At 49.4% G+C, this 57,671-nt stretch carries 49 protein-coding genes (1 of these 49 running past the window's edge); 31 read left to right on the plus strand and 18 right to left on the minus strand.

Translation table 11 applies throughout. The features are described from left to right. Positions 1–85: 85 nt before the first annotated feature. Positions 86–1,588, minus strand: coding sequence for a guanosine-5'-triphosphate,3'-diphosphate diphosphatase (gppA, locus tag CWB98_RS21060; RefSeq protein WP_138546608.1), 1,503 nt, complete (start codon positions 1,586–1,588; stop codon positions 86–88). Positions 1,589–1,626: 38 nt separating this feature from the next. After that, the gene (gene rhlB, locus CWB98_RS21065; RefSeq protein ID WP_138546609.1) at positions 1,627–2,913 is read right to left on the minus strand and encodes an ATP-dependent RNA helicase RhlB; all 1,287 of its coding nucleotides are present in this window, start codon (positions 2,911–2,913) and stop codon (positions 1,627–1,629) included. Between the two features lie 91 nt (positions 2,914–3,004). On the opposite strand from rhlB, the gene trxA reads away from it, so the two are divergent. From trxA to CWB98_RS24665, 3 genes are all read left to right on the plus strand, one after another. Then, complete coding sequence (gene trxA, locus CWB98_RS21070; RefSeq protein WP_010387092.1) at positions 3,005–3,331, plus strand: thioredoxin TrxA; 327 nt, start codon at positions 3,005–3,007, stop codon at positions 3,329–3,331. Between the two features lie 218 nt (positions 3,332–3,549). Next, positions 3,550–4,809 carry a transcription termination factor Rho gene (gene rho / locus CWB98_RS21075; RefSeq protein ID WP_010387091.1) on the plus strand — a complete coding sequence of 420 codons (1,260 nt, stop codon included), beginning with the start codon at positions 3,550–3,552 and terminating at the stop codon, positions 4,807–4,809. Positions 4,810–5,019: 210 nt separating this feature from the next. Continuing rightward, positions 5,020–6,303, plus strand: coding sequence for a methyl-accepting chemotaxis protein (locus tag CWB98_RS24665; RefSeq protein WP_138546610.1), 1,284 nt, complete (start codon positions 5,020–5,022; stop codon positions 6,301–6,303). Here the strand turns inward: CWB98_RS24665 and CWB98_RS21085 are convergent. Then, positions 6,280–9,141, minus strand: a complete 2,862-nt coding sequence (locus tag CWB98_RS21085) for an ATP-binding protein (RefSeq protein ID WP_138546611.1) — start codon at positions 9,139–9,141, stop codon at positions 6,280–6,282. The two genes, CWB98_RS24665 and CWB98_RS21085, sit on opposite strands and share 24 nt — an antisense overlap. 86 nt (positions 9,142–9,227) lie before the next feature. On the opposite strand from CWB98_RS21085, the gene CWB98_RS21090 reads away from it, so the two are divergent. Next, complete coding sequence (locus tag CWB98_RS21090; protein WP_138546612.1) at positions 9,228–9,803, plus strand: DNA-J related domain-containing protein; 576 nt, start codon at positions 9,228–9,230, stop codon at positions 9,801–9,803. A 34-nt stretch (positions 9,804–9,837) separates the two neighbouring features. On the opposite strand, the gene dbpA is transcribed toward CWB98_RS21090, so the two are convergent. Next, positions 9,838–11,223 carry an ATP-dependent RNA helicase DbpA gene (dbpA, locus tag CWB98_RS21095; protein WP_138546613.1) on the minus strand — a complete coding sequence of 462 codons (1,386 nt, stop codon included), beginning with the start codon at positions 11,221–11,223 and terminating at the stop codon, positions 9,838–9,840. Between the two features lie 155 nt (positions 11,224–11,378). Here dbpA and CWB98_RS21100 point away from each other — a divergent pair, with 155 nt between their 5' ends. Next, positions 11,379–12,812, plus strand: a complete 1,434-nt coding sequence (locus CWB98_RS21100) for a M28 family peptidase (protein WP_249364733.1) — start codon at positions 11,379–11,381, stop codon at positions 12,810–12,812. An 87-nt stretch (positions 12,813–12,899) separates the two neighbouring features. Continuing rightward, positions 12,900–13,685, plus strand: a complete 786-nt coding sequence (locus CWB98_RS21105) for a tetratricopeptide repeat protein (RefSeq protein ID WP_138546614.1) — start codon at positions 12,900–12,902, stop codon at positions 13,683–13,685. Here the strand turns inward: CWB98_RS21105 and CWB98_RS21110 are convergent. After that, positions 13,682–16,324, minus strand: a complete 2,643-nt coding sequence (locus tag CWB98_RS21110) for a sensor domain-containing protein (protein WP_138546615.1) — start codon at positions 16,322–16,324, stop codon at positions 13,682–13,684. The two genes, CWB98_RS21105 and CWB98_RS21110, sit on opposite strands and share 4 nt — an antisense overlap. Positions 16,325–16,599: 275 nt before the next feature. Here CWB98_RS21110 and ubiD point away from each other — a divergent pair, with 275 nt between their 5' ends. The 3 genes from ubiD to CWB98_RS21125 all read left to right on the plus strand — a co-directional run bounded on the left by ubiD (position 16,600) and on the right by CWB98_RS21125 (position 19,469). Next, a complete protein-coding gene (ubiD, locus tag CWB98_RS21115; protein ID WP_138546616.1) occupies positions 16,600–18,072 on the plus strand; it encodes a 4-hydroxy-3-polyprenylbenzoate decarboxylase in 1,473 nt (490 codons plus the stop codon). Positions 18,073–18,216: 144 nt separating this feature from the next. Continuing rightward, a complete protein-coding gene (fre, locus tag CWB98_RS21120; RefSeq protein ID WP_138546617.1) occupies positions 18,217–18,930 on the plus strand; it encodes an NAD(P)H-flavin reductase in 714 nt (237 codons plus the stop codon). Between the two features lie 128 nt (positions 18,931–19,058). Continuing rightward, positions 19,059–19,469: a CBS domain-containing protein gene (locus CWB98_RS21125; RefSeq protein WP_138546618.1), complete on the plus strand. Its 411-nt coding sequence runs from the start codon at positions 19,059–19,061 to the stop codon at positions 19,467–19,469. A 30-nt stretch (positions 19,470–19,499) separates the two neighbouring features. Here CWB98_RS21125 and add read toward each other — a convergent pair whose 3' ends face one another. The 7 genes from add to cyaY all read right to left on the minus strand — a co-directional run bounded on the left by add (position 19,500) and on the right by cyaY (position 26,501). Beyond that, on the minus strand, positions 19,500–20,495 hold the full coding sequence (gene add / locus CWB98_RS21130; protein WP_138546619.1) for an adenosine deaminase: 996 nt from the start codon (positions 20,493–20,495) through the stop codon (positions 19,500–19,502). A gap of 274 nt (positions 20,496–20,769) precedes the next feature. After that, positions 20,770–21,873: a heme biosynthesis HemY N-terminal domain-containing protein gene (locus tag CWB98_RS21135; protein WP_138546620.1), complete on the minus strand. Its 1,104-nt coding sequence runs from the start codon at positions 21,871–21,873 to the stop codon at positions 20,770–20,772. Further along, a complete protein-coding gene (locus CWB98_RS21140; protein WP_171045714.1) occupies positions 21,870–23,669 on the minus strand; it encodes a uroporphyrinogen-III C-methyltransferase in 1,800 nt (599 codons plus the stop codon). Before CWB98_RS21140 ends, CWB98_RS21135 begins: the two co-directional genes overlap by 4 nt. A gap of 1 nt (position 23,670) precedes the next feature. After that, entirely contained in the window at positions 23,671–24,609 is a 939-nt protein-coding gene (hemC, locus tag CWB98_RS21145) for a hydroxymethylbilane synthase (RefSeq protein WP_138546622.1), read from the minus strand. 19 nt (positions 24,610–24,628) lie between these two features. Next, complete coding sequence (locus CWB98_RS21150; protein WP_138546623.1) at positions 24,629–25,510, minus strand: DUF2914 domain-containing protein; 882 nt, start codon at positions 25,508–25,510, stop codon at positions 24,629–24,631. Between the two features lie 17 nt (positions 25,511–25,527). Then, positions 25,528–26,181 (minus strand): alpha/beta hydrolase, encoded by a 654-nt coding sequence (locus CWB98_RS21155; protein WP_138546624.1) that lies wholly within the window; start codon positions 26,179–26,181, stop codon positions 25,528–25,530. Further along, positions 26,181–26,501 (minus strand): iron donor protein CyaY, encoded by a 321-nt coding sequence (gene cyaY / locus CWB98_RS21160; protein ID WP_010387071.1) that lies wholly within the window; start codon positions 26,499–26,501, stop codon positions 26,181–26,183. The genes CWB98_RS21155 and cyaY overlap by 1 nt, the downstream gene beginning before the upstream one ends. A 127-nt stretch (positions 26,502–26,628) precedes the next feature. Here cyaY and lptM point away from each other — a divergent pair, with 127 nt between their 5' ends. The 7 genes from lptM (at position 26,629) to CWB98_RS21195 (ending at position 32,962) form a co-directional block, all read left to right on the plus strand. Beyond that, the gene (gene lptM, locus CWB98_RS21165; RefSeq protein WP_138546625.1) at positions 26,629–26,826 is read left to right on the plus strand and encodes an LPS translocon maturation chaperone LptM; all 198 of its coding nucleotides are present in this window, start codon (positions 26,629–26,631) and stop codon (positions 26,824–26,826) included. Then, positions 26,827–28,080 (plus strand): diaminopimelate decarboxylase, encoded by a 1,254-nt coding sequence (lysA, locus tag CWB98_RS21170; RefSeq protein WP_138546626.1) that lies wholly within the window; start codon positions 26,827–26,829, stop codon positions 28,078–28,080. A 90-nt stretch (positions 28,081–28,170) separates the two neighbouring features. Continuing rightward, a complete protein-coding gene (gene dapF, locus CWB98_RS21175) occupies positions 28,171–29,001 on the plus strand; it encodes a diaminopimelate epimerase (protein WP_138546627.1) in 831 nt (276 codons plus the stop codon). After that, positions 28,998–29,642, plus strand: a complete 645-nt coding sequence (locus CWB98_RS21180) for a DUF484 family protein (RefSeq protein ID WP_138546628.1) — start codon at positions 28,998–29,000, stop codon at positions 29,640–29,642. Before dapF ends, CWB98_RS21180 begins: the two co-directional genes overlap by 4 nt. Beyond that, positions 29,639–30,583: a tyrosine recombinase XerC gene (gene xerC / locus CWB98_RS21185; protein WP_138546629.1), complete on the plus strand. Its 945-nt coding sequence runs from the start codon at positions 29,639–29,641 to the stop codon at positions 30,581–30,583. Before CWB98_RS21180 ends, xerC begins: the two co-directional genes overlap by 4 nt. A 59-nt stretch (positions 30,584–30,642) precedes the next feature. Further along, positions 30,643–31,347, plus strand: coding sequence for an HAD-IA family hydrolase (locus tag CWB98_RS21190; RefSeq protein WP_138546630.1), 705 nt, complete (start codon positions 30,643–30,645; stop codon positions 31,345–31,347). Between the two features lie 115 nt (positions 31,348–31,462). Beyond that, entirely contained in the window at positions 31,463–32,962 is a 1,500-nt protein-coding gene (locus tag CWB98_RS21195) for a peptide MFS transporter (RefSeq protein ID WP_138546631.1), read from the plus strand. 83 nt (positions 32,963–33,045) lie between these two features. Here the strand turns inward: CWB98_RS21195 and CWB98_RS21200 are convergent, their stop codons facing one another. Then, positions 33,046–34,344, minus strand: coding sequence for a hypothetical protein (locus CWB98_RS21200; protein WP_138546632.1), 1,299 nt, complete (start codon positions 34,342–34,344; stop codon positions 33,046–33,048). A 73-nt stretch (positions 34,345–34,417) separates the two neighbouring features. On the opposite strand from CWB98_RS21200, the gene CWB98_RS21205 reads away from it, so the two are divergent. From CWB98_RS21205 to CWB98_RS21225, 5 genes are all read left to right on the plus strand, one after another. Continuing rightward, positions 34,418–35,299 carry a dTDP-4-dehydrorhamnose reductase family protein gene (locus tag CWB98_RS21205; RefSeq protein WP_138546633.1) on the plus strand — a complete coding sequence of 294 codons (882 nt, stop codon included), beginning with the start codon at positions 34,418–34,420 and terminating at the stop codon, positions 35,297–35,299. Between the two features lie 6 nt (positions 35,300–35,305). Further along, positions 35,306–36,430: a retropepsin-like aspartic protease gene (locus tag CWB98_RS21210; protein ID WP_138546634.1), complete on the plus strand. Its 1,125-nt coding sequence runs from the start codon at positions 35,306–35,308 to the stop codon at positions 36,428–36,430. Between the two features lie 43 nt (positions 36,431–36,473). Continuing rightward, on the plus strand, positions 36,474–37,211 hold the full coding sequence (locus tag CWB98_RS21215) for a pseudouridine synthase (protein ID WP_432765897.1): 738 nt from the start codon (positions 36,474–36,476) through the stop codon (positions 37,209–37,211). 148 nt (positions 37,212–37,359) lie between these two features. Continuing rightward, positions 37,360–38,232 carry a multidrug transporter gene (locus tag CWB98_RS21220; RefSeq protein ID WP_138546636.1) on the plus strand — a complete coding sequence of 291 codons (873 nt, stop codon included), beginning with the start codon at positions 37,360–37,362 and terminating at the stop codon, positions 38,230–38,232. 88 nt (positions 38,233–38,320) lie between these two features. Continuing rightward, a complete protein-coding gene (locus CWB98_RS21225) occupies positions 38,321–39,373 on the plus strand; it encodes a GGDEF domain-containing protein (RefSeq protein WP_249364734.1) in 1,053 nt (350 codons plus the stop codon). On the opposite strand, the gene CWB98_RS21230 is transcribed toward CWB98_RS21225, so the two are convergent. Next, positions 39,370–41,661 (minus strand): penicillin acylase family protein, encoded by a 2,292-nt coding sequence (locus tag CWB98_RS21230; RefSeq protein ID WP_138546638.1) that lies wholly within the window; start codon positions 41,659–41,661, stop codon positions 39,370–39,372. The two genes, CWB98_RS21225 and CWB98_RS21230, sit on opposite strands and share 4 nt — an antisense overlap. A gap of 357 nt (positions 41,662–42,018) precedes the next feature. On the opposite strand from CWB98_RS21230, the gene CWB98_RS21235 reads away from it, so the two are divergent. From CWB98_RS21235 to folX, 6 genes are all read left to right on the plus strand, one after another. Next, positions 42,019–45,261, plus strand: coding sequence for an ATP-binding protein (locus tag CWB98_RS21235; protein WP_249364738.1), 3,243 nt, complete (start codon positions 42,019–42,021; stop codon positions 45,259–45,261). Positions 45,262–45,391: 130 nt separating this feature from the next. Then, positions 45,392–46,009 carry a YceH family protein gene (locus tag CWB98_RS21240; RefSeq protein WP_138546639.1) on the plus strand — a complete coding sequence of 206 codons (618 nt, stop codon included), beginning with the start codon at positions 45,392–45,394 and terminating at the stop codon, positions 46,007–46,009. Between the two features lie 94 nt (positions 46,010–46,103). Further along, positions 46,104–46,940 (plus strand): ammonia-dependent NAD(+) synthetase, encoded by an 837-nt coding sequence (gene nadE, locus CWB98_RS21245; protein ID WP_138546640.1) that lies wholly within the window; start codon positions 46,104–46,106, stop codon positions 46,938–46,940. A 148-nt stretch (positions 46,941–47,088) separates the two neighbouring features. After that, a complete protein-coding gene (gene folM, locus CWB98_RS21250) occupies positions 47,089–47,796 on the plus strand; it encodes a dihydromonapterin reductase (RefSeq protein ID WP_138546641.1) in 708 nt (235 codons plus the stop codon). Positions 47,797–47,831: 35 nt separating this feature from the next. After that, a complete protein-coding gene (gene folE / locus CWB98_RS21255; RefSeq protein ID WP_054017374.1) occupies positions 47,832–48,386 on the plus strand; it encodes a GTP cyclohydrolase I FolE in 555 nt (184 codons plus the stop codon). A 9-nt stretch (positions 48,387–48,395) separates the two neighbouring features. Next, positions 48,396–48,761 carry a dihydroneopterin triphosphate 2'-epimerase gene (gene folX, locus CWB98_RS21260; protein ID WP_138546642.1) on the plus strand — a complete coding sequence of 122 codons (366 nt, stop codon included), beginning with the start codon at positions 48,396–48,398 and terminating at the stop codon, positions 48,759–48,761. A 46-nt stretch (positions 48,762–48,807) separates the two neighbouring features. Here folX and CWB98_RS21265 read toward each other — a convergent pair whose 3' ends face one another. Beyond that, the gene (locus CWB98_RS21265; RefSeq protein WP_138546643.1) at positions 48,808–49,233 is read right to left on the minus strand and encodes a YqaA family protein; all 426 of its coding nucleotides are present in this window, start codon (positions 49,231–49,233) and stop codon (positions 48,808–48,810) included. A 138-nt stretch (positions 49,234–49,371) separates the two neighbouring features. Here CWB98_RS21265 and CWB98_RS21270 point away from each other — a divergent pair, with 138 nt between their 5' ends. Next, positions 49,372–49,875, plus strand: a complete 504-nt coding sequence (locus CWB98_RS21270; RefSeq protein ID WP_138546644.1) for a TlpA family protein disulfide reductase — start codon at positions 49,372–49,374, stop codon at positions 49,873–49,875. Then, complete coding sequence (locus CWB98_RS21275; protein WP_138546645.1) at positions 49,875–50,339, plus strand: DUF2721 domain-containing protein; 465 nt, start codon at positions 49,875–49,877, stop codon at positions 50,337–50,339. Before CWB98_RS21270 ends, CWB98_RS21275 begins: the two co-directional genes overlap by 1 nt. 511 nt (positions 50,340–50,850) lie before the next feature. Here the strand turns inward: CWB98_RS21275 and CWB98_RS21280 are convergent. Beyond that, positions 50,851–54,903 (minus strand): S8 family serine peptidase, encoded by a 4,053-nt coding sequence (locus CWB98_RS21280; RefSeq protein ID WP_138546646.1) that lies wholly within the window; start codon positions 54,901–54,903, stop codon positions 50,851–50,853. A gap of 364 nt (positions 54,904–55,267) precedes the next feature. Here CWB98_RS21280 and CWB98_RS21285 point away from each other — a divergent pair, with 364 nt between their 5' ends. Then, on the plus strand, positions 55,268–55,717 hold the full coding sequence (locus tag CWB98_RS21285) for a c-type cytochrome (RefSeq protein WP_138546647.1): 450 nt from the start codon (positions 55,268–55,270) through the stop codon (positions 55,715–55,717). A 93-nt stretch (positions 55,718–55,810) separates the two neighbouring features. Here CWB98_RS21285 and CWB98_RS21290 read toward each other — a convergent pair whose 3' ends face one another. After that, the gene (locus CWB98_RS21290) at positions 55,811–55,993 is read right to left on the minus strand and encodes a PA3496 family putative envelope integrity protein (RefSeq protein ID WP_046005890.1); all 183 of its coding nucleotides are present in this window, start codon (positions 55,991–55,993) and stop codon (positions 55,811–55,813) included. A 316-nt stretch (positions 55,994–56,309) separates the two neighbouring features. Between CWB98_RS21290 and CWB98_RS21295 the strand changes: the two genes are divergently transcribed. Then, positions 56,310–57,092: a YggN family protein gene (locus tag CWB98_RS21295; protein ID WP_138546648.1), complete on the plus strand. Its 783-nt coding sequence runs from the start codon at positions 56,310–56,312 to the stop codon at positions 57,090–57,092. A gap of 48 nt (positions 57,093–57,140) precedes the next feature. Here the strand turns inward: CWB98_RS21295 and CWB98_RS21300 are convergent, their stop codons facing one another. Next, positions 57,141–57,671: the end of a PLP-dependent aminotransferase family protein gene (locus CWB98_RS21300; protein ID WP_171045715.1), read on the minus strand. Its footprint extends 918 nt past the window's final position; the window shows 531 of its 1,449 coding nt (coding positions 919–1,449); its start codon lies off the right edge, out of view — the gene reads right to left on this strand; it ends in the stop codon at positions 57,141–57,143.

The following is a 57,671-nucleotide window of genomic DNA, read 5'->3' on the forward strand; positions in this document are numbered from 1 at the left end:
GAAGAAAAGTGAGAAAAACGGTGCGTTCGGACAAAATACAACCAGAACACCTCTTTTTACACCTTTTATTGCACAAAAAGAGCGCTTAATCGCGCTCAATTTTCAATATCCAACCTGCTTTTTCCTGATACCCAGCTTCTAATTCCAATTCGCTGCGCATTAATGGGTGCTCATGCAACCAATCATCAGGTAATGTTAGGGTCAATGTCTCGGGCTCAGTTGCGGTAATGTAGAGATCAGGCAAAACATCATCTTGACGGCGCATAGACAAGATCACCGCAATCCTGAGTACTCTGACAAGTAACTCTATAAAACTCTGATGATTACCAAACTGAGTGAAAGAGCTTTCTTCTACATCTAACCTATGGTTACCCACCAAAGTTACTACCATCTGCTTCTGAGACCGAGAGTAACCAGGCATGCCTGTGTGTTTCAATATATATGCACTGTGCTGATGATAAGACTTATAGTCAATGACCAAACCTATTTCATGCATTGACGCTGCAGCGCTCAATAGGCCACATGCACTTTGAAAGTCAAACTGCATGGGGGCCTCTAATTGCTGAAGTAAAATTTTGCATATATCAAACACACGTGTCGCTTGTCCGCTATCGACGTGATATCGGGACATAAAACCATCAAGTGTGCGTTTGCGAATGTCAGCCTGATTGAGCTGATCGATCATGCTATAGAGAATGCCTTCACGTAAGGCACCGCCAGCCAGGCCCATTCGTTCAATCTGCAAGGCCTCGAATAGTGCAATCAATATTGCCAGCCCAGAGACAAATACCAAGCGACGCTCTTCACTTAATCCTGGCAACTCAAGTTGCTCTATACTTTTAAATTGAATTGCTTGTGCACGGATTGCCTGTAGCTTATCCAGGGTCAGCATTTCATCTAAACCGAGCGCTGCAAAGATCTCCTGAATAGCCTGTACTGTACCGGATGCGCCTATAGCGAGCTCCCAGCCAGAAGTTTTATATTGAGCGGCATAAGGTGCAACCACTTTGTGTGCAGCCGTCGTTGCCGCGGCAAAGTTACTCTCGCTGAGCGCACCATCTGCGAAAAAGCGTTCTAAATAGGTAACGCACCCCATATTTAGACTGTGGTAAAGTTGTGCGTCAAAACCCTGACCAATAACGACTTCGGTGCTCGCCCCACCTATATCTACAACAAGCTGTCGCCCCTGACAGGCAGAAGTATGCGCTACACCTTTGTAAATAGAGCGGGCTTCTTCTTCCCCACTAATAATAGAAATAGGGTGACCTAGAATTTGTTCGGCTTTTTGTTTAAACACATTAGCGTTTGTTGCGAGGCGCAAGGTCGCGGTGGCCACTATACGTATATTGCTAGCCGGGATATCCTGCAGTCTTTCAGCGAACAAGGATAAACACTCTAGTCCTCTGTGCATCGCTTCTTCACTCAGTAAATTTTGCTCATCCAGACCTGCGGCCAGCCGAACTTTACGTTTGACTCGCCCGATTGTGTGTACGCCACCTGCCATATGTTTTGCAATTAACATATGGAAGCTGTTTGATCCTAAATCAATCACCGCATACACATTTTCATGTGGGGATCTCTGAACCACGCTTACTAACCTCTATCTACTTCTACCAAAAAGCCCAATTAAGTACGCGGACGTGATTTTTGGTAACTACCTTGTCGACGGTTACTACCATTGCGATTGCCGCGCTGACCGGATGGATTTCTGCGCCTTTGTTGTCTGGCTGGCGCTTTGATGTCATCTAGTAATGCTGACTTATCGTAGTGAGAAACCGGTATTGCATGGTCTATGTATTCTTCAATCTCATGTAAGTTATATGCATATTGCTCGCAGGCAAAGCTAATCGCATGCCCTGATGCACCCGCTCGGCCAGTACGGCCAATACGATGCACGTAATCCTCACAATCGTCTGGCAGATCAAAATTCAGTACATGACTCACCTCAGGAATATGCAAACCACGCGCTGCAACATCCGTTGCAACCAGCAGATCAAGTTCACCCTTAGTGAATTTAGACAAAATAGACAAACGCTTCTTCTGATTGACGTCGCCGGTTAAGAGCCCAACTCGATGCCCGTCATTTTTTAGCCATTCATAGACGTTTTCACAACTGTGCTTAGTATTGGCAAATACAATAGCCTTGTCCGGCCACTCTTCCTCAATCAAGGTGAGTAGTAAAGGAATTTTGTCCTCTTGCGACGGGTGGAACAGCTCTTCTTGAATGCGTTTTCCCGTTTTAACATCTGGCTCTATCTGCACATGAATTGGATTATGCATGTGTTCGAATGCCAGCTCCTGAACACGATAAGACAGTGTTGCAGAAAATAGCAGGTTAAGCCTTTGCTGCGTATCCGGCATGCGATTGAATAAGTACCGAATATCTTTGATAAAGCCCAGATCAAACATACGATCCGCTTCATCCAGAACAACAACTTCAATATTATTAAGGTTATAGGCACCTTGTTTGTAGAAATCTATCAGGCGTCCAGTGGTACCAATTAGGATATCCACCCCTTTTTCTAATTTTGACCGTTGTTTTTCGTATTCTTCGCCTCCATATACTAAGCCAAGCTTTAACCCACACGCTGGTGCCATAATTTGGGCATCTTTGTGGATTTGGATCGCAAGCTCTCGTGTCGGGGCCATAATTAACGCACGTGGCTGACCGGCAACCTGAGCATCAGGCTGGCTTTGCATCAGTCGATGGCAAGTCGCAGTTAAAAACGCAAGCGTTTTACCTGTACCTGTTTGCGCCTGACCGGCAATGTCTCGACCCTCACTGATGTAGGGCATGCACTTTGCTTGGATTGGCGTACAGTATTCGAAGCCACTCGCTGTCAAACCGGCGACCACTTCCGGTGCTAAAGCAAAGTCGATAAATTTTTTATTGGTCAAATGTGTCTTAGTCATAGCAATTAAGCATAACGTTTAAACTTGCAATAAGAAACAAGAGTGTTTAAATACGCATTAAATAATTGACCTAATTCTAACGGAGAGCGCAATGAGCGACAAAATTATTCAATTAACTGATGACAGCTTCGAAGCAGACGTGCTTAAGTCGGATACCCCTGTACTGGTAGATTTCTGGGCTGAATGGTGTGGTCCATGTAAGATGATTGCACCAATCCTGGACGAAATTGCAGACGAGTTCGAAGGTCGCGCAACGGTAGCTAAACTCAACATCGACCAAAACTCACTGACACCGCCTAAATTTGGTATCCGCGGTATCCCAACTCTGCTACTGTTCAAAGACGGTGCGGTTGCAGCGACTAAAGTTGGTGCGTTGTCAAAAACACAACTGATCGAGTTCCTTGAGAACAACATCTAACAGATTACTTATCTCAGGCATTAGCATACGCTGATAGCCGATAAGTCACAGTTTGAATGTATCAGGTAGCGTCGCATCGGCCCTACCTGATTAAATTTGTATAAAGACTGGACGACTGCTCCCCTAGCTGCTAACTTATAGAGCCACTAACCTTAAGCAATTTCAATTCAATCCCTCGTACCACGAGAGAACAACTTTTAAATAAAGAACCCACCAATATGCATTTACGCGAACTGAAAGACAAGTCAATCAATGAGCTTGTAAAACTTGCCGAGTCAATGGGACTCGAGAACGTTGCCCGTCTAAGAAAACAAGACATCATTTTCGCCATCTTGAAAGCGCACGCTAAAAGCGGCGAAAACATCTATGGTGGCGGCGTGCTGGAAATTCTTCAGGATGGCTTCGGCTTTTTACGCTCATCGGAAGCCTCCTACCTGGCAGGCCCGGATGACATTTACGTTTCGCCAAGCCAGATCAGACGCTTTAGCCTGCGTACCGGTGACAGCATTAGCGGTCTGATCCGCCCACCTAAAGATGGTGAGCGTTACTTCGCACTGCTTAAAGTGAATGAAGTAAACTTCGATAAACCAGAAAATTCCAGAACTAAAATTCTGTTCGAAAACCTGACACCCATCCATGCCAACGAACGTATGGTAATGGAACGTGGTAACGGCAGTACAGAAGACATCACTGCGCGTGTTCTGGATCTGGCTTCTCCAATTGGTAAAGGTCAACGTGCACTGATTGTTGCACCACCTAAAGCCGGTAAGACCATGCTACTGCAAAACATTGCACAGTCAATTTCTTACAACAACCCAGATGCAACGCTGATGGTACTGCTGATCGACGAGCGTCCGGAAGAAGTAACAGAAATGCAACGTCTGGTGCAAGGTGAAGTAGTCGCCTCAACCTTCGATGAGCCAGCAAGCCGCCACGTGCAGGTTGCTGAAATGGTCATTGAGAAGGCGAAGCGACTGGTTGAGCACAAGAAAGACGTGATCATTCTGTTGGACTCGATCACACGTCTAGCACGTGCCTATAACACAGTGATCCCATCTTCTGGTAAAGTACTGACAGGTGGTGTTGATGCCAATGCACTGCACAAGCCAAAGCGCTTCTTCGGTGCTGCACGTAACGTAGAAGAAGGTGGCAGCCTGACTATCATCGCTACAGCCCTGATTGACACTGGCTCTAAGATGGATGAGGTTATTTACGAAGAGTTTAAGGGTACCGGTAACATGGAACTGCACTTAAACCGTAAGATTGCTGAAAAGCGTGTATTCCCGGCCATCGACTTTAACCGCTCAGGTACACGTCGTGAAGAGCTGCTCACTAAGCCAGACGAACTACAAAAGATGTGGATTCTACGAAAAATCGTTCATGAAATGAGTGAGATCGATGCAATGGAATTCCTCATCGATAAGCTGTCTATGTGCAAAACAAACAACGAGTTCTTTGACTCAATGAAGCGTAAGTAATTATTCACGCAAGAAAAAAGCCTGCTTATGCAGGCTTTTTTTATGCCTCTAATACTGACACGTTAATGCTAGTGTTCTATATATAAATAGATGTGCAAAGACACTGACGGAAAATCACGGCAAGACCTTGCAGCCTAATCCTTGTTGTCTTAGCACACGATACGTGACAACAATACTCTCAAGCAAGCCTGATAAAGGAAGAACACACCCATGCGTTTTGTAGCCAGTGCCATGGCCGTGACTACAGTGAATATAGCCGTCGTGCTGGTCTGTACAGCCATCTTTTCACTCCCTCTCAAAGTTACCGTCACGCTCATCCTCCTAATGATTATTGCCTCTTTATTCGCGGCCTTATGGCTCGACAAAAAGCAGCAAAAAGGTGCTTACTTACACAGCTTTGTCAGTGCGTTACACCACCAGGATACAATAGACCTGACTTTTCGTTTTGACGAAAAAGACAAAACCTTACCCGAAGCCTGTCTGGCCATCAACGACAGTATGGCGATGATGGAGCATATTATTGGCGAAGTATACGCCTCATCTTCACGGCTCTCCCCTATGGCTGACAGCCTGCGCGATACCTACGCATCTATGACACAAAAAGCGACTATTCAGCATGCTCATGGTGAAGACTTGGCAACAGCAATTAATCACATGCTGACTGTTTCGAGAGAGCTGGATGATAGCCTGGAGAAAATCTACAGCTCAGTCGAAAATGCCACACAAGCGGTCAAAAAGACCCGCATAGATACAGACAAAAGCCAGGAGAGCCTGATGACCCTGGCGGGTAATATTCAGGCTACCAGCGAACAAATCGCTTCATTGAAAGCCGATAGTGATGCCATTAGCTCTGTCATAGACGTCATTAATGCCATCGCGGAGCAAACCAACTTACTGGCACTAAACGCCGCCATTGAAGCTGCCCGAGCTGGTGAACAGGGCCGAGGCTTTGCCGTCGTGGCTGATGAAGTGCGTAATCTGGCAGCGCGGACGAGTCAATCAACACAGGAAGTCCGTAATATGGTCAACAAAATCCAGGCAGGAACTGACAGCGCACATGCCCAGATGCTTACCGCACTGGCAGAAACCGACAAAACAGTCAGCTTATCTGAGGCTTCTACAAAAGAGGTAGACCAAATAGAGCAGTCAATGATAGATATCAATGCACTGTCACACAGCATTCATACCCAGGTAAGCCAACAAAAGGCTGTCTCCGATGAGGCCCAGTCCAGCATTGAGTCAATGGTTGAGCTTAACTCTGATGCCCTTTCTGCCTCCAAGATTCAGGCTGTTTCAAGTAGCGACCTTATCAACCTGGCTGAATGTATTCATGAGAAACTGTCGATCTTCAAAGCAGAGCGGCCCCAGCCGGATGTGACTCACCGTACGGATACCAGCCGGTATAATTGTGACACAGATACACAGGCCGTCACCTCAGACAAAAACAGCCAAGCCAAAGAGCACAGCGCACTAGGTGACATCGAGCTGTTCTGAGTAGCTACACACTTTTAATTCGTCGCACAGGATCAGGAACAGGTCTTGATACAGGGCTGTTTGCTCTTGTTTTAGCGCCGCTTCGAACTGTGAAGCAATATCTGAGATATGGACGAATTCAAACATGCTTGCAGCACCATTTAATTTATGACAATGGTGCTGGAGTGCCTGCCAGTTTTGCTCCTGCCACAAATCAATCAATTTATATCTCTCTTGCTCCAGCGTTTGTGCAAAGCTATGCTTGAGGTCGCTCATATCTATTGATAAATCCAGTGGTTGAGAGGCATGGATACGCTGCAAAGACTGGGCAAGTGTCTTATACAGCAGATCGCTGTTGATTGGCTTGCTGAGGTGACCACTGAACCCCTGAGCCAGATAACCTTTGATTTCATGTTCCATCACATTGGCCGTCAGTGCATACACTTCTCCTTCAAAACCAGCCTGACGCAATAGTTTCAGGGCCTCAAGACCATCCATTTCCGGCATCTGAATATCCATTAATACAACATCCGGATAGGTGCTGAGACAGCGCTCTACCGCTTCTCGCCCATTGCCTACAACATCGACCTCAAGTCCCATTTTTTCGAGCAGTCGAGAGATCAGCACACGATTATCATCATGATCTTCAGCCAGCAGCACTGTGCCAGATAATTTCACATCTGACGCCAAAGACTGCGCATGCGATATTTTTTCAAGGTTATCTGGCTGACTGACCTGACTGAGTCTGGCACAGGGCACGCTCAGTTTAAACTGACTGCCTCTTTCAACTTCACTCTGAACGGAGATCTCGCCCCCCATCATTTTTGCCAAATGCTGTGATAAGCTCAGTCCGAGTCCCGAGCCACCAAACCGGCGGGTTATACTATTATCTCCCTGCTGAAAGCACTCAAAAATCCTGGCAACCTGAGATTCCGACATACCAATGCCACTGTCTCGCACAATGAATAAGATACCGTCTTCCTGTTGTCTGATAATCAGCTCGACCTGTCCCTCCTGCGTAAATTTCACCGCATTACTGAGCAGGTTGATTAAAATTTGCTTCAGGCGCACATAATCGAGCCGTACTAAATAGGGAGTGGGTAAGTCATTTTCGACCAATAATGCGAGCGATTTTTCCATACAAGGGCGCTGAAACATATCACAGACATCGGCCAGTAAACTCTCGATGGTAAATTCAGTATATTCCAACTCCAGCCTCTGAGCCTCAATCTTACTCAGGTCCAATACATCGCTGATCAGATCTTTTAAGTGATTCCCTTGTCTTGCCACCACTCTCAATGACGACATTAAATGAGGGTCATTTGCATAGTCCTGCTGCAAACTTTCAGCATGGCCCAAAATAGCAGTCAGAGGCGTGCGGATTTCATGACTGATATTCGCCAGAAACTGGCTCTTTATCTGATTTGCATTGCGCAATTCATCAGCAGTCTGCTGCAACTGCGCCGTTCTCTGGGCCACCTTTTTACTGAGTTCAATTTTTGCACGACGCTCCGTCGCACGATGGTAAAATGCAAATACAGAAATCATCGCCAGACATAAAATCAACCCACTCATCCATAACAATTGATTTTGCTGTTCATCTTGGAGCTTTTGCAACTCCTGTGCCTGCTTCATTTTTGCCAATTCCTGACTTAACTGGCTTTCCTCAAACTTGCTCTGATACTTATTCAGGCGGGTGATCAGACCTTCATTTAGCAGGGTAAACTGCAGATCCCGGTAATAGTCCAGCGTTTCTGCCGCTGCCTGCATTTTACCTTTAGCAGCCTGAACCAGCGCCAGTAAATGCAGAAATTCTCGCTCCCTGAGGCGATCACCCAATTTACGCGTTAAGATTAGCCCCTGATCGATACTTTCCTCTGCAGCATCAATTTCTCCACGCATCAATTGCAGTCTGGCCATCGGATGCAAGGCATGCATAACGCCCGCCTGATTGTCGGCCTTCTCCGCGTAATACATAGCAAAATTGACTTCCTGCTCTGCGGATGTGTAGTCCCTGGTCAGTAAACTTAATTTTGCCATGTTGACATATTCAAATGCCAGATGCCGTGTATTATTGATACTATGATAGTAATCAACCGCCGCTTTAACGGCTTTACGAGCAAGCTCAGGACGATTTGATTCGGTATAAATGACCCCAAGGTTGCCTTGTGACAATGCCACACCATACTCATCACCTAACCGTTCGAACAGTGTGATGGCACGCTTGAGTAATTCCTCCGCTTTATTGTACCTAAACTGGCGAATATACACACCGGCGAGATTCAGCAACATATCAGCCCTGTCTTGCTCATTGCCATATTGCTCGTACAGCATGTAAGCAGCCAGATAATGCTCCAGTGAGGCTTCCAGATCGTGGATCTGGATAAAAGACATACCCAGATTGTTGTGGATGTCGGCCCGCTCAATTGGTTTATCTCTTTGCTCTGCAACCACTAAAGCCTGTTGATAGTCGATAACCGACGCCGAATAGTCTCCCTGATAAAAGGCACTGATCCCTTGCATTTTAAATGCATGATATAAGCTATCTGACAATCCGGTTTCACGGCTCAAGGCCTCAAGCTGTTCAAAGTAGCGAATGGCCATCTCATAGCGCGTGCTCTCTAGCGCGATTTTACCGATGGTTTTAAGCGTATTCACCCGTTGCTCAGGCGTTAATTCTGGTAGCTGTAGTAAACGCTCCGCACCCAGCATCTGTTCCTGCCAGTTTGTCATCTCTGACAGCACATTAATTTGCTGCGTGATTGCAGGCGAAGAAACAGATGTGTCGGCATTAATTTTGAGTGACCATACTCCGACCAATAACACAGCAGCCACAACCCACTTAAAACCCTTTGTCATCCCTGTCTGCCCCGTATTACTTGCAATAGACGTGTCAAAAAATAAGAATTGAACAAAGAAGATACACCATGTTTACAGGCGGAACAATGTTGAACCCCCTCCTTGATGCCACTTTTAGGATAATCACTCGTGATCGCGCAACGCAATTGCATCGACTGGCTAGCGCACTGGATAAAGAAATGGGGTTCCCCAGATTGGACGATGACCCTGACAAAGCGCTTTTTAAACGTAACTTTTTGCTAATGAATGCGCTCTATCAACTACAGCAGGAGTTTGCTGAGCAAGGATATTTTTTGCAGGTTGAGGCCATGGACATCCGCCTGCTTGAACAGCAAGCACGCTCGACATTGCAAAAACAAGACCCACTCAGGGACTATTATTTAGATTGGCGCAACTATGACACCAGTAAGGACGAAGTCACTGCATTGCTGACGCAATTCTGGCAGCGCTATATGAAGATGCCCGAAACAGGGGCCGAGCAGCATGTTGAGCTCATCGACAAGTGGCAACTACCGCGCCCCTATTCCCGGCGCCAGCTGAGCAAACGCTGGCGTACACTGGCATTTACAGCTCACCCGGATCAGCAAGGGGAACAAGCCTTATTTCAACAACTCCAAGAAGAGTACGAGCTGCTCAAATACTTCGCAAAAGCGGATGAATAATACCAAAGTGTATAATTAACTTGGATTGATATCGCTACAGGCTCATCCGCTTCGCTTTAAACTTACGCCCCTTAAGCTTGCTCTCCTGTAATTTTCTGAGCGCAGGCTTAACCCCCTCTCTGGCCACGGCAACAAACGCCTGATGATCCAGCAAATCAATGTTACCGATCAGACTGGCACCGACCCCCTGCTCTGACGTCAAACAGCCGACAATATCACCAGCGCGAAGCTTGTCTTTTTTGCCCCCATCCACTTGCAAAGTGACCATAGGGGGCTTGAAGACAGGTTTGTCGAGCAGGCTCAAAGGTGGCGGCGTTGCCGGCTCAAACGCCTGCTCATAGATGTCACTCAGTTTGGCAACTTTAAATGCTTCATTCTCTCCATACAAAGAGCAGGCAAGCCCCTTTTTACCGCCTCGCCCAGTGCGGCCCACCCTGTGAACATGGGTTTGTGGATCCAGCGCCATGTGATAGTTAACCACCATATCGACATCCTCAATGTCCAAACCCCGTGCTGCAACATCCGTGGCAACCAGTACGGATGCACTTTTATTGGCAAAGCGGATCAAAGCACGTACCCGCTCAGCCTGATCCAAATCGCCATGCAAAGTGACCACATTCACACCACTGCTCTTGAGCTCACTATATAACTTCTTCGTTTCGACTTTGGTGTTGCAAAAGGCAATACAGCTAACGGGCTTGTAATGCTGTAGCAACAGACGCAGCGTGTTGAATCTCAGTTTGTTATTTTTAAGCGCAAAAAACTGCTGTTTAATTTGCCGGTTGAGGGCTTCTTCCTCTCCCTTAACCATGACGGGTTCACGCATAAACTGTTGGGTCAGCGCCTCAATATCTTTCTGATAAGTGGCACTGAACATCAATGTCTGACGCTCTGGGGGCAGATAAATCGCGATGTTTTCCAGCGCTTCAACAAAGCCCATGGCCAGCATCTGATCGGCTTCGTCCAGAACCCAGGTCTGCACCTGAGTCAGATCAAGCGTCCCCTTATACAAGTGCTCCTCAATCCGGCCAGGCGTGCCAACCACAACGTGGGCACCATGCTCCAGTGAACTGATCTGCGGGCCTATAGGTTCGCCACCACACACTGTCAGCACCTTAATGTTTTGCATGCCACGCGCCAGTTTGCGGATCTCCGTAGCTACCTGTTGCGCCAATTCGCGGGTTGGCGCCAGCACTAAGCTTTGGATCACCTGCTCTTCAGCCACCAGTTTATTGAGCAAGCCAAGGCTAAAGGCCAGCGTCTTACCCGACCCGGTTTTTGCCTGCGCTATCACATCCTGGCGTGCAATAATGGCGGGTAATGCCTGTGCCTGAATGGGCGTCATGGTGGTAAAACCGGCTTGCTGTAAGCCACTTTGAAGCTGCCGGGTCAACGGCACTTGATTAAACGACTGGGTCACACTATTACCTCGGAGAAACTCAATTTGCCAAGTTTAGCAAATCCCGCATAGCGCCGTCACTTCAGTAACTAAAAACGCCCGTTCACCCCGAAAAAGTTTAATTTAACAGCAATTGTTGCGACAATCTCAAACGATGTAAATTACCAAGGGTTACTATGGAGCAAATGATACGCTTTACACCTTTTAGCAGACTAACCAGCGTCGCCAGACACTGGCTGTTACCACTGTGCGCTTTAACCATCAGCACAGTTGCTCAGGCACAGGAATTCACGCAAACACAACTTGAAGAAGTCGCCAAAGTACGTACACTGGCGAGTCAGAGTGATTTAAGTTGGCAATTACTGGAGTCGCTGACAACGGAGATCGGCCCGCGCCTGCCCGGCACAGAGAACGATAAGCTGACGGTGGCCTGGGCTGAGAAACAGTTTAAACGTCTGGGTTTTGACAAGGTCTGGCTGGAAGCCGCGACTTTTCCTGAATGGCGCCGCTATCACGAGTCGGCGAAACTGATTGCACCGAGTGAGCAGCCTCTGCACATCACTGCACTGGGCAATAGCGTCAGCACCCCTCAACAGGGCCTAAGTGGTGAAGTCGTGTTGTTTGAAACCTTTGATGAACTAAAAGCTGCACCAGCAGGTAGCCTGAAAGGCAAAATTGCTTTCATCAACTATAAAATGAATCGAGATATCGATGGCAACGGCTACGGTCCAGCAGTCCAGGCGCGCAATAAAGGGGCCGTTGAAGCGGCAAAGAAAGGAGCCATCGCTTATATGATGCGCTCTGTCAGTACCGCTCATCATCGTTTTGCGCACACCGGTGGCAGCCACTATGACCAGCAGGTCACAAAAATCCCGGCCACCGCCATTGCAAACCCAGACGCCGATCAAATTGCGCGTCTGTTCAAGCATGGTCACACCCCTAGAGTCGAAATCAATATTCAGACCGAAGATCTCGGCGAAGGGACTAGTTTTAATGTGATTGGCGAAATCACCGGATCAGAGTTTCCTGAGCAATACGTATTACTTGGCAGCCATCATGACTCCTGGGACCTTGGCACAGGTGCTCTGGACGATGGTGCCGGTATGGCGCTGACCATGGCCGCGGCCAAACACATCGCCTCAGTGACCCGACCCAAACGCAGCATCCGGGTCGTCCTGTTTGCCGCCGAAGAGTTGGGATTATGGGGTGCCAAAGCGTACTTCAAACGTCATGAAGACAAACTGGCGCAGATTGTTGCCGCCGCCGAATCAGACTTTGGTGCGGATGTGGTGTATGCATTCGAGTCCAACGTGAATGCCGCTTCTCTGCCGCTGGTTCGCGCCATGGCTGAACAGTTAAAACCTTTAGGCATTAAGTACATTGGTGCCAACCGTGCACGTGGAGGTCCGGATCTGATCCCGTTAAATAAACTAACCTCTGCGCCAATTTTCGATCTGCACCAGGATGGCACCGATTATTTTGACTACCATCACACTGCAGATGACACGCTGGATAAAGTCGACCCAGCCAAGTTGAAGCAAAATACCGCGGCCTATGCCGTCTTCGCGCTGATGGCAGCCAACAGTAAAACGCGCATGCAGGGTAAGTAAGGCAAGCCGCTCTTATTAAGTAAGCGCATACAAACTTTCGGCGTCAGGCTTCAGAGCTCGACGCCATACTCAAACAAGGAGCGAATAATGGAGAAACTCACCGTTGGCCTGTTTACCTCTCATGATCTGATCAGCCGCTTTCTGATCCGCTTTAAAAACGCGTTACTTCTTACGGCCATAATGAGTGTTATCGCGTATTTTTGGTTTCAACATGTGCAGCAGACCGCGCACTATCAGCACCTGTTAGTCGAGCCGAAGACGGATGACCTGATTTTGATTGATCTGGGTCGTTTTGAGACCCAACGAGTCTATCAGGCCCAGTATCGGATCACTCAGGTCATAGCGACCACCGAAGATACCATTACGGTTAAACAAGGGCGTTACACCTATGGGCGAAAACGGGATGTAAAACGGGCGATCCAGTTGGATAATCTGATGCTGGACAAGTATTTTGACCCAGACCCAATTGAGTGGCCCAGAGATGCGCTGGCCAACTACTTTGAGCAAGGCGCGATCTACGCCATACACAGACCCAATGATATTTATGTTATGGGCGGAATAGTCAAGCCTCGTGTTATACCTCGCCTGCACACACCCCGAGCTAAACATCGACTCTCACCCGATAACCAACGCGGCATTGCGCATTATCAATTAGGTGAACTGTCTGAAGCGCGTGAAGCCTTTTCCAAGGCAGCAGAGCTGGGCGACCATTGGGGGCAATATAATCTGGCCACCATGCTACTCGCCGCGGAAGGCGGAGGTGCAGATACAGAGCAGGCAATCCAACTCCTTAATCAGGCAGCTGCACAGGGCAACCAAAAAGCAAAAGCACAGCTCAGTGAGTTATGTTCAAATACACTATCGTGTAACTAGCGGGCGATACTCGCCTGCTCTGAGCGACCGTGCTTTTGTCGGGCATAATCGTGAATAAACGCCTCAAATTGCGCTGTGCCTGATGGCTTCGCGTGTAAGAAGCCCTGTGTATAATCACACCCTAACTCCTGTAAAAAGCTCAGTTGTTCCGGTGTTTCAACCCCTTCCGCAATGACCTTCAAATGCAACTGTCCCGCCATCGAAATAATGGCACTCACCAATGCCCTGTCTTCTTCGTCATCAGGCAAATCACGAATAAAAGCACGGTCTATCTTCAGTTTAGATAAGGGGAAACGCTTCAGGTAACTCAGTGAAGAATACCCGGTGCCGAAATCATCAATCGCCAAACCCACGCCCATTGCACGCAGACTCTCAAGCTGCCGCTGAATATGACCAGAGTTATCGGCCAATACGGTTTCGGTGATCTCCAGCGTTAATGCATCGGCTGCTAAACCAGTTTCTTTGAGTACTTTGCCAACCAGGCTGGCAATGTCCTGACGCTTAAACTGTGTGCTTGAGACATTCACCGACACAAACAAAGGCTGACCAGTTTGCGTGATCCAGGACTTGGCCTGTGCACAAGCCTGATAAAGCACCCATTCACCAATGGTGATGATCAGCCCTAACTCTTCACAGATGGGCACAAAGTCTGCCGGTGAAACCTGCCCCAGCTGAGGGTTGTGCCACCTCAATAACGCTTCACACCCAAGTCGCTCCTGCCCGACGATCGGCTGATATGCAAGATACAGCTCGCGATTAGTCAGGGCACGATGCAGTGCCCCTTCCAGCGCACTGCGTGCTTTGGCATGCTCATGCATTGCGGAAGTGAAAAACTGAAAGCAATTACGGCCATGCTCTTTGGCCTTATACATGGCACTGTCGGCATTTCTGAGCAGCACTTTGCGGTCTGCACCATCATCAGGATAAAACGTAATGCCCATACTGCCTGACACAAATGCTTCATGACCTTCGAGAAAAAATGGCTCGCTCAGTGCATGCAGCACTTTGGTTGCAAGCTTTTCCATATCGCTGATTTTTTCCATATCGGGTAATAAGAGGGCAAACTCATCTCCCCCTAAGCGTGCCACGGTGTCTGAATTTCGGGTGCATTCGCGGATCCGGTTAGCCGCTTCAATGAGTAGCTGATCACCAATGTGATGCCCTAACGTGTCATTGACTGCCTTAAAGCGGTCCAGATCGATAAAACACACCGCCAGACGGGTTTGTTTTTGCTTAGCCTGCGCCAGCGCAAGGTCAAACTTAGTATGGTAATGATGGCGGTTGGCCAGACCGGTGAGGTTATCAAAGTTGGCTTGCTGCCACATCAACTGCTCATTGCGTTTGCGGGAGGTAATATCGTTAAACAGGGCCACATACATGTCGATTTCACCTGCGGCATCGAACACCGCCGATACCTGCAACCAGCTGGGATAAACTTCGCCGTTTTTACGCTTGTTCCAGATTTCCCCCTCCCAATGGCCCCGGGAAGTCAGGGCATCATATAACTGAGCGAAGTAGGCGGCATCATGTCGGCCCGAGTTAAATATCGATGGGGTATGACCCAGCACTTCTTGAGCTGTAAAGCCGGTGATATCTGTAAATGCCTGGTTGACCATCTGGATCTGATTATCACGGTTAGAGACCAACACCCCCTCGCTGGTTGTCGCAAAGACGGTACTGGCAAGTCGCTGCTCCTTCTCCCCGGCAAGACGCTTGCTGATATCCTGGATTAAATAAATCGACCCAGTTTCCACGCCGGCACTATCCAGCACAGCTGTCTTACTGATCTCGACATCCCGACGTTGACCTGCCAGTGTTACTTCACACTCGATGGGTTCTGCTCCAAGATTATCCAGACAGCTACACTCTTCCAGAATAAACCCAACAGGGCGTCCCTGTATGTTGCCTAAATCGCGCATAGCAGCCTGATTTGCCGAGACCACAACATTGCTTGAGTTAGTGTAAATAAGATAATCACCGATGGCGTTAAAAATGGCACTAAAGCGGTTTTTCTGTAACTCTGTGCGGCGTTTCGCACGTCGTAATCGCAGCGTAAACATCACTAACACCAAAATGGAACCGCCCAAAATGGCAATGACGCTGCCAAGCAAGATCAACTGGACCGTATTGGCGTCTTTGAGCTCCGCAGTTTGTAGTGCAACTTGCTGCTCCAGATTGGATTGATAGTGCCACAAATCTCGCTCTAGGGTGCGTTGTGCACTGATATCCTGGATCACCGATAACAGCAGCGGCAGACCTTCGTCACTGGTAAATGGTGCAGAATACACACTCACCGTTCTGACTTCAGCATTGGCGAGTTGATGCTGAAATATAAAATAATTGCGCCCTTCGCTCAGCGCAGACATCCGCTCCTGTTCCACCTGTTGAGGTGAAAACTGGTTGATCTGCTGGATCTGCATGTCTTCCAGTTGTGCCTGACTGTAACCATAGAACAAAGCAGCTGCTTCATTCGCTTGAACGATATTTCCAGTTTTAGGCTCAATGAGTAACATCACTGCACTATGTTGCTCAAACGCACTCATAGGCAAAACTTGCTGCGCCGCAGCGCTATTCACTGCAGGGCATAATAAGGCCAGAATGGCAATACATGAGCTGGCTATTGTGGTTGTTATTTTCAAGCCGCCTCCAAACAAATACTGCGCAATGCAACCGACTATAACTGAAAGCAAAAAGCAAAGATACATAGAGGATCCAGACTATTGCGCCGAATCAATTATTTCCACCGTTAGCATAATAGTAGTTAATAAAAGTGCGAAACACACTCAGGTGGCACTTTTTCATCTGCCGCGCGCAACGACGGTAAACCAAACCGGATAACCAAACGTAAATCTATGTTCTACATCTGGCGACTTGTTATACTAGCGCCATTGAATCAGTGCAGCCCTAGATAGTGATGAAATATAAAGATTTAAGAGAATTTATAGCTCTGCTGGAAAAGCAGGGTGAGCTGGTGCGGGTGAGCCAGCCCATTTCCACCAAGCTGGAGATGACCGAAATAGCAGACCGTACATTGCGCGCCGGCGGGCCCGCTATCTTGTTTGAAAATCCCATAGGCTTTGACATGCCTGTACTTGCTAACCTTTTTGGCACACCAAAACGTGTTGCCATGGGTATGGGTCAGGACGACGTGGAAGCGTTGCGCGAAGTCGGCAAACTACTGGCGTTTCTGAAAGAGCCTGAACCACCTAAAGGGATCAAAGAAGCACTGGGTCAAATCCCGGTATTCAAACAAGTACTCAATATGCCCACAAAGGAGCTCAAAAAAGCCCCCTGCCAACAGGTCGTACTGAGTGGCGATGAGGTCGATCTGACTCAGTTACCAATCCAGCATTGCTGGCCGGGTGATGCAGCCCCCTTGATCACCTGGGGCTTAACCGTCACCCGCGGACCCCACAAGAAGCGCCAGAATCTGGGCATTTATCGTCAGCAGCTGCTAGGTAAAAACAAGATCATCATGCGCTGGTTATCCCATCGCGGTGGGGCCCTGGACTTTCAGGAATGGTGTCAGCAAAACCCCGGTGAACCCTATCCGGTCTCAGTCGCCTTAGGTGCAGACCCCGCAACGATTTTGGGTGCCGTCACTCCAGTACCGGATACACTGAGCGAGTATGCCTTTGCAGGCCTGTTGCGTGGTAGTAAGACCGAAGTTGTCAAATCAGTGTCAAACGACCTGCAGGTACCCGCCACAGCGGAAATCATTCTGGAGGGGTATATTCAACCAGGTGAAACCGCACCGGAAGGCCCTTATGGTGATCATACCGGTTACTATAATGAGGTTGATGACTTTCCAGTGATGACAGTCACCCACATCACGCATCGCGACAACCCTATTTATCACAGTACCTATACCGGCAGACCGCCCGATGAACCTGCCATTCTGGGCGTTGCACTCAATGAAGTCTTTGTGCCTATTTTACAAAAGCAGTTCCCGGAAATTGTCGACTTCTACCTGCCACCAGAGGGATGCTCCTACCGGATGGCCGTAGTTACCATGAAGAAGCAGTATCCTGGTCATGCAAAGCGCGTAATGCTGGGCGTGTGGTCATTCCTGCGCCAGTTTATGTATACCAAGTTTGTCATAGTGTGCGACGACGACGTCAATGCCAGAGACTGGAATGACGTGATCTGGGCCATTACGACCCGTATGGATCCGGCTCGGGATACCACTATGATAGAAAACACGCCTATCGATTATCTCGATTTTGCCTCTCCTGTGTCTGGGCTTGGTTCCAAAATGGGCATGGATGCAACAAACAAATGGCCGGGCGAAACCGATCGAGAATGGGGTGAGCCCATCGTCATGGATGACGCGACGAAACAGCGTGTCGATGAGATCTGGGACAGCCTCAAAATCATTAAATCGTAATGAATAAGACAGACTTTTTTCTGTCTTTCTGATGATAGCGACACGGGAAACTGTCTGTCTCGGTGTGAAAGCGGTTACAGGGCAATCGCGAGTGTGCTAAAGTGCACACACTTTCACCACCGTGCTTATTTTCTAAGGTAAAAAATGCAAGTACTCAAAGCCACAGTGGCCGAGATTTCGCCACTGACTGAATACGTATCTAAAGTTGTCTTAACACCCGAGCAGGATGCCGAATTTGCTGCTGGCCACTACCTGCAATTAGTACTTGGTGAAAAAGACAAACGCGCATTCTCAATCGCCAGTAGTCCGTCGAAGAAGAATGCGCTGGAGCTTCACATAGGCGCATCTGGCGCAGATTCCTATGCCATGCAGGCGCTGGATCATTTAAAAGCAGCACACAGTAACCAGGCACAGGTCGATTTAGAAGTCGGATTGGGTGTTTCGCAAATTCGCCCTGAACAGGCGCGTCCACTGGTTCTGCTGGCAGGCGGCACCGGTTTTTCCTATGTTAAATCTATGGCCGACCATCTGGCGGAAATTAACTATGACCAGCCAGTCTTGTTCTACTGGGGTGTCAAAGAAGAATCAGCACTGTATGCCAAGGCTGAAATGGAAGCCTGGGCAAACAGCCGGGCAAACTTCCAGTTTATTCCTGTGGTAGAGCATGCATCAGAGACTTGGACAGGCCACACCGGTTATGTGCACCAGGCGGTGATGAAGGACATTGTCTCTTTGGAACCATACAGTGTTTATATGGCCGGTCGTTTTGACATGATTGGCATCGTACGTGATGACTTCATCAACCATGGCGCGCAACGCGAATTTATGTTCGCCGACGCGTTTACATTTATTAAATAATGCACCGGATGCGCGGTCGCCCGATCGCGCACCCATCAAAAAAACCAATCATTGTGATACAAATAATCCATTTTTAAAATACGTTTTGTTTATCCATACTGGAACTGTCACTTAACAGGAGAACCCACATGGCTAAACAATTTATCTCGGACATCATGTCTACCCAGTTTCCACTGATCACACCCGATACTGAAATCACCGACGCCATTGTACAGCTCGAAAAATTCGCCCTATTCGGTGCACCGGTACAGGATCATACAGGTAAATTAGTGGGCTTTATTTCCGAACAACAATTGCTGGCCCCACTACTGCAAAGTAGTTATTTCTGTGATGGCGCCACCGCAGTTGGCCAATTGATGCGCAAAGAGACCTTATCGGTCAGCAAAACCACCACAGTGGTAGATTTAGCCACGCAGATGCAGCAGAACAAACCCAAGATTTATCCGGTTATCGATAACGACAAGGTGATAGCAGTGGTGACCCGCAGTCAGGTGCTCAATGCACTAAAAGAAAACTACTTGAGCTGCTCAGCACACTGAGCAGCTGGTAATTAAGAGGAATAGCGCCAGTTAGGCATATTTTTGTAACAGCGCCTGCTTATCCGAGTCACTTAAGAAAGCAATCTCAACTGCATTGGCCTGTGCCTGTCTGATATCAGCGTCACTGAGACCAGCCAGTGGCGCGGCCTGTTCAAACTCGTTGTCCAGCTCCACCCCTTGTACCGCCGGGTCATCTGTATTAATTGTCGCCAGAATACCATGATCTAAGAATTGCTTGAGTGGGTGAGTTTCAATGCTCGCGACAGTGCTGGTTTGCAAGTTGCTGGTCAGGCAAGACTCAATGCCGATACGATTGTCGCGCAGATAATCCATCAGCTTAGGATCTTCAATGGCTTTTACGCCATGGCCAATGCGCGTCGCTCCCAGCTCGTTGATCGCCTGCCACATACTGCTTGCACCTTCCGCCTCACCTGCGTGAATGGTCACGCCCAGATAGGCATCACGGACTTGTTTAAAATGGTCGTTAAACAACTTACCCGGAAAACCGATTTCATCACCGGCCAGATCAATGGCGACCAAATCATTTTTAAACGCCAACAGGGCATCGAGTTCGTATTGGCATTTTTCAACGCCAAAGGTACGCGACATAATACCAATCAGATTGACCTTAATATCACGCCCCAGAGTAGCCGATTTAATTCCGTCAACCACCGCCTCCACCACACCTTGCGGATGTAAACCATGAGTTTTGGCCATATAGTAAGGGCTAAAACGCAGCTCTGTGTAATCCATCTTCTGAGCAATGGCATCTTCGACATTTTCAACTGCAATACGACGACAAGCATCGTAATCACCCAGCACCTTGACACCCCAGTCTAGTTTTGCCAGAAAAGCCATCAGGTTTGGGGCGTTATCGAGTACCTGGACATGTGGCCTCAGACCTTCTACATCGTGTGCTGGCAGCGGCATATTGAACTTCTGACCAAGGTCCAAAATGGTCTCAGGACGTACATTACCGTCTAAGTGACGGTGTAAATCAAGTAAAGGTAGTTTGGTATTGATCATAAGGCACTCGGATTGCAGATAAAATTTTTCAGATCATACGCAGCCTAAGTGTAGATTCAAGGACAAATATCCGCAAAGTCGATTATTTATACCAATCCACATTCATATGTAATCATCCCAATGGACAACTGCTTTTGCTACCGATTTTAAAAGTTGTTATTGAGCGCGCACCTAGCGCGTTGTCCCGAGGTTTTCTCAGGTCAGGATAGGTGAGCTGATGGGTGCCAGAGCAAAAAACCGGCCTGACGACCGGTGTTTTGCCTGTATAAGTGATTTACTGGGTGGCCAGCAGGTAGGCCTTATCAAATTGCCCCGTTTTAGCATAGGCCTGTTCGGCTTGTTGCTGCCACAGCCCTTGCCAGGGTGATTGAGCCAGCGTATCGAAAATCTTAGCAGCCAACTCATGCTCCCCTTGTGCATTGGCCAGACACGCCAGGCAGAACAGCAGTTCAGGCTGATCTGGCTGTTTCTTTAACGCAGCCTGGATCAGTTTACGCAATTCAGGGTCCGAACTGGCGGCGTACTGTAACGCCTCTGCCAGTTGCTGATATTGACCTTTTTTTAGATATTTCAGTAAGTCACCACGCACAGCATCAAACTGGCCATGACGCAGCGCTTGTTGGGTCAGCGCTGGCGCTGCTAAAGGCCGCAGCGCTTTAGGCAGTGCATTAAACGTGGCCTGCGCCGTACTGTCATCGATTGCAAACAAGGCGTGCAGATACGCTTTCCAGCGCGACTCTGACCAGTCCAGCTGTTTGTACTTTTGCTGGAGCAATGCCAGTGCTTGTTCACTCTGTCCGGCCTGGATCAAAGCCTCAAGATAGCTTGCCACCACACTGTCAGACACTTTTTTATCGGTCATCTGTGCCCCTAGCAGGGTCAAGGCCTGCTCACCCTGATTGGCTGCCAGCCAAAGTTTGGCAACCTGCCCTTGCGACTGGGGAGACATTGCCTGTAGATCTGCCAATGCCTGCGTCGGCTGCTGCTGTTGCAACGCAACCCGAGCCGCCATCGCGCGCTGCTGATCCTGCCAATGAATGGGCAAATCACTTATCGCCAGGGCTTGCTGCAATTGCCCGTCATCGCCATTAATACATGCCCAGACAGCGGCTTCCAGTGCTTGCTGTTGACGTTTATTTTTGCGCCCTTTCAGCCAGCCACGGCTGCGGGCGAAGGTCCGCCAAAGTGCACCAAGTAAGTTCAGCACCAAAGCACCGAGCAGCACAGCAAAAATTCCAATAACGGCAAGTGCAAACAGTGAGGTCTCTATGGTGTGGTTGTTCACTGCAATCAGCAAATAGCCTTTTTCGTCGATCAACAAATGGCCGGCTGCCAGCACGCCCAGAAGCACTAAAACAGAGATCAGTGTGCGTGTCATTGTAACCACTCCTTCACGGCCTGAGAGGTTTGCAACTCAAGGGCTGCTGGCGCTGCAAACTCTTTACGTTGCAGTGCTTTCAGGCCAGCCTGCATTGCCACTACCGCACTGTCTTCAGTCCGATAGTAACGCGCTAAGGTCGCGCCCGCCCCTTCCAGTGCAGTGAAGTAAATACTCTGCTGTTGCTGCATCAATGCCGTCTGGGCCTGACGCAGATAACTACTCAGCTGAGCACGAATAAGCTGTTGTTCCTCGGTATCTAACAGCGGATCAATAACAGGCTTATCATGACTGCGTACCTTTATGAACTGATCCTGGATTTTTAACCAGGAGCGCCAGGCATTGGCCTTCCAGTCACTCACCTGCTCCGTCAGTTCGCTTTGCTCAGATTGCTGCTCCGCTGGTTTAGTCATGATCTGTAATGGTAAGTCATCTGCCTGAGCCACATAGCCGTGCAGGTCCAGATACAGCGCTTCCAGCTGAGGTTTGGGCTGGGCATGCAACAGCGCCAGATCGGCAGCAATGGCTGTTTGCACCGCCGATGAATTGCTCTGCTCACGCATTAAATCGTTCAGACGAGTCAAGGTCGCAGCTGCAGCCAGGTAGTGCTTTTGGATATTGGCCTGAAACTCCGCAGTGCGTATCAAAGCGGTTATTTCCGCTTTTTGGGCACCACCCAGTTGCTGTTTGGCTGCCTGCAGTGTGCTCTGTAAGCGTCGCTCAAGCTCTTGAGTTTGCGCGTTAAGTTGCTGTGCAACCTGCTGCTCACGGTCAGTCACCTCGCCACGCAGTGCGGCAAGTGCTTGTTTACTGGCCGCCAATTCTGTAAGTAACTGCTGATTATCACTACTCAGTTGTGCCAGCGTTTGCTGGTATTGATGCAGCTGCTGCTGCCCCAGATAATACACCCCCCCCGCGCCGGTACCGGAAGCCAATGCGACCAATAAAGCCAAAACAGCCGTTTTACTGATTTTTCCGGACGCATTGACGGTTTTCGTTGTTTTGCCCGAAGACTGAGGGCCTGAGTGACTTTGTTGTTGTTCTGTCATAGTTCCACCTTGGCGGGGCTGATTGTCCATAATACAGGCCAGTAACGCATCGTTATCTGCTCCTGCACTGATGGCGATTTGTTTGTCCTCAATCGCGTATTGTTCGCGAAGGTATTCTGCACTGCGTTGACTAACCAGATAAAACCGGCGGCTGCTCAGCCAGTTTAGTAATTCGCTCTGCTGAGTATTGAAGATGGCGTCAATGGCTGCATTGCTGGTGATCACTATACCGTCTATGCCCAGCCTTTGCCAGTGGTCCAACCAGATATCAGACCCTGTTGCAGCCGGGATCCGCTCATAGACTACGCAATGCGATACCAGCGCACCACGCTGTTTGAGCATCTTACTGATCAGTGTGCGACCACCTCGTCCCTTGACCACCACAACCCGCTTGTCTTCAACCTGTTGTAGTGCCGCTAAGGCAAGTAAACCCTCAGAGTCATGCTGCTGAGGCACACAAGCCTGACGATTAAAGCACGCTTCGATGGCTGCGGCGGTCTTTTCGCCCACCGCGAAAAACTGACAGTCGGCAGAGAAGTCGGGCTGATGCTGTGCCAGATAGTGCACCGCATCCTGAGATATGAAAATGAGTAGATCAGCATCTGTGACGGGAGCCAGTTCAGTATCACTGACCGGCAGTTTTACCAGCTCCAGCACGGGGGTGCAGTCACAACTGATCCCCTGTGCTTCGAGCTGATCGGCAAGCAGTGTTCCTTTGCCCGCCGGACGTGTGATGGCTAGTTTCACATTAGTTGTCCCGGTAAACCTCAGCCAAAATTTGGTCCGCACCTTGCGCCAGCAAAGACTCAGCCAGGCGGATCCCCAGCTGCTCAGCGTCGGCGACCGGACCGCTTTGCTCCCCTCGCAGTATCTGGCTGCCATCGACCGCGCCCACCAGACCACGCAAGGTCAATTGTTCACCGTCAATTTCGGCATACGCACCAATAGGCACCTGACATCCCCCTTCCAGGCGACGATTCATGGCCCGCTCAGCCAACACACGCATGCGCGTTGCACTATGCTCAAGGGGAGCCAGCCAGGCCTGAACCTGCGCATCGTCACTTCGACATTCAATGCCTACGGCACCCTGGCCATTCGCGGGTAGCGAATCTTCAACCGTAACAAAACTGGCGATCCGCTCAGCCATTTCCAGTCTGATCAATCCCGCAGCAGCCAGAATAATGGCATCGAATTCACCGGCATCCAGTTTGGCCAGGCGCGTATTCACATTACCGCGTAAGTCTTTGATCACCAGATCTGGACGTACTGCACGGATCTGACATTGACGGCGTAAACTCGATGTCCCCACAACAGCACCTGCCGGTAACTCTGCCAGCGATTGATAGTTATTTGAGACAAACGCATCGCGGGGATCTTCGCGTTCACAAATGGTATGTAGTTCAAGCCCGTCAGGAAACTCTACAGGCACATCTTTCATCGAATGTACCGCGATATCCGCACGCCCTTCCAGCATAGCCTGCTCGAGCTCTTTGACGAACAAGCCCTTACCACCAATCTTAGCCAGTGGCGTATCTAAAATCTTATCGCCTTTGGTCGACATAGGAACCAGTTCGACTTCCAGATCGGCGTGAAACTTTTCCAGTTCGGCTTTCACAAACTCGGCCTGCCACAGGGCCAGCGCACTTTTTCTTGTTGCGATACGCAACACATTCTTTTTCGTCGTCATGCTTTACTCAGTTTGCTCGCTATTGAGCGGTTGCAATAATTCTAAAGGTTTTCTGTGCCAACAGCCGGTCATCAGCGGTGATCGCTTCAATCCGCCACTGGCCACTTTGGCTTGGCATAATATTTTTGCTGGAGTAGGTCCGATGCCGATAGGCACTGATAGGCAGCTCAATTTCAGCCATCAACTGATCCTGATGAAACCACAGGTGCCGTATAGTTTGTCCCTGCAACCCACGCACTTCGGTAAAGAAATATAACTTCTCCGAAAAGGCACTTTGCTCAACACTGTCTTTGAGTACGTTGACCGGCTCCCGATCTACAACCTCGGTAGTCAGCACAGCACGACTCACATGAGTGGTGTCGACTTGAGCAGCCATGGCCACACTCGCAACTCGGGCGTCTTCAGCAAACCGTTTGCTCGTCTCGCTGTCACGACCATTGTCAGGATCATCCACTTGTAAGTCCGCACTCGCCACCGCGAATTCATCTTTCAGCTCAACAGACTCTGACTCAACAGCCGCAATTGCCGCCGCTTCTGACTCAGTTGCACTAACAAGCTCCTCGGTCGGGTGGGCCACCAGCTCGGTGAGCGATTCTTCCGAGGCAGGCTGAACGTTTTCAACAGATGCAACAAGCGCCATATCTGTAACAGACATATCCTCTGCAATGACGTCAGACACACTGTTTGCAGGCTCCGGGCCCTGATACGCACCTACCACTTCGACAGGCTGTTCGTCTGCACTCACCGAATTCACTATCCCATAAAACGTGGCAGCTAAGCCAATTGCAGCCACGCTACCAACCGCACCAATGCGGCGCCAATGATATTGGTAGGTGACGGGCCTTGCCGGGACCTCGTTTGCTTTGGTTACTGCGGTTTTAATCACAATGCGTTGTGTCATGGGTGTTCACTCTGTTGTCACGTTAGCCTGGCCAGTAACCAGGTGCGGATTGCCTCCAGCTCTTCCTGGCAAACCTGATGCTGCATCGGGTAATCCTGCCAGCTAACTTCGTAGCCTTGAGCGTGTAAGGTGTCAAAGGCCTGCCGTCCAGCCACCATAGGAACCACAGGATCCAGGCTGCCATGGGCCATAAACACATTCAGGTCGCTCTGCACCGCTTCCTGTGCCAGTTTATCTGGCGCACACATATAGCACGACAGGGCCATCACGCCACCTAACCGCACTTTTAAACGCGGCGCCAGGTGCAATGCCATGACCCCACCTTGTGAGAATCCAGCCAGAATAATACGCTCTGGTGGTATGCCAGCGTCCAACTCAGTTTCAATCAGTGCCTGAACCAGCTTCGCAGAGTCTCTCACACCCGCTTCGTCGGCTCTTTTATCCAGATCAAAAGATTTGATGTCATACCAGGAGCGCATCACCATACCATTATTCACGGTCACTGGCTGCTCTGGCGCGTGCGGGAAAATAAACCGCACACCCAGCTCGGCGGGTAGCCTTAACTCAGGTGCGATCGGTAAGAAGCCCTCTCCGGAATCGCCCAGACCATGTAACCAAATCACGCTTGCCCTGTGGGTTCCCTGGGCCGGGTACTCTACAAATGACAGCATCAGTCGTGCTGCCACTCTATGGTCTGACCCGCCTGGCGGGTTGCTGCATCGCTCATAAACTGCCAGAACTCGGCACCACTGCGGTTATCTATCCACTGCGTATCGCGCAGCTCAAAATGATGCCCGTTAAACTTAGTTGCAACCCACACCTGGTGCAGTGGAGCTTGCTTGTTAATCACTATTTTGCTGCGGTCCGGGAAAATGATCTCCAGGATCCCGGATGCCGATTCATAATCCAGGTCAACCTCACAGTCGTCAATTTGCTCCTCAATGGTCAACATTAACGCGTCGGCTAACTCGTGATACTCATGATCTGTCATAGCTTGATCCTTACTGTGCAAACCCCGAAAGTCCGCTACTTTAGCGCAATTAAATTTACTTTCTAAGCTGCTTTTTTTACCAATTCTGTTACTCTGCGATTATAAAGGCACTGACATCATTAATCTAATGAAAGCGACATACACTCAATTTAGCCTATTTACCCTGATCTTGACCAGCCTCTTGCTGCTAAGTGCATGCGGTCAGAGTGGGCCTCTATATTTACCTGAACAACGCCCCCAACCGACCAATGCGCCCGAGCAAACGCCTCAGCCTGCTCAGGATACCGCACCGTCTGAGGACGATGATACGAAACAGGAGTCGTAAATGGATTTCTTTCACTACCAGGATAATCAGCTGCATGCAGAGCAGGTCGCCATTCGGGACATCGCCGAGCACTATGGCACGCCCTGCTATGTGTATTCTCGAAAGACGCTGGAGCGCCACTACCACGCGTTCACCGACGCGGCCGCAGGGCACCCACATTTGGTCTGCTATGCTGTCAAAGCAAACAGCAACATCGCGGTACTGAATGTACTGGCAAGGCTGGGTGCCGGGTTTGACATAGTCTCGCAAGGCGAGTTAGCTCGGGTGCTCAAAGCTGGCGGCGATCCGGCCAAAATCGTGTTTTCCGGCGTAGCAAAAACCGCCCAGGAAATCGCTTTTGCACTCAAAACCGGCATTAAGTGTTTTAATGTCGAATCCGAAGCGGAATTACGTCGTATCAGTCAAGTGGCCAGTGAACTCGAATTGCTCGCGCCGATTTCAATTCGGGTCAATCCGGATATAGATGCCAAAACACATCCTTATATTTCGACCGGGCTAAAAGAAAACAAATTCGGTATTGATATTAAAGAAGCCTTCAATGTCTATCAGCTTGCCTGTGCTTTGCCCGGCATTGATGTTGTGGGTATTGATTTTCACATTGGCTCCCAGCTCACCGAAGTCACTCCGTTTATTGCTGCTCTGGATAAAGTGCTTGCACTGGTAGAGACACTCGCATCGGCGGGCATTACGCTCAGGCATCTGGATATTGGCGGCGGTCTGGGCGTGCCCTATGACAGCGAAAAGCCACCCCACCCCAGTGCCTATGCCGCTGAGGTTAAAGCCCGGCTCGCCGAGTACCAACATCTGGAACTGATCTTTGAGCCAGGCCGTGCTATTGCCGCAAATGCCGGGATCCTGGTTACCAAAGTTGAATACCTTAAACCAACCAAAGACAAGCACTTTGCCATTGTTGACGCCGGCATGAATGACATGTTGCGCCCTTCTCTGTATCAGGCGTGGCAACAGATCATTGCGGTCACACCCCGCCAGGATGATACGCCACTGCATACCTATGATGTTGTAGGGCCCGTGTGCGAGACAGGGGATTTTATAGGTAAAGATCGGCCGCTGGCGATTCAGCCTGGCGACTTGTTGGCCCAACGAGGAGCTGGTGCCTATGGCTTTACCATGAGCTCTAATTACAACTCACGCCCGCGTATTGCTGAAATCATGGTCGATGGAGACAGCTGTCACCTGATCCGCGCAAGAGAGACGCTGGAATCCTTGTGGCAAGGCGAGCAAGTGCTTCCGTAATGACGCGCGGCATGGCAAAGTAAGGTTATCACAATCATAAAATAGGTGCGGTACCTGCTGGCCACCGGCACCAAATATAGATAAGGCTTTATGTTTGTAAATTTTTCTAAGATGCATGGTTTAGGCAATGATTTTGTGGTCGTTGATAATGTGACCCAGAATGTTTTTTTGTCACGCGACCAGATCCGTAAACTGGCACACCGTAATTTTGGCATCGGCTTTGACCAGCTGTTACTGGTTGAGCCGCCCTACTCACCTGATCTGGATTTTCATTATCGGATCTTCAATGCCGACGGTACCGAAGTAGAACAGTGCGGTAATGGCGCTCGCTGTTTTGCGCGCTTTGTCCGCATGAAAGGCCTGACCAATAAGCATAAAGTGAGTGTGTCTACCAAAGGTGGCAATATTACCCTGTTCACCGAAAAAGACGGCCAGGTTACGGTCAATATGGGCAAACCCGAATTTGCACCAACGCAAATCCCATTCAAAGCAAAGCAACAGGAGCAAACCTATATTCTGCGTGCACAGGAACACACCGTCTTCTGCGGCGTCGTCTCTATGGGTAATCCGCATTGTGTGATTGAGGTTGAGGATATCGACCAGGCAGAGGTTAACACGCTTGGCCCTCTGCTTGAGCAACATGAACGTTTTCCAAAACGTGCTAATATTGGTTTTATGCAAATTATCAACCGAGAGCACATTAAATTGCGAGTCTGGGAGCGAGGTGCAGCTGAAACATTAGCCTGCGGCAGCGGTGCATGTGCCGCAGCAGTCGTCGGTATTGCTCAGGATAAACTTGCCAGCACCGTGCGGGTCGACTTACCAGGTGGAAGCATTCAGGTGCGCTGGAATGGCCCGGGCCAGAGCGTCAAGATGACCGGCCCTGCGGAACACGTATTCGACGGACAAATCGCCTTATGAGTAATGACGCAGGCTCGCTGACACCTCAGCAGGTGCAGGAGTTTCTTCATCACCACCCCGAGTTTTTGCTGCAACACCCTTACCTGTTGCTTGAGCTCAATCTACACAACGATTCTCAGGGGGCGCCTAATCTGGCTTTATTACAGCAACGCACGTTGCGTGAGCGCAACCAGCAACTTGAAAAACAGATCGCACAGATGGTTGCGCATGCTAATGAGAATGAACAGATTTATCGCCTGTTCAGTGAGTGCCAGCGTCGCCTGTGGCAGTGTCAGGATGTGTCTTCCCTGACCGATTTACTGAGTCATGAGTTGACTCAATTACCTAAAGTCAGTCATTGTCAGCTGATCAATTTACAAGCAGACAATGAGCAGGTGCGTGCCGTCAGCGCATTGCAACGCAGTCGGCTCAAAGATTCGAGCTGTTATCTGGGTCGCCTGAGTCAGGCCGAGCGTACCGGGCTGGTAAAAGACGCTCAGTGTCAGTCCTTTGCGTTATATACATTAGGTGATAGTGAAACTCCTAAAGCTCTGTTGTTGTTCGCCAGCCACTGCGCCGATCACTTTGCACCAGGTAACGGCGACCTGTTCGTCAGCGAGCTGGTGACTTCACTAACACTGCGATTACACCATCTGGCATGAGCAAACCGCATCTCGATGTGAACCCAAATGACCTCGGTCCGGGCTGGCTGGAGCCGATAGAGGACTTTGCCGCTTATCTACAGTTTGAACGTCAGTACTCTATACATACACTGGGCCAGTATCGACGCCAGCTATTGCAGGCCGCCGCTTTTTTTGCACCCCATTGTGATCACTGGCTGGCAGTCAGTAGTGAGCTGGTCAGGCGCTATTCGATGCAACTGCGTACCCGGCAATATAACCCGCGCAGTATCAATCTGAAACTCAGCTGTGTACGCAGCTTGTATAAGTTTTTGCAGCACAAGCACCTGGCACACACCGACACGCCGAATCCGGCTCAGGGCTTACGCGGTCCTAAATTTCAAAAGCCCCTGCCAAAGAGCCTGGATGTCGACCAAATGGCGCAGCTTTTGGATATTCAGGACGATGATGTTCTGGCACTGCGTGACAAAGCCATTATGGAGCTGATGTACTCCAGCGGACTGCGTGTCAGTGAGCTGGTTAATGCCAATCTTCACGACATCCGTGATGGCGAAATCCGGGTGCTGGGTAAGGGTAATAAAGAACGGATCGTACCGGTTGGCACCAAAGCGTTGGAGGCCATCGCTCTTTGGCTCAAACATCGCCCTCAGTTTGCCACGGCAGAGGAGCCCGCGTTGTTTGTCAGTAAGCGCAAAACCCGTATTTCAGCGCGCCATGTGCGTGCCAGAATGCAGGAATGGGGGATCCGTCAGGGGATCTCAGGCACCATTCATCCTCACAAACTGCGCCATTCCTTTGCCACCCATTTACTCGAATCCAGTGGTGACCTGCGGGCCATTCAGGAAATGTTAGGTCACGCCAGTTTGTCCGCCACACAGGTTTATACTCATGTTGATTTTGGCCATCTTGCCAAAGTGTATGACAACGCCCACCCCAGAGCACGCAAACAGCGTAAAGACTGAGTAGGTCTTTGGCCATTAATTAGGTAAACTCTGGCAAACTTTCAACAAAGAGACGTGTTATGCGATTTAACCGTGCCATTGATGAAATCCAGGTTCTGAGCTTCGACCTGGATGATACTTTGTATAACAACCACCCAGTCATCGCCGCTGCGGTTCAGGCCATGAACGACTACGTCGATGCATTAGCGCCCTGGCGTGCTCAGGGGCCAGAATTTTGGCTCAAATGCCGTAAACAGGTTGCACTTCAGCACCCTGAATTGACCAATGACGTTACCCGCTGGCGTCAGGTGGCATTGCGCTATGGTTTGCAGCAAGTCGGCTTCAGCCCAGCAGACACAGAGGCACATGCCGAAGCCGCCTACCAGGCGTTTGCAACAGCACGCAGTCAGATTGTCGTTGATGACTCTGTGCTTAATCTGCTGGCAAGCCTGAGAACACGGTTCAGGCTGATCGCCATCACCAATGGCAATGTCGAAGTCGAGCGATTTAACCTTGCAGGTCAGTTTGAGCAGGTACTGATGGCCGGCAGAGATGGCCGCGCCAAACCCCATGCAGATCTGTTTGACGTGGCCTGTCAATACTGCAAGGTGGCACCTCACCAGCTACTGCATATTGGTGATAGCCTGGATACCGACGTACAAGGTGCAAACCTGGCGGGTTGCCGCAGCGTGTGGCTCAATAACCAGGGCATCAAATATCGTTATCAGGGGCTGGCGGATATAGAAATTCGCGATATTCATACCCTGTCGTTATTACTGGCTTAGCGCTCGCCGGTCGTTGCTCCTGCAGCCACAGGTGACCCCACTTCTGTTGCAAACTTTTAACAAATCACGTACTAATAAGACTTTCGTATAATAAAAAAACAATCGGAAGTCTATTATGTCATCGCAGGATACTCATCTTGATACGGGGTTTTTTGGCCACCCGAAAGGCTTATCTACGCTTTATTTCACTGAAATGTGGGAGCGAATGAGCTACTACGGCATGCGCGCACTCTTGGTGCTTTTTATGACCGCCTCTTTACAAGAAGAGGGCCTTGAGTTCACCGTTGCAGCGGCTGCCGCTATCTACGGATTATACACAGGTGCGGTGTATTTTCTGGGGTTGCCCGGAGGCTGGATAGCGGACCGCCTGCTGGGTGGTCAACGCACAGTCTGGTATGGCGGTATCATCATTATGTGCGGCCATATTGTACTGGCGATTCCAGCCCATGAAACCTTTTTTATCGGTCTGATCCTGGTTGCAGCGGGTACCGGCCTGCTGAAGCCGAATATCAGCGCTATGGTTGGTCAGCTGTATCGCGATGAAGATGAGCGTCGTGACGGAGGCTATGCCTTGTATTACATGGGGATCAATGTGGGCTCCGTACTAGGTTACACCATCTGCGGGTACTTTATGGAAAACCTGGGCTGGCACTGGGCATTTGGTGCCGCCGCAGTCGGCATGGGCGTTGGCCTGATCCAATATCGTAAAACACTGGGTTATATCGCACATGTTGGCGATAAACCCAGCAACCCGCTGCCTCCAGAGAAAGCCCGCAAAGCCTGGTCAGTCATCATTGCCGTTATCGCCGCCGTTGCCGGTGTGGTGGCACTGACCTACACAGGTGTGCTGGTCATCAATCCGGTTGTTGTCGCCCAGTACGTCGCAATCGCTTTTACCCTTATCTTTTTGGCCTATTACGGATTTATTTATTTTGCGGGCAATCTGGAGCATGATGAAAAGCGCAAGATGTGGGCACTGTTCCTGGTCTGCGTAGCCTCAGCCTGTTTCTGGTCAGGGTTTGAGCAAGCCGGGTCTTCATTGAATCTGTTTGCCAGAGATTATACCGACCGACTGCTTGGCGGGTTTACGATTCCAACAGCCTGGTTTCAGTCTACTAACTCCTTTTTTATCATTGTACTGTCTCCCTTTTTCGCCGCACTGTGGATCAACCTGGCAAAACGCATGATCTCGCCCTCATATACAGTAAAATGCGCGATTGGCCTGGTGATCATGGCCAGCGGTTTTATTGTTATGTTTTTTGCAGCCCAATATGCGGCTCAAGGGCTCAAAGTTGCACCTATGTGGCTGGTAACCACCTACTTCCTGCATACCGTCGGTGAACTATGCCTGAGCCCGGTGGCTTTGAGTGCGGTGAGTAAACTGTCTCCTAAGCGATTTGCCGGCCAGATGATGGGGGTGTTCGTTTTAACTTACTCAATAGGCAACATCATCTCCGGCTTGCTGGCCGGAAACTTCGACCCGGAAAACGTCGATCAAATGCCAAACTTATATCTGCAAATTAGTCTGTTTTGTATCGGCGTGGGGATCCTGGTTGGCCTGTTTGGCTTGCGTGCCAAAATCTGGGAAGGCCAGAGCCCGCAGCAAACAGCATAAAAATACCGAGCCGATCCTTGATCGGCTCTACCTACTACAGCTTTTTAAACTCACAAACCAAAAAGCATAAGTGAGCATTAATACTATCGATTAAACTGTAACGTACCGCCGACGACCTTATCATTTTCTACAAAAAAGTGTCCATACCATTTACTATGCTCCACTGTCAGCACATCGTCCGCTATTTCACTTGATGAGAATTTAAGGTCAGACACCGGAACTTGATACTTTAAACCACCGAACTGCCATGGCTGTAAGGCAAATAATGTATTCACTTGCCACATCAGAGCATTTCTTACTCTAATCGGCTCAAGCAATGTCATTTCCTTTACCTCTGCGTTCGCACTGAGTGTAATGGCCTGACCACAACCTGTTAGGTAGGTAATGTGGCCTGACTCAGATATCAACCTGATTAACGCACCCTGGTGATTTTCTATGAATGGCATAACTTGCTCATTGTTCAGGCAATGTGTGTAGGACCAGCGACGGCTTAGTTCAGGCAGCTTACCTATCTGTAAGCCCTCTAGCCGGATTGCGCTTCCCTCATCCGAGGTTTTAACGACTGAGGAGGATACCTCATTGAAGTGTTCCGCTAATTCTGACATCTGCGCTTTGGTGAACTCAGCATGACTGATATCAGTTATTCGATGGCTTGCGAAGTGCAAGTCAACACCTGTCGGAGACAGCTCAACCAAGTTATTGATGGCCGTTGGCAACAGGTTTTTGGCGTACTGATACCCTGCCAGTTTTCCATCGATAAAAAACAGCATGTAATTGCGTCCCACAGATGCCAACCGGATACCATCCTCAAGCTGCCATACCAAACTAAAGCGACCAACCATACGCTCTGCATCTTCAAAGTGAGTTCCAAAGTCGACTCCAAAAATACTCTCTGAGGAGATCATTTTTGATGCGACATTTAATCTCTTTTTGCTGGGCATGGAGATTTTTGAAGACATCTCAATGGCTGCTGTTAGTTTTTTCTTTGGCGCAAAGCGAGCATCCAACTCTTCTCCTTTGGAGATAATAAACTGGTCATTACACTTAGTTACGGCCTTTGCCGAAAAACGTCCAATGACTCTCGCCTCGTTAATCAAAGAGTTCTGCAACAGCTCACGTTTAAAAGCCATAGAACGCACCTGGATGCCACTTGGGTAACTATCTAGTTGCGGTTGCAGCTGCTCAAATATCGCATCTCTGATGGCGTAAGTGATCTCTTCAACAGCCTGGCCATGACGCTGCGTTAAGCCTAGCTCAATAGATATTTCATCTTTTGTTTCGTCTAAATCGCAGTCGCTGGTGATAGAAAATATAGGTGAAGCGGCACTGTGCATTGCGCACACGGTCAACATGGTACAAAGCATCTGTTTGTAAAAAGACATTGATAATCCTTCAATAAAGTTATTAAACTCATTGCAACTAGAACAGATAACCACTGAATGTGCAACATAACAAATGAGCAAAATCGCAATCACTGGCGCAACCGGATTACTGGGGCGCGCACTTGTAAAAGTATTAAAAACGCAGCACACAATCATAGAATGTGGCTTTCGTCGTGCCACTGCTCAACAGGTCGCACTCGACTTATCAGATAGGGTTGCAGTCAACACCTTCCTGGATGAATACGCGCCAGATGTGCTCATCCATGCTGCCGCAGAGCGCAAGCCAGATGTCTGTGAAAACGACCACGCACAAACACTCGCGCTGAATGTCGCAGCCAGTGACCATCTGGCAAAGCAGTGCGCTCAGCGTGGCATCAGATTGTTTTTCATCAGCACCGATTATGTTTTTGATGGCACACAGCCTCCTTACATCGAACAAGCCAAGACCAATCCGCTCAACTTTTACGGCCAGAGCAAACAACAAGCTGAGCAGGCCGTACTTGCGAGCGATGCCACACATAGCGTTATCCGGGTGCCGGTCCTGTATGGCGATGTCGAATACCTTTCAGAATCCGCGGTGACCGTGATCGCCGAACAACTAAAGTCTGACCCAAACAGTGCCCATGACAACTGGGCGATCCGCTATCCGACTCATGTTGAGGACATAGCCCTGACTTTGGCAGATCTGATTGCATTGCCAAAAGCGCAATTGGGAGGGGTTTATCATGTGTCAGATACTCAGGCACTGACCAAGTATCAGATGGCCCTGACTATTGCATCCGTGCTGGGATTAGAAGGGGCCAGTATTGTCGCTTTGCCAGAGCCCACACACAGCGCGGCTCGTCCCCATAACTGTGCTCTTAAAGATACCCGTTTGCATACACTGGGCATTGCACACCGACGAGATTTTGCTGGTGCGATAGCTGCCGTGCTTAGCCAGCATGTGCAGGGGTAATACATCATGCGGGTGAACACTGCGCTTCTGACCCTTTCTTTGGCACTCAATGCCTATCTGGGCTGGCAGCTGTACCATTCATCGACAGCAGTCCCCCCCGCAGAGGTGCCTCCAGCACCCGCCCCGACTTTACACGCCAGCTCAGACCAGATGCCCGCGTCACTTACCCTGGCCCAGCAGGCATTTCAGCAGGGTCGCTATGAGCAGGCGCTGGCCTATCTGTTACAAACACATCAGACACACCCCGGGGCAACGTCCCATCATGTCAAACAATGGTGGCAATGGATTAGTGCTCAGCGGGATCAAGCCAGCGAGACCCAATTATTTGCCCAGTTAGCTCTGGTGCAGGGTTACCTTCGAGTCGACCCACAGGCACTTGTGGCACAGCACCTTGAAATTCGCCTTTATCAGTCCCTGCAGCAGCCCGATGAAGCGCTCATACGACTGATGGTCGCCTATCGAAGCAACCCTTCGTACTCTCACTGGCAAACTCTGATTGATGACTTACTCGTACCGCGCCTGATTGAGCTGAATCAGCAGCAGAAGTGGCATGAACTACTGATGCTTGCAGCGCCCTGGTACGATGAGGAACCGCACATGCTGGCGTTACTGACACACCAGATAGAAGCGCACCTAGCATTGTTACAACCTTCCGAAGCCCTCTTTTTGATTGCACAGGCAAACGACACTTTGCGCCATCATCAGGAGGTAGAAGCGCTTTACAATCAGGCTCTGGCACTACAACAGGGTGTAACGCATGTGCCGCTGCGCCGCCTCGGCAGTCACTTTGTGCTTGAAGCTCAACTCGCTGGCAGCACCATTGAGCTGATGATCGACACCGGGGCCAGCGTGACTTCACTGACCCAGCAGCAATTTGCCGCATTGGATCAGGCAGTTGAATACCTTGATACCAGAACAGTGTCCACGGCCAACGGCCTGGCTAATGTGGAGTTCTATCAAAGTGAGCACATGCAGGTTGGTGACCAGATCAGAGGCCCCATGCAGTTTGCAGTCATGAGTGAGATGCGTGCGGGACCAGGGCTACTGGGCATGAACTTCCTGCGCCACTTTGATTTTGACATAGACCAGCACAATGCTGTGCTGATTTTGCGTCCTCGCAATCAACCTTGATATACTGGGTCTTTGCTCTCAAGCTATCACGATTATGCAGCCAATGCGCCTTGCCAAGTACCTAAGCCATTGCGGCGTCTGTTCCCGCCGTCAAGCCTCTCGGCTGATCGACGCAGCAGAGGTCAGAGTGAACGGTCATCCGGCGAATCACATTGATCATGTTACCGACGACGACCATATTACTGTGAACGGTACACAAATCACCGGTCCGGCTCCAAAAAAATTGTATCTGTATCACAAACCAGTGGGCATCGACTGCAAACTGCGCGCGGACGATCCCAGCAGCCTGATCCATCACCTTCCGCCTGGTGTGCGAGTCTACCCCATTGGTCGCCTGGACAAAGACAGCCGCGGACTGTTACTGCTCACTAACGACGGTGAGCTATGCAATCGCCTGATCCACCCAGACCACCACCAGGAAAAAGAATATCGTGTCGTCGTCGACAGACCATTCGATCCGCAGTTTTGCGCTAGGATGAGTGCAGGTGTCCCCGTCGATGGCGTGATGACGCAAGCTTGCCAGGTAAAGCCACTCACACAGGACACCTTTACTATTGTTTTGAGGCAGGGAATGAATCGTCAGATCCGCAAAATGGCACGGTATTGTGGCTATCGGGTGATCGATTTATATCGGATACGTATTGCCAACCTGATACTGGATCCCGACGCTCTGCCCTCGGGGCAATATCAGCCCATCTCGTTCACTGAGTTAGTACTGGAAGAGAAGAAAAAAGAGTACCGCCCAACCAACATCCTGGGCGGTAAAAGTAGCATCGGATAACAGTATAGCGAGCTGCTGACGACAACACACTGCGGCATATTGTCGCACCATTATTTCTCCCTATTATGCTGAATATTCTTCAAGGCACTGGTAATTCGCCGCCTGGCCAGTTAGTTTCTGTGTTCCGATATCATTGGAAGTCATAAGCATGGAATGGATAGCGTTTACCTGTCTGGCCGCATTTAGTCAGGCCTGGCGTAATGCCCTGCAAAGTCGTCTCAGTGAACATGCCAGTGTGGCCGGTGTGACGCTCGCACGCTTTCTGCTCGCCACACCAATGGCGGCCCTGTATTTGCTGGGTTTGTATCAATGGCAGTCAGTGCCGGTGCTGACCATAACGCCCTCATTAATAAGCTATGTACTGGGTGCCAGTGTCATGCAGATCATCGCCACCGGACTGATGGTGATACTGTTCAAACGCAACAACTATGCCGTTGGTGTGGGCCTGGCCAAAAGCGAAGCCTTGCTTGCGGCAGTACTGGGGATGGCTTTTTTCGGTTCACACCTCAGTCCATTCGGCTGGCTGGGCGTTCTGCTCGGCGGTATGGCTGTCCTGTTACTCAGCGGCGTGACGTTACGCCACTTTGTCCCCGCCACCGCACTGCTCGGACTTGCCTGTGGTGGCGCATTTGCGCTGACCTCTTTATGGGTCCGAGAGGCCAGCCTCACCACAGGACTGCCCTTTCCCCATAGCGCTGCCTGGGTGCTGTTATTGGTACTTTCCTGTCAGACCTTACTGTTGGCAAGTTACCTGAGTTATGCGGAACAAAGTTCATGGTATACGTTATGGCAACAGCGCCGGCTCACCAGTGCCATTAGCCTTACCAGCTGCATCGGATCTATTGGCTGGTTTAGTGCTATGAGCCTGCAACACGTGGCCTATGTCAAAACACTGGGTCAGATCGAGGTCTTCTTTACGCTGGCAATTGCATTTTGGTGGTTAAAAGCCCCCGTTGCCAGGCGTGATACGCTGGGACTACTACTTATCGCACTCGCTGCCATTTTGGTAATGATGGGCTAGGTTTCTGTTGCAAAGTAAATTTTCGGGGAAAAATAGCTGGCACTTCCTATACTGAAGATATCGCAACAATAATGACTGAGTGCCTTACGTGCCGATTGCACAACATTTTTATAGTCAGCCTGACGAGGTTGAGCTGGTCAAAGTGAAACTGTTTAAGCAGGTCGCTTATTACTGTTTATGCTTACATTTGCTGTTTATTTTTGCCTTCTGGTACAGCCATGTTTATATTCTGGCCATCGCCAATATCGCCAGCGTTGTCGCCTGGGCAACAGGTATTTATCTGCTCAACCGGGGCCACAGCCATCTGGCGCTCAGAGTATTTTGTATTGAAGTGACCGCCCATTCCGTGCTGGTTTGCGCCACACTCGGTATGGACTATGGTTTTCAGTATTACCTGTGGACCATTGCCTGCATGCTACTGCTGGATCTACAATTAAAACTGCGACTCGCCATCACTTTGTCTTTAAGCTTAATTGTGTTATTTGCAGTCCTGTTTGAGCTTTATGACACGGTAAATACCACCTTTGCATTTCGCGACTACGCCCGCCCCATCCACTTTATCAATGTGTTTATCTGCGGCCTGCCCATGATTTATGTCATTGGACAAATACGCGAAAGCACCTTTATTCAGCGTCGGCAGCTGGCGACGCTGGCCGCGAGAGATCCGCTGACTAACTTATTTAACCGCCGTTATGCAAAGGAGCTGATCTTAAGAGCCCATGCCAGTTGTGCACATAATGAACAGCCTCTATGTGTGGTGATGGCCGACCTGGATCACTTTAAACAAATCAATGATCAGCTGGGCCATGATATGGGTGACGAAGTACTGCAAACCGTTTCTGATATTCTGCACAAACATGTGACCGATCAGGATATTGCCGTGAGGTGGGGCGGAGAGGAGTTTCTGTTAGTGCTGGTCGACTGTAATCTGGATCAGGCGGTGCATCGGCTGGAAACCCTGCGTCAGACTCTTGAAATGCAGCGCTTCAACGGCAATGAACTCACCGCAACCATGAGCTTTGGTGTGGCTCTGTGGCATACTGCCCTGCCCTTTTCAGTGGCATTGCAATTGGCCGATGACGCGCTATACACCAGTAAAGCACAGGGCCGCAATCGCGTAACCGCAGCCCAGTCCAGTTAGTTCATGGGAGTAAAGGTAATACGGTGGCTGATTTTACCCGGTAACAAGGGAACCGCTTCACCCTGAGCATAGCCACTGAACCCAGCCCGATAAAACGGCGACAAGGGATGGCCACTTTGGCCACCAGCAACGCTCATGATCGCTTTATCAAGGTGCCCGGGCTGAGCAATAAAGCGTTGGGAAGCGCCAAATGCGGGTTTTTGTACTGCCGGCATATAGCTGTCACCAAACCCAGGGACTACCGGCATATCGAGCAAACCGCTAAGCAGTGGGATCTGTCGGCTAAACGGGTGTTTGACTTCAAGTTGATTCACTCGCCCCCACTGCCATGCTGCCATGTCGCTTCCTTCAGACTCGCGCAGCTGTGCTTTAGCCGCCTCATATGCTGCCAGCAACAGTGCATCCCAGTCACTATAATTTTGCAACCACTGCGAAGGTTGCTGAGATATCAACTGCCACACGGCTGGCTCAAGATATCGTTTGAGAGGCGACAAGCTCCCGTCAACCTGTTGCAGGGTATTTTCTACCGGGGAAAACAATACATCGATCGTTTGATCACGAAACCGCCTGACCAGGGTATAGCCGATCGAGTCCGGACAGGCACATGCCTGCCAGTCAGCCAGATATGTAAGATCTCGTGAGTAGTACGCTTTACGACTCTCAAGTAGCTCACTCAACAGCTGGTGCCAGGGCATCAAAAAGCGTGCCTCATTATCGAGCTGTAAACGCATAAAATCGGCTTCGTTAAACTGGGATTGCGCCTTCAACCGATCACGGATCTGCTGAGCCCGGGCACCCAGTGCGTAGCCCCCATCGCCAAACCGCTGATGCTGTTGTGCCGATACAACTCGGGAGTTAGCAGTCCAGATCTTGCCATCCGCGGGATTTTTCACGACCGGCCGATCCACTTCATTCCGTTGCCAGCCAGCACTGTAGTCCTGACTAATAACAGCCAGATCGCTGGGAGTTTTTCGGGCCGGTACAGCACCGGTCGGCCGCCATGCAGCATTTCCACTTGCATCGACAACCACCATATTTTGAACCGGAATAGCGATATGCTCAGCCTGCTGCAGTGCATCATCGACAGACATGGTTTGTTCCAGCCCAGTCAGGCCAAGATTAACCGCGTAGTTGCGATGTGCTACCCAGCTTAGTGCATACGCTTCCCCCTGGATATGCTTAACCGGTCCGTAGTCACTGAGTGTCAGGGCAAATTCATGACGCTGATCACCCGGTAATCGCAGCACTTCTGTGACCTGCCAGGTTTTATCACTATGCGGGTCGAGCTTGATCCAGTCTGCGGTATCCAGATAACCATTGGTGAACCCCCAGGCAATATGGTCATTACTACCTACAACAATCGCAGGAGCTCCGGGCAAAGTGACACCGGATACCTGCACGGGATTGCCAGCTGCGGTGTTGTAATTAAGTTGTGCCCGGTACCAGATAGCCGGTGCGTTCAGACCTAAATGCATGTCATCTGATAGCATTGCAGCCCCTGTATCAGTATGCCCCCCGGTTACTGCCCAGTTATTACTACCATAAATCGGCAACTCCTCAATCTTACGCCATACATCAAACTGAGCAATGTCGCCTAATTTTGGTATCAAAACATCATTTATGCGGACTTCACTACCATCAAGTGCAGCCTGATAATTACTAGGTTGAATAATAAAATCCACCATTTCTTTGCCAAGCAAAGACTCAACCAAAATAAGCGACTCATCTCTTTTTAAGGTACTAGCTTGTAAATCCAGGTACATACTAAAAATAACCAACAGACTGTCTTCTGGCTGCCAGGGTCTAGCATCTGCACCTAACAAGAGGTATTCAAATCCCTTCACACCGCTTTGTGCTTGTCCTTCATTTACCCCTTGCGAATAACGCGAAAGCAAAGTTTGGTCTGACTTAGGCAGTTGCTGCAAGATGCGCTGGCTTAGAGCACGAAACTGGTGAAATCGTAATCCCTTATCAAGTTCAATGGCCGCATCTCCAAATAACTCACTCAGCTCTCCAGCAGCATTTCGACGCAGCAAATCCATCTGAAAGAAGCGATCCTGACCATGTGCAAAGCCCAGCGCATAAGCAGCATCATCCCGATTCTGTGCTGTGATCACACTCTGACCCAGCGCATCACGCTCCAGCGTCAGTGGTGCGCTTATCGCCGTTGACTGCCCCTGCCCATCGAGCGCAGGCAAGCTCAAAGATAAGATCCCGTACACGACCGCACTGGCTGCCAGTGCCAACAACACTAAGGTCGCTATAGTACGTCTTAACCAAGTCAGCATACTCTCTCCTTATTGTGAGTGATTAATGACCTAGCCAGCTTAGCGCTAAATATCCTTGATTGCATTATCGTATTACATGACAAGTCTGTGAATCCCCGTTGGGACATGCCATTGCCGACGATAAGAAAGCTCCGCTACAACAATCACTTTAGTTCGTGCGCTAAGCCACTGTGCGATCGCGATCAACATCGGCAGGATTTTTAGGCATAAATTACCTCGGGTCTTGGCGAGTTTTCATACAGACAACTATAGTTAAATGATTCAAGGATACTTTTTCACGTTTACATGCAGACCATACAAGTGCTGTCGTCAAGGAAAGCTTTTTTAACCCGCTTTATGGTGGGGGCACTTTTGTTGGTGATTCTGGCTGCAGGCTGGTACATCGATGGCATCAATGAGCGCCGCCTGATAGAGGTTGAGAAAAACCGCACGTTTGAAGAGCTCAATGTTTATCGCACTCAGATAGAAGGCACATTGGCTGCAAATATTCAGTTGGTTCGGGGGCTCGCCATTGCCCTTGCACCTCAGCCAAATTTGGATCAAGCGCAGTTTGAACGCTTTGCTGCTCCCTTGTTCGAGACCAGTAAAGTATTGCGTAATGTGGGGGCGGCACCTGATATGGTGTTGCAAATGGTGTATCCGCTCGAGGGAAATGAAAAAGCCATTGGGCTCAATTACCTCACCCACCCACAACAAAAGAAAGACGCGATTAAAGCCAGAGACACGCGCAATATCGTCCTGGCAGGCCCTTTAGAGCTCATTCAGGGCGGCATGGCGTTGATTGCACGGATCCCTGTATACGTTGACAACGACAATTTCTGGGGGCTTCTTTCGGTCGTTATTGACATGCCCAAACTATACGAACAAGTGTCACTGAACAAACTCGAAGGTGACTATCTGATAGCGATCCAGGGCCGAAATGGCCTGGGTGACAGCGGTGAATATTTCTATGGCTCTCCCACCATTCAGGAGCATAACCCACTGGCATTCACCATTCATGTCCCATCGGGTAGCTGGGTAATGTACGCAGCCCCGCGCTATGGATGGAAGGCCTCATCAGCCGCCTTATGGCCTTTTCGACTGGCGCTGCTGACCATAGTGATATTCTTCTTCTGTGCATTTTCGTTTTACACGCGCTTGCTTTCTGAGCTGAAAAATAAAACCAATGCGCTAACCAATATGGGCTCATTGGCCAAAGTGGGCGCCTGGTCGGTTGATCTGGCGTCTCATCAAATCACGCTGTCCGATGTGACACGCCAAATATTTGCCGTACCATCACACTATCAGCCCACCTGGATGAGTAGTACCGAGTTTTTCAAAGAGGGGCCCCATCGCAAGAAGTTTCAGGATCATATGAATCAGGCGATCAAGTATGGCAAACCTTTTGAGGATGAATTCATCGTCCAGCCACACAAAGGGCAGGAATGCTGGGTGCTCATCAAAGCACAGGCCAAACAGCACAATGGCTGGACTTTACAAGTGTTTGGGTCAGTGCAAAATATCAATGACCGCAAACTGATGGCAATTGAGCATGAAAAAGTAGCCAGAAATAATGAATTACTGGCCCAACTCAGTACCCATGAGGCCATACTTAATAATCACACCGACCGCGCGCAAGAATTATGTACCGACGCAGTTTGCCAGGCTGCTCGCGCGTCCCGCGCCAGTATTTGGCTGCTCAGTGACGATCACTCGTTACTATATCCAACCTGTTTCAGCAATACCCGCCGAGACAGCCTGCAGCACTTCCCGCCCTGGCGCAAGGCGACTTTACCTGGCCTGTTCTCCGCGGTACTGAGCAAGCAAGTTATAGAGGCCAGTACAGCAACCAAACACCCAATCACCCGGCCTCTGGCTGATCAATACCTCGATCCGTTTGAGGTCGAAGCTATGCTCATTACACCCATACTGCATCGCGGCGCCGTGTGCGGGATACTCTGTACTGAATACGGTGATCCATACCCGGACTGGACAGACAGTGACAGACGCTTTGTGCATGCCATTGCCGCTATGCTAGCCAGTTTGTTCAGCGGACAGCAGCAGCAGCAGGCTAAACGAAAAGCGATCATAGAAAAAGAGCTGGCTGAACAGTCTGCCAAAATTAAAGCTGATTTTCTGGCCAGTATGAGCCACGAGATCCGCACCCCGATGAACGGTATTATTGGCATGCTGGAGATACTTGGCAATTCGCAACTCACAGACACGCAACAACGTAATCTGTCGCTTGCACAAAGCTCGGCAGAGTCATTGCTCACTATTATCAACGACATTCTGGATTTCTCTAAAATTGAAGCCGGTAAACTGAATATTGAGCAGATTGAATGTGATCTGATCCAGATTATCAGTGACTGTTTTGCAGCCTTTGCACCACGAGCCAATGACCAGCAAACTGAACTCTTTATCGATAGTCGTAATATGCAATATCAGTACGCTAAGACAGATCCGCACAGGCTCAAACAAGTGCTCAACAACCTGCTTAGCAATGCCGTCAAGTTTACCGAAGGCGGTAAAGTGACCCTGACATGCTATACCGAACGCACCAGCGACCAGTCTCGCTTGTGGTGCAGTGTAGAAGACACGGGCATCGGTATTAGCAAGCAACAACTGAGCAAAATTTTTGATTCTTTTACGCAGGCCGATCCTTCAACCACACGCAAGTTCGGCGGTACAGGGTTGGGGCTAACCATAGCCAGACAGCTGTGCGAACTTATGGGCGGCGCCCTCAACGCTTACAGCAAACCCAGTATTGGGAGCACCTTTACGTTTTATATTGAACTCAGTGATCCACAACCAATCCGGGCGTTGGACGCCAAAAATGACAGCCTGTATGTTATTGATGCGCACTCACCGTCTGATCTGGCTGCTCGGCATATGCTGGACGCCTGGCATATCCCAACCGAGCACTTTGAGAACGTGACGCAAATGCTGGAGTTTTATAACACCAAAGAAGCGCATCAGCCCGCCCTGATCATTGCCACACAAGTGCTCAGCCACTCATCGGACTCTGACATACAGAGCCTGATAAAACTGATAAAAGTAAAACAACTCAACTATGCTCTGCTATGCCATACTATGCAGGAAACCGAAGCCTGGCCTCAGTTTTCATCGAATAACCTGCTGCTTGCGCCTCTGACCCCGGCCAACGCCTTATCTTTAGTTAAACGCAAAGAGCCCAAAGCCGCAAAAGTCGTCGAAAACGTCTGTCTGGATGTCGAGATTCTGCTTGTAGAAGACAACAAGATAAACCAAACCGTTGCAACCACCCTGCTTGAGAAGCTGGGTGCCCATGTCACCTGCGCACACAATGGTCTGGCGGCGATTGGCCATCTCAAGGTACGAGAGGAGCCTTATGCGATCATTCTCATGGATTGCCAAATGCCCGAGATGGACGGCTACACAGCCACCAAAGAGATCCGTGCCGGCATTGCGGGCGAACATCATCAACAAACACCAATCATTGCCCTGACCGCGAATGCCATGGAGGGTGATGAAGAAAAGTGTCTGGCTGCCGGTATGGACGCCTACCTTAGCAAACCCATCAATTTCAATGCACTGAGTAAAATGTTGCAGCGCTGGGTCGATGAAGCCAAAACCTGCTGATACAGCTGACAAAAGTACACTTCATTCATCTGAGGCCACTATGCAAGGCCGTTCAAATCGCATAGAGTAAAGTCATGAAAAAACCTGATCTGCTGCGCACCACCAGCAGCACATCTACTAGGGAAGAGATATGAATTTATCCAAGATTGAACAGCGGATCATTGGCTGTCTGCTGGAAAAGCAAACGACAACGCCAGATCAGTACCCACTCTCACTCAATGCCCTGACCAATGCGTGTAATCAGAAATCGAACCGAGAGCCGGTGATGTCTGTGACCGAGTCTGACGTACTGGACACCCTGGCTCAGCTTGAACAAAAGCGCATCGTCGTTTGTGACGAAGGGCTATCCGGCAGGGTAAACAAATACCAACACCGCTTTTGCAATAGCGAATTTGGTAGCCTGAAACTGACCGAACAACAACGCGCCATTGTCTGCTTGTTGTTGTTACGTGGACCTCAGACTCCGGGAGAATTGCGCACTCGTAGTGGCCGGCTGGCAGAGTTTGCAACGGTTGGCGAAGTTGAGGCTGCACTGAATGAGCTACAACAACAAGAGCTCGTAATGCGCCTGGCCAGAGAGCCCGGTAAACGAGAATCACGGTACCAACATCTGTTCGGTAACCCAGAGGATGACGAGCAAACAGCGGTAAGTGCATCAGAGCCGGCCGTGAACCTGGATGAACTGCTGCAGGAAATCGATCAGCTCAAACAGGAGCTACAAACTATCAAGCAGCACCTGGGTCTGTGAAAAACAGATCTAATCTTTAATAAATTCAAGTAAACTTAGAACAATCAGACATAATTGGACCAGCCGTAGAATACGGGTGGTAAGAGGAAACACCATGCGTGATGCGATCATCGCTGAAATGAAAGTTCAGCCTACCATTGATGTCGCGGCGGAAGTCGCCCGACGTGTTCAGTTTATTAAACAGACGCTGATTTCAGCCCATTGCCATAGCCTGGTTTTGGGGATCAGTGGGGGTGTTGACTCCTCAACCTGTGGCCGTTTGTGTCAGCTGGCCATTGACGAGCTGAATGCTGAGCAAGGTTGTCAGGGTTATCAGTTTATTGCCATGCGCCTGCCATACGGTACTCAGGCTGACGAAGAAGAAGCGCAGCAGGCGCTGGCGTTTATTCAACCCAGCAAACGCTTAACCGTTAATATCAAAGCGGCTGCTGATGCTATGCATGAGCAGGCGCTTCAGGCTATGCAAGACAGTGACACCACAGTGCCCAATGCAACCCTGGTTGATTTTGTCAAAGGCAATGTCAAAGCCAGACAGCGTATGGTTGCGCAGTATGAAATCGCCGGCCTGACACGAGGCCTGGTGGTTGGGACCGACCATAGCGCAGAGAATATTACCGGTTTTTATACCAAGTTTGGCGATGGCGCCTGCGACCTGGCGCCTCTGTTTGGCCTTTCCAAACGACAGGTAAGGGCTTTAGCCGACCATCTGGGTGCTCCACAGTCACTGGTACATAAAACCCCAACTGCCGATCTGGAATGCGATCGCCCGGGGCTTGCTGATGAGGAAGCACTTGGCCTGAGCTATGATGACATTGACGACTTTCTGGAAGGCAAACCTGTCAGTTTGGATGTTGAGCAACTGCTGATCGGTATTTATCTTAAAACACAGCACAAGCGTCAACCTATCCCTACCATTTACGACAGTGAATAAGTGACAGACGCAACGCCCTGTGATCTGACCCGCGTTATATGACGTACAAAGCCAGACGCACAACGCGGGGCTAAACTCGGGCGCTCGCTCTACTGCACGCCCGGCAGCGCACTCTACTCGTTAACTCTGCAAAGAAGGATACATGCCAATGACATCGCCGATTTTGATTACCGGAGCCGCACAACGTGTAGGACTGGCGATGGTTCAGTACTTTGTTGCTGAAGACATCCCTGTGATCATGACATATCGCACAAAACACCCGGTCATCGATACGCTGACTGAGCAAGGTGTGACTTGTATACAGGCCGACTTTAATCAGCCGGATGCCGTGACAACACTGATCACACAGGTCCAACAGCATACTAATGCGTTAAGCGCAGTTATACACAATGCCTCGAGCTGGGACTGTGAAGCCAGTAATCCGGATCACAATGCACTATTCGATGCCATGATGCACATACATGCCAAAGTTCCCTATCTGCTTAACTTGGGGCTGGCACCTTTGCTACAAAACCATGAGAGCACAGCTGATATCATCCACATTACAGACTATGTGGTCGAAAAAGGCAGTCCAAAACACATCGCTTATGCCGCCAGCAAAGCGGCACTGGATAACCTCAGCCGCTCCTTTGCCGCCAAGTATGCACCTAAGATTAAGGTGAACTCAGTCGCGCCATCGCTGATCATTTTCAACGAGGATGACAGTGAAGAGTATAAGGTCAAGACTCTGAAAAAATCCATCATGGGTATTGAACCAGGCTGTCGCGAAGTGATCGATGCCGTCGAGTTGCTGCGTAAAAGTAATTACATCACCGGTCGTACCCTGGCCGTTGACGGAGGCCGCCACCTGAAATAGCAGGCCTGAGCGAATCAACTACAGTGAGTTTTATTATGCATGAAGAATTAAAAAGCAGTTTCCAGCAAATCATCACCGCCGTTGGCGAGGACAAAGATCGAGAAGGGCTGCTTGATACCCCTAAACGTGCAGCCAAGGCCATGGAATACCTGACTCAGGGCTATCGCCAGGAGCTAAGTGATGTGACCAATAATGCCGTGTTTAGCTCTGATGCGGATGACATGGTTCTCATCCAGGACATCGAGCTTTATTCAATGTGTGAACATCACCTGCTACCCTTTGTGGGTCGTGCACACATCGCTTACATTCCCAATGGCAAGGTGTTAGGCTTATCTAAGTTTGCACGCATTGTGGATATGTACGCGCGCCGCTTCCAAATTCAGGAACAATTGACCCACCAGATTGCGCAGGCAGTCGAAGAGGTTACCGGAGCGCGCGGTGTGGGCGTGGTGATCGAGGCCAAACACATGTGCATGATGATGCGTGGAGTTGAAAAACAAAATTCGCAGATGCGTACTTCAGTCATGCTGGGTAACTTCCGTGAAGACGCTAAAACACGCAATGAATTCTTACAACTACTAAAACGCTAAGGACCGCTTATGCACACGGCGATCATCAATATTACCAATCTGAGGTTACGCACTTTTATCGGGTTCAATCCCGAGGAGAGAGAGAAAAAGCAGGATGTTGTGATCAATATCGAGATCCACTATCCAGCCGATGCGGAGTGCTTATTTCATGATGAAGTCGGCCATGCACTGAACTACAAAACCATCACCAAAGCCGTGATCGCCAAAGTGGAAGACGGCCACTTTCTGCTGCTGGAAAAGCTGGTTGCAGACATTCTGACTGAATGTCACCAGCACCCGGATGTCAGTTATGCCAAAGTAAGAGTCGATAAGCCACATGCTCTGCGCTTTGCCGATTCTGTGTCCTTAACACTGGAGTGGCGTAAGCCCATTTAATAGCAATCAGCGTAATTAGATTGGTATTACCTTTTCTGGCAGCGGGTTACACCAAGCCGGCTGCCAGCCCTATCACTACTGCATAGCGCAGGCCTTTGCCCAAAAATACCAGCAACAAAAAAAGCCCGAAGCGAACCCGAAATACACCCGCAATCAGGGTCAGTGGATCGCCAAAAATGGGTAACCAGGCAAACAACAAACTAAAGGTGCCATATTTTTGAAATTGCCTTTGCGCCTTGTCCATTGCCTGTCTGGAAACCGGAAACCAGCGACGCCCTTCAAACCTGCTTACTGCAGTCCCCAAATAGTAATTCACGACACTGCCCAGCACATTACCCGCTGTCGCACTTAGCCATAAGCCCCATAGTTCACCTTGCCGCTGTACAACCAACCCTGACAGCAACAGCTCCGAAGAAGCGGGTAGTAACGTAGCGGAAACAAAGGCTGATAAAAACAACGAAGCATACAACATAATAATGGGCGTCTACCAATGGCCTGTTTGACTCTGAGGTGAACTTACTCCCTGAGGACAAACGGATACACCGCTGAAACTTGCGCTCACCTGAAAAATACGCATTAATGAGGGTATTGTAACGCAAGGACCATAATAATGATAAAACGTCTCGCCATAGCCTCTGTAGTTGTCGCACTCGGCGCTCAACTCAGTGCCTGTAATGCTACACCCCATCCCGCACCTCACAGTAAAGGCTATGAAACCTATGTTCAGTCTGGAGATCTCTTCAAGCACACTCAACTGACCGATATTGATGGGCGGCCTGTACAGTTGGCGCAGGGCAAAAAGCTGGTCATCCTGTTCGCCACCTGGTGCTCTGATTCCCAGCGTACCTTAACTGAATTGAAAGCCTCCCAGCTGCTGGCTGATCCCACACTACAAGTCGTTGCTATTGGGCGCGAAGAAGACAACAAAACACTCAGCGCATTTCGTGAGTCATTTGGAATTGACTTTGCGTTGGTTGCGGATCCGGATAGACAGATTTATCAGCACTATGCGAATAAGGGGATCCCGCGCCTTATCCTGCTGGATGAGTACAACAAGGTGGTCAAAACACTCATTGGTGAGCAGCCCGGCATTGTCGAACAGGTCCGCTGGTAATGAGTACTGATGTTGTCAGCATACTGACCATGGCCAAGGTGATCCAAACGGCTGTCGCGCCGGTATTTTTGATCACCGGTATCGCGGCGACATTAGGCGTATTATCCAATCGTCTGGCCCGTATCACCGATCGCGCCAGGTTGCTCGATCGCAAGCTTAATAATAGTCAGGATGAAGAACTAAAAAGCCACCTGACCAGGGAAATGCGCACCCTGCTCAAACGCTCTCGCTGCATTCACGTTGCGTTTAGTATGAGCGTTCTGTCTGCATTGCTGGTCTGTGCCGTCGTGATGGTGCTATTTATTTCTCACCTGTACACTCTGTCATTGGGCGTTACCCTCTCCAGCTGTTTTATTGGTGCTATGCTGCTATTGATCTGCGCATTTGTCGCATTGCTGGCCGAAGTCTTTCTCGCCACTCGCAGTATGCGCCGTGGCATGATCTTTAAAGATATTGGTGACTAATGGCATTTCGTATCATAACAATTTGCTTAACTAAGTGTTCTGTTTTGAAGCGAGAGAACATGTTCGATAACCAGGCAAAGATTTTGCTATTTAGTTGTTCTAAATGAGAAATTCTTAACACAGTTAGCGCCATATTTGCTCCGTCAAATTGAACAGGTATTCAGTGAAATTGGTATTAGTACATAGCCAATTATATCGATTGGTATAACCGCACCGTCACATTACGCATGTAATGGCTCAAAAGCATTCAATGAGTCGCTCTGGCTGAAGTTTCAACTTGAGCGATCGCCCCAACCACCATCCTTTGCTTTCCATTCTTTCACTGAGCCATACATCCATTCTCTCAATTGTCACGCGACCACCTTTGTCATAGCAATCCGTATCAGATGCCACGTTCTGAGTAGGGTCTTCACCCCGCTCAGTCTCAGCGTACAGTATGAAACTGCGCACATAAAAAAACCGCTCTGGGCGAACCCAGAGCGGTTTTTTCAACTAATACTTAGTTAGTTGCTTACTTACGCTTACGGCGACGTAGTGCTGCAAACGGTGCTGCAAGTAACGTCAACCAAGCCAGTGAACCTGAATCGTCGTCGTCATTGTCATCACCGCCGGTTACGTTAGTCACGTTAACACGTACAGTTACAACCTCTGATACAAATTGTGCAGAGTCTTTCGCCTGAACCTGGAAGCTCACTTCTTTTTCAAATTCGAAGTCAATTTCGCCGTTCACACGGATAGCGCCATCAGCGTCAACAGTGAACAGGTTAGTTCCAGTTACGATGAACTCAGTTACAGGTGATACGTCTGCATCTGGGTCAGAGTAAGCCAGTCTGCCAATCACAGTGCCTAGCTGAGCGTTCTCAGTTACTGAGAAGATTTGACCGTGGTCAACCACTGGCGCGTGTAGTGAAGGATTAAGTACTACATCAACAGTGACTTCAACCATCTCAGACTTCAGACCTACGCTGTCTTCAACCATTACTTTGAACGTGTAGCTTGGTACTGCCAGCTGGTTGATTTCAGCCGTTGTAACCAGCTCACCTTTGTCGTTGATTTCAAACAGGTCAGTGCCTTCTACTTCACCACCAACAATGCCTTCAGCTGCGCTTTCAAAGACAGTGTAGTCAAGCATACCAACCACTGTACCCGCTGGCGCACCATCCATCATGCTGAACATTTGACCGTGTGCAACCACTGGCATTTCGTCATGTTCGTTGGTCACAGCGATTTCAACGTCAGTCATAGTCGAAGAACCCATCGTGTCCATCGCCATCACTTTCAGCTCTACGCTCTCAACACCCATCTCAAAGTCCAGGTACTCAGAGCTTACCAAAGAGATAACCCCTTTGCTGTCGATAGCAAAACTGTCTGAATACATACCATCCAGGCTGTAGCCCAGGATTGGGAATGCAGGTGAGTTTTCACCGAAGCTTACAGTCGCTACAGCCATTGGCTCAGCGTTCTCACTCACGCTCAGGTCACCGTCAACAACCAGCTCAGGTAATGCTGGAACTTCCAGGTCACCTGGCACAACTGCCATTATGTTTGTACCCTCAGTTGACGTGAATGCAAACGGCATATCGAACTCAACAGTCGCTTTTGCACCAGGAGCAAGCTCTTTCAATGCTTCGCCTTCACCGTCTTTCAGTGTCACAGTTGGGTTCATACCGAAGATAAAGCCACCGCGTGCTGAATCCAATGGCGCACCCCAGATACCTGTCTGCCAGTGAGCTTCACCAACGAATGCCTCAACACCAACTGGCATACCAAGCATATCTGCATTCAGTCCAAACAGGTCAGAACACGCTGTGAAGGTCACAGTGTCTTCACCTGACTCGTGCAGCATAGGTGTACCCCACTCCCACTGGTCATCGCCATTAACGATTGAACCAATCAAGGTACGGCTACGACCACGTACTGCTGGGTTGTTACCAGTATCGTTCAGTTTAGTAACAAACTTGTCAGCAACACCGTCGTTGTTCAGGTCAAGCTCTAAACGGTAACCCGCCTGACGCAAGTGGTTGATACCATCTTGTAACTGTAGTGAGAAAGTAGTCGAAACTCCTGAGTCACAGTTGTCGTTCAAGAATGCAACCGTAGTCAGTGCTTTGATGTCAAAACGACGGTCATCATCTTCGCTGGTCAATACAACTTGTTCAGCCATACCTGAGATAGCTACAGCACCCGTGTTCTCAACCATCAGCGATGACATTTTCTCACCCGCTTCAATGCTGAACTCAGCTTCTGCTGCTGCTTTTGGTAGTACGTGGTATACAACGTGCAGGTCGTGGTCACCTTCAGTTGCTGCATCATCAAAGATAAGTGCACCGTCATACTCAGCCAAATCTAGTGCTGCAACATTTTCTGCCAGCTCATCGTTATCGAACGGGTTCATGATGCCAAACTCAGGTAGCTTGCTTGGATCAATAGTCATGTCAACGTCAATCAGAATTGTCTGATTTGCTGGTACAGTAACCTGTGCCGGATGTTCGAACGTTACAGCGCCTGAATCCACATCATTCTGATAACGGTGGTCCATACGCAGGGTATACGTACGCTCTTCGTTTGAGTAGTTACGTAGTACTACAGACTTGGTATAAGTTTGAGTTTCAGAAAGACGCTTAGCACCGAACGACAGTGCCGCCTGCTTAGTATCAAACTCAGGCAGGTCCACCCAGGCTGCAACCGGAGACGCAATTGCTTTTTCAACGTCAACCAGACCAGCACCGATGCGGCTGATAGGTGCCAACGGTGAATCAGGGTTTACGTTTGTTGATTCGATCGTGATGTTCAGATCAGCGGTGTTCATCAGAATCGCTTTAACTTCCAGAGCATCAAGCTCAGGACGCGCTTCTTTTACCAGCGCCAATGCACCTGCTGTGATTGGGCTAGACATAGAGGTACCAGACTTACGGTGTAGCTGATCACCCGTACCCGGAGCTGCTGCCAGGATGTTTGAACCCGGAGCGGCAATTTCAGGCTTCAGCAGGCCGTCCATTGAAGGACCGCGTGATGAGAAGTCAGATACGCCACCTGGAGACGTTTTAACAACACCAGCAATACTGTAAGTGGCTTTACCGCCATCTTGCATTTGCTCTTTAAGTTTTGCACCCGCAGCAAAGTTCAGACCTGCTGACGGGATAGTCACGGTATCATCACTACCACCCATAGGTGCTGGTGTACCGTCATCGTTGTTGTTTGCGATGATTACAAATACTGCGCCACGCTCTTGCGCATTTAGTACTTTTTCAGTGAACGCACATGCGCCACGGTCAATAAGGACTGCTTTACCAGTAAAGTCCATGTCTGCAAACGGGTTAGCGCTTTCATCGAGATCACAACCATTTTGGTTTGCGTCAGGGTAAACCAGCTCGGCGTTGTCTTGAGTGAATGCAAAATCAACCTGAGGACCAAAGCTTGCAGGCTGAACAACCGTTGCTTCACCAGCAACCGTTGCTTCGCCATACAAACGCTCAAAAGTTGGGTGTGTCAAAGAGGCAACAGATAGCGCGTTAGGCGTCGTACTTGGGCCACCAACACGGAAAGGAATGTCATCGTCGTTACCAGCAGAGATAATCAAGTTAGTGCCCAACTTAACTGCACGCTGGATCAGGTAACCCGTACCAGAAGACACATCAGTATCACCAAACTCACCACCCAGTGACATGTTCATCAGGTCTACACGGTCACTGATGTCGCCGTCACCATTTGGATCCATTGCTGACTCAAGTGCTTTAACCTGTGCATCGTACGGACAGCCACCACCACACACAGAGTAAACGTAAAGTTCAACATCTGGCGCAATACCGGTTAAATCGTGAGATACGTGCGTACCGTGGTCAGACAGCTCAACAGCATCTGGGTTGTACGTAGGATCGTCTTCAATCGGATCTGGGTCATCACGCATGTGGTCGTAACCACCTACCACAATACCCTGAGGCCAACTTACTGATGTTGGATCTTCAGCAGCCGCTTTATAGTCATCAAGTGTACCAGCCGCTTCATTGAATGCTTTGTGAGTGTAGTCGATACCCGTATCTAGAACAGCCGCTCGAACGCCTTTACCTGTCACGTTCAAATCGTTACGCACTTTAGTTGCGCCGATGTAGTCAGAGCTTGCTTCAACAAACAAACGGTCTTCGCGTAGTGGAAGAATTTGCTCAACCATCTCGTTTTTGCGTAGCGATTTAAGCGTTTCTTCAGACGCTTGTACGATCAACGTTGAGGCCAATACTTTCGTTGAGCCTAGGATCTTAACACGCGGGTCAAGTGCACGGATCTGCTCTTTCATGCGGAACTGAGCCTGCTGCACAGATGAGAAAGTTTGCTTCGCAGCTTCAGTGCTGTATGTGCCCTCAGACATCAGGTCAACCGCAGTAGATTGTTTCAGAACAACCAAAAATGCTTCTGCTCTTTCCTGTTCCGGCTTACTAAGCGCTTCAGCTTGTACTTTTAAAGAAGCTGGAGCTGCTGGAAGCTGCGTTGCAGCCGTGGCAGATGCTGCCATCAATGCACCAGAGACAGCTGTTGCTACCGCGGTGGCTTTAAATGAATACTTGGCCATAGTTTCCCCTAGGACTTGTTGTTGAAATGATGTTTCTTTTAATTTTAGAGAGTAGATTCGCTCATCAATATAATGTGACTTCACGGTTAATTACAATATTAAACAAACAAAGAAGTTACAAATTTTGCAAGCAAATCACATGACACATCATAACTCCATGTTTATAAAGAAATTTGAAACTGTAAACAAACGTAAACCAACCCATCATCATGTTGTCACATTGATGAGTTTGTAAAACGTAATGAACAAAATACACACAAACCGACTATCTAATCTAGTTCAGAATTCCCATCTCGTCTAAGAGACTTGCAATATCTTTTATAAAGCCTTAGAACAGAGTCAGTTTTTTTAATGAGGGGTCGAAATGAGAATTACACTTTTATTAACAAGCCTGTTAACTGGGCTGTCTTTGAATGTTCAGGCAAATTCATTATTCGAAAAGCCGGAAGATGCAATTGAATACCGTAAAGCAGCGTTTCAGCTGATCCGTTATCAGATTGGTGATATGGGCGACATGCTCAAAGGCAAAGTCCCATTTGACGCAGAACGCTTTAAACAACGTGCAAATAATGCAGCTCAGTTGTCAGCCATGCCATGGGAAGCATTCCCGGCAGGGTCAGATAAAGGGGCAACAGATGCCTTACCGGCTATCTGGTCTGACAGAGCAACCTTTGACAGCAAAGCACAGGCCTTCGCAGATTATGCTCAAAAGCTGGCTGTGGCGGCGGAATCGGGCGATAAGAAAGTCATTGGTGCGGCATTTAAAAACTGGGCGAAAGGCTGTAAAGACTGCCACAACTCGTTCAAAGATTAACTACCACTACAAGTAAGGCAGCGAATGCTGCCTTATCATCAAACGCTCAAGTGAGGTAAACGTCTAGCAAACCAGGTTTACCTGCAAACAAGCTCAATCATCTAAGAAATCTAGATCATCCTCTCCCAGATTACGCTTCAGGCGTTTTTGTTCCAAGTAATCATCCAGACGACGCTTCACCCGCTTCTTTTGCTGGGCCTGCAACTCTTTGTCTAACGAGCCAAAGTCGTCTTCATAATCATCATCTAACGGATCATAGGAAAATGTTTTACCCACGATAAGCTCCAAAACTTAAATTCGCTAATTAGTCCGGCAGTTCATGCAATGTTGAGCCTGCTTAACAATAGTATTTAGCGCTAAAATCAGGCGCTGAAAAGCAAGACATTTTTATCTATACGATAAAAATTTTTTATTATGAGTTTGCGCAAAAAACACACTAGTCAAAACCACCACTTTTTGGTCATATTGATGAAAAAAGCAGATAACGATTAGCATCGGAAAAGAACACATCCCCTTATTATTCAATCACTTAATAAATTGGCATTGTTCTTGTTGGTTCTCTCTTGTCATCAACACACAACGGAACACGATTATGAAAACTATACTGCTTGCTTCAACGTTGGCGTTATCTACTCAGGTGGCAGCCCACACAGATAACCATTTTTCGGTCAGCACGGATGAATGCGCTGTTGATTTTAAAAACGACGTCCAGATCACTCCTGATCAGGTATTTATCAAAAATGGCAATGGCCAGCCTGTGATGATAGATGCGCAAGGCTTCTTGTTTATTGCAGATCAACCCGTTTCGCTGAACCAGGATGAGCGCCTGGCCATGCAGACATATGCCGATACACTCCGAGCCGAGCTGCCCAAAGTGGCCAGTATTGCATTGCAGGGTGTAGAGCTGGCCGGTGTCGCTATTGAAGAAGTAGCCACCGCGTTTAATCTGCACAACTTCGATTCCTTATCTGTCTTGATGGATGAACTGCATACAGAGATTGAGGGCGCATTTTATCAGCAAGGCACCTTTGTGATGGGAGAACAGGCCTTCAATGAATTCGGTGAGCAGTTTGAGCATCAGTTTGAAGAAAAAATAGAACAAGCAATAGAAGGCGCTATGATGGAATCCATTGGCAGCCTGCTGGTCGCCATTGGCTCTGAAATGGTCAGTTCAGGCGGCGATATGGATCGCTTTGAACAGCGCATGGAAAACCTGGGTGCCGAAATTGAACAAAAGATAGAGCACCAGGCAAAAACTCTGGAGCAGCAAGCCAACGCTTTGTGTGGCAACTTTAAAACCATTGCAGAACAAGAATCTCAGCTCAGCGCTATGATCCCCCAGATGAAAGGGTATCAGTTGTTCGCGTATCGCTAAACCTCGTTTATCCCTGCACAGTCGGCCACACTTGCATAAGCCCAACACTTATCGCATGTGTGGCTGCTTTTTCGCTTGTGCCACTAAAGTGCCCAGCGTACGCACATACCCTTCCATATGCTCGCACCAGGGCAGACCATAGCTGATACGCACACAGCTGCGGTAACGCTCATAGGCGCTGAATATGGCACCCGGTGCGACGCTGATCCCAGCCTGAAGGGCGAGCTGAAAGAACAAGCCGCCATCATAACCCTCCCCCAGATCCAGCCACAATACACACCCCCCTTTGGGGTCGCTGACCCGGACGTGATCAGGAAAGTACTTCTGTACTGCCAGGCGCATTTTCTGCTTGTTGTCGTGCAGCCGCTTGCGTAACTGGCGCAGATGCCGCTGAAACTCGCCACTGGCCATGAAATCTGCCAACGCCCACTGATTCATCATGGGAGCCGAGCAGCTCAGCGCGCGCTTAAAGCGCTTCGCCCGTGCACTGTATGGTCCCGCCAGCATCCAGCCCACCCGGTAGCCAGGCGCAACGGTCTTGGAAAAAGACGAACAAGTGAGTACTTCACCGGGTTGGGC

It is taken from the genome of Pseudoalteromonas rubra, assembly GCF_005887115.1.
Lineage (GTDB): Bacteria > Pseudomonadota > Gammaproteobacteria > Enterobacterales > Alteromonadaceae > Pseudoalteromonas > Pseudoalteromonas rubra_F.

What these genes read in the sequence shown, in the direction of transcription:
- rhlB (WP_138546609.1), bottom strand. Translation starts at nt 2,913, where the DNA reads ATGACTAAGACACATTTGACCAATAAAAAATTTATCGACTTTGCTTTA.
- trxA (WP_010387092.1), top strand. Translation starts at nt 3,005, where the DNA reads ATGAGCGACAAAATTATTCAATTAACTGATGACAGCTTCGAAGCAGAC.
- rho (WP_010387091.1), top strand. Translation starts at nt 3,550, where the DNA reads ATGCATTTACGCGAACTGAAAGACAAGTCAATCAATGAGCTTGTAAAA.
- CWB98_RS24665 (WP_138546610.1), top strand. Translation starts at nt 5,020, where the DNA reads ATGCGTTTTGTAGCCAGTGCCATGGCCGTGACTACAGTGAATATAGCC.
- CWB98_RS21085 (WP_138546611.1), bottom strand. Translation starts at nt 9,141, where the DNA reads ATGACAAAGGGTTTTAAGTGGGTTGTGGCTGCTGTGTTATTGGTCGGA.
- CWB98_RS21090 (WP_138546612.1), top strand. Translation starts at nt 9,228, where the DNA reads ATGTTGAACCCCCTCCTTGATGCCACTTTTAGGATAATCACTCGTGAT.
- CWB98_RS21100 (WP_249364733.1), top strand. Translation starts at nt 11,379, where the DNA reads ATGGAGCAAATGATACGCTTTACACCTTTTAGCAGACTAACCAGCGTC.
- CWB98_RS21105 (WP_138546614.1), top strand. Translation starts at nt 12,900, where the DNA reads ATGGAGAAACTCACCGTTGGCCTGTTTACCTCTCATGATCTGATCAGC.
- ubiD (WP_138546616.1), top strand. Translation starts at nt 16,600, where the DNA reads ATGAAATATAAAGATTTAAGAGAATTTATAGCTCTGCTGGAAAAGCAG.
- fre (WP_138546617.1), top strand. Translation starts at nt 18,217, where the DNA reads ATGCAAGTACTCAAAGCCACAGTGGCCGAGATTTCGCCACTGACTGAA.
- CWB98_RS21125 (WP_138546618.1), top strand. Translation starts at nt 19,059, where the DNA reads ATGGCTAAACAATTTATCTCGGACATCATGTCTACCCAGTTTCCACTG.
- add (WP_138546619.1), bottom strand. Translation starts at nt 20,495, where the DNA reads ATGATCAATACCAAACTACCTTTACTTGATTTACACCGTCACTTAGAC.
- CWB98_RS21135 (WP_138546620.1), bottom strand. Translation starts at nt 21,873, where the DNA reads ATGACACGCACACTGATCTCTGTTTTAGTGCTTCTGGGCGTGCTGGCA.
- hemC (WP_138546622.1), bottom strand. Translation starts at nt 24,609, where the DNA reads ATGACGACGAAAAAGAATGTGTTGCGTATCGCAACAAGAAAAAGTGCG.
- CWB98_RS21150 (WP_138546623.1), bottom strand. Translation starts at nt 25,510, where the DNA reads ATGACACAACGCATTGTGATTAAAACCGCAGTAACCAAAGCAAACGAG.
- CWB98_RS21155 (WP_138546624.1), bottom strand. Translation starts at nt 26,181, where the DNA reads ATGCTGTCATTTGTAGAGTACCCGGCCCAGGGAACCCACAGGGCAAGC.
- cyaY (WP_010387071.1), bottom strand. Translation starts at nt 26,501, where the DNA reads ATGACAGATCATGAGTATCACGAGTTAGCCGACGCGTTAATGTTGACC.
- lptM (WP_138546625.1), top strand. Translation starts at nt 26,629, where the DNA reads ATGAAAGCGACATACACTCAATTTAGCCTATTTACCCTGATCTTGACC.
- lysA (WP_138546626.1), top strand. Translation starts at nt 26,827, where the DNA reads ATGGATTTCTTTCACTACCAGGATAATCAGCTGCATGCAGAGCAGGTC.
- dapF (WP_138546627.1), top strand. Translation starts at nt 28,171, where the DNA reads ATGTTTGTAAATTTTTCTAAGATGCATGGTTTAGGCAATGATTTTGTG.
- CWB98_RS21180 (WP_138546628.1), top strand. Translation starts at nt 28,998, where the DNA reads ATGAGTAATGACGCAGGCTCGCTGACACCTCAGCAGGTGCAGGAGTTT.
- xerC (WP_138546629.1), top strand. Translation starts at nt 29,639, where the DNA reads ATGAGCAAACCGCATCTCGATGTGAACCCAAATGACCTCGGTCCGGGC.
- CWB98_RS21190 (WP_138546630.1), top strand. Translation starts at nt 30,643, where the DNA reads ATGCGATTTAACCGTGCCATTGATGAAATCCAGGTTCTGAGCTTCGAC.
- CWB98_RS21195 (WP_138546631.1), top strand. Translation starts at nt 31,463, where the DNA reads ATGTCATCGCAGGATACTCATCTTGATACGGGGTTTTTTGGCCACCCG.
- CWB98_RS21200 (WP_138546632.1), bottom strand. Translation starts at nt 34,344, where the DNA reads ATGTCTTTTTACAAACAGATGCTTTGTACCATGTTGACCGTGTGCGCA.
- CWB98_RS21205 (WP_138546633.1), top strand. Translation starts at nt 34,418, where the DNA reads ATGAGCAAAATCGCAATCACTGGCGCAACCGGATTACTGGGGCGCGCA.
- CWB98_RS21210 (WP_138546634.1), top strand. Translation starts at nt 35,306, where the DNA reads ATGCGGGTGAACACTGCGCTTCTGACCCTTTCTTTGGCACTCAATGCC.
- CWB98_RS21215 (WP_432765897.1), top strand. Translation starts at nt 36,474, where the DNA reads ATGCGCCTTGCCAAGTACCTAAGCCATTGCGGCGTCTGTTCCCGCCGT.
- CWB98_RS21220 (WP_138546636.1), top strand. Translation starts at nt 37,360, where the DNA reads ATGGAATGGATAGCGTTTACCTGTCTGGCCGCATTTAGTCAGGCCTGG.
- CWB98_RS21230 (WP_138546638.1), bottom strand. Translation starts at nt 41,661, where the DNA reads ATGCTGACTTGGTTAAGACGTACTATAGCGACCTTAGTGTTGTTGGCA.
- CWB98_RS21240 (WP_138546639.1), top strand. Translation starts at nt 45,392, where the DNA reads ATGAATTTATCCAAGATTGAACAGCGGATCATTGGCTGTCTGCTGGAA.
- nadE (WP_138546640.1), top strand. Translation starts at nt 46,104, where the DNA reads ATGCGTGATGCGATCATCGCTGAAATGAAAGTTCAGCCTACCATTGAT.
- folM (WP_138546641.1), top strand. Translation starts at nt 47,089, where the DNA reads ATGACATCGCCGATTTTGATTACCGGAGCCGCACAACGTGTAGGACTG.
- folE (WP_054017374.1), top strand. Translation starts at nt 47,832, where the DNA reads ATGCATGAAGAATTAAAAAGCAGTTTCCAGCAAATCATCACCGCCGTT.
- folX (WP_138546642.1), top strand. Translation starts at nt 48,396, where the DNA reads ATGCACACGGCGATCATCAATATTACCAATCTGAGGTTACGCACTTTT.
- CWB98_RS21265 (WP_138546643.1), bottom strand. Translation starts at nt 49,233, where the DNA reads ATGTTGTATGCTTCGTTGTTTTTATCAGCCTTTGTTTCCGCTACGTTA.
- CWB98_RS21270 (WP_138546644.1), top strand. Translation starts at nt 49,372, where the DNA reads ATGATAAAACGTCTCGCCATAGCCTCTGTAGTTGTCGCACTCGGCGCT.
- CWB98_RS21275 (WP_138546645.1), top strand. Translation starts at nt 49,875, where the DNA reads ATGAGTACTGATGTTGTCAGCATACTGACCATGGCCAAGGTGATCCAA.
- CWB98_RS21280 (WP_138546646.1), bottom strand. Translation starts at nt 54,903, where the DNA reads ATGGCCAAGTATTCATTTAAAGCCACCGCGGTAGCAACAGCTGTCTCT.
- CWB98_RS21285 (WP_138546647.1), top strand. Translation starts at nt 55,268, where the DNA reads ATGAGAATTACACTTTTATTAACAAGCCTGTTAACTGGGCTGTCTTTG.
- CWB98_RS21295 (WP_138546648.1), top strand. Translation starts at nt 56,310, where the DNA reads ATGAAAACTATACTGCTTGCTTCAACGTTGGCGTTATCTACTCAGGTG.